49 protein-coding genes and 1 tRNA gene (1 of these 50 only partly in view) are annotated in these 56,231 nt (G+C 72.1%); 24 read left to right on the forward strand and 26 right to left on the reverse strand.

Annotated elements, in window-relative coordinates; genetic code table 11:
* Positions 1 to 697: the 5' end (the start) of a bifunctional metallophosphatase/5'-nucleotidase gene (locus ACFYXV_RS27275; RefSeq protein ID WP_389384273.1), read on the reverse strand. Its footprint begins 1,115 nt before the window's first position; 697 of the gene's 1,812 nt are visible here — the first part of the coding sequence; its start codon is at positions 695 to 697; its stop codon lies beyond the left edge, outside the window.
* Positions 698 to 869: 172 nt separating this feature from the next.
* Here ACFYXV_RS27275 and ACFYXV_RS27280 point away from each other — a divergent pair, with 172 nt between their 5' ends.
* The 4 genes from ACFYXV_RS27280 (at position 870) to pyk (ending at position 5,124) form a co-directional block, all read left to right on the forward strand.
* A complete protein-coding gene (locus ACFYXV_RS27280; protein WP_389384274.1) occupies positions 870 to 2,132 on the forward strand; it encodes a ricin-type beta-trefoil lectin domain protein in 1,263 nt (420 codons plus the stop codon).
* 190 nt (positions 2,133 to 2,322) lie between these two features.
* Positions 2,323 to 3,021, forward strand: coding sequence for an SIMPL domain-containing protein (locus ACFYXV_RS27285; RefSeq protein WP_385475354.1), 699 nt, complete (start codon positions 2,323 to 2,325; stop codon positions 3,019 to 3,021).
* Entirely contained in the window at positions 3,018 to 3,545 is a 528-nt protein-coding gene (locus ACFYXV_RS27290; RefSeq protein ID WP_389384275.1) for a GNAT family N-acetyltransferase, read from the forward strand. The genes ACFYXV_RS27285 and ACFYXV_RS27290 overlap by 4 nt, the downstream gene beginning before the upstream one ends.
* 151 nt (positions 3,546 to 3,696) lie before the next feature.
* A complete protein-coding gene (pyk, locus tag ACFYXV_RS27295) occupies positions 3,697 to 5,124 on the forward strand; it encodes a pyruvate kinase (RefSeq protein WP_385475358.1) in 1,428 nt (475 codons plus the stop codon).
* 67 nt (positions 5,125 to 5,191) lie between these two features.
* Here pyk and ACFYXV_RS27300 read toward each other — a convergent pair whose 3' ends face one another.
* Both ACFYXV_RS27300 and ACFYXV_RS27305 read right to left on the reverse strand, forming a co-directional pair.
* Complete coding sequence (locus ACFYXV_RS27300; protein WP_389384276.1) at positions 5,192 to 5,968, reverse strand: helix-turn-helix domain-containing protein; 777 nt, start codon at positions 5,966 to 5,968, stop codon at positions 5,192 to 5,194.
* 85 nt (positions 5,969 to 6,053) lie between these two features.
* Positions 6,054 to 6,136, reverse strand: a tRNA-Leu gene (locus ACFYXV_RS27305).
* Positions 6,137 to 6,228: 92 nt separating this feature from the next.
* Between ACFYXV_RS27305 and ACFYXV_RS27310 the strand changes: the two genes are divergently transcribed.
* Positions 6,229 to 6,879 carry an ANTAR domain-containing response regulator gene (locus ACFYXV_RS27310; RefSeq protein ID WP_030155829.1) on the forward strand — a complete coding sequence of 217 codons (651 nt, stop codon included), beginning with the start codon at positions 6,229 to 6,231 and terminating at the stop codon, positions 6,877 to 6,879.
* A gap of 77 nt (positions 6,880 to 6,956) precedes the next feature.
* Here ACFYXV_RS27310 and ACFYXV_RS27315 read toward each other — a convergent pair whose 3' ends face one another.
* From ACFYXV_RS27315 to ACFYXV_RS27350, 8 genes are all read right to left on the reverse strand, one after another.
* Positions 6,957 to 7,673 carry an ABC transporter ATP-binding protein gene (locus tag ACFYXV_RS27315; protein WP_048477793.1) on the reverse strand — a complete coding sequence of 239 codons (717 nt, stop codon included), beginning with the start codon at positions 7,671 to 7,673 and terminating at the stop codon, positions 6,957 to 6,959.
* On the reverse strand, positions 7,670 to 8,749 hold the full coding sequence (locus ACFYXV_RS27320) for an ABC transporter ATP-binding protein (RefSeq protein WP_389384277.1): 1,080 nt from the start codon (positions 8,747 to 8,749) through the stop codon (positions 7,670 to 7,672). Before ACFYXV_RS27320 ends, ACFYXV_RS27315 begins: the two co-directional genes overlap by 4 nt.
* Positions 8,750 to 8,754: 5 nt before the next feature.
* Positions 8,755 to 10,488: a branched-chain amino acid ABC transporter permease gene (locus ACFYXV_RS27325; RefSeq protein WP_389384278.1), complete on the reverse strand. Its 1,734-nt coding sequence runs from the start codon at positions 10,486 to 10,488 to the stop codon at positions 8,755 to 8,757.
* A gap of 5 nt (positions 10,489 to 10,493) precedes the next feature.
* On the reverse strand, positions 10,494 to 11,426 hold the full coding sequence (locus tag ACFYXV_RS27330) for a branched-chain amino acid ABC transporter permease (RefSeq protein ID WP_030155821.1): 933 nt from the start codon (positions 11,424 to 11,426) through the stop codon (positions 10,494 to 10,496).
* Between the two features lie 111 nt (positions 11,427 to 11,537).
* Complete coding sequence (locus tag ACFYXV_RS27335; RefSeq protein WP_383347276.1) at positions 11,538 to 12,773, reverse strand: branched-chain amino acid ABC transporter substrate-binding protein; 1,236 nt, start codon at positions 12,771 to 12,773, stop codon at positions 11,538 to 11,540.
* 532 nt (positions 12,774 to 13,305) lie between these two features.
* Positions 13,306 to 13,557 carry a hypothetical protein gene (locus ACFYXV_RS27340; RefSeq protein ID WP_383347273.1) on the reverse strand — a complete coding sequence of 84 codons (252 nt, stop codon included), beginning with the start codon at positions 13,555 to 13,557 and terminating at the stop codon, positions 13,306 to 13,308.
* Positions 13,558 to 13,952: 395 nt separating this feature from the next.
* Positions 13,953 to 14,426: a PaaI family thioesterase gene (locus ACFYXV_RS27345; protein ID WP_383496662.1), complete on the reverse strand. Its 474-nt coding sequence runs from the start codon at positions 14,424 to 14,426 to the stop codon at positions 13,953 to 13,955.
* Between the two features lie 58 nt (positions 14,427 to 14,484).
* Positions 14,485 to 16,755 carry an FdhF/YdeP family oxidoreductase gene (locus ACFYXV_RS27350; RefSeq protein ID WP_389384279.1) on the reverse strand — a complete coding sequence of 757 codons (2,271 nt, stop codon included), beginning with the start codon at positions 16,753 to 16,755 and terminating at the stop codon, positions 14,485 to 14,487.
* A gap of 201 nt (positions 16,756 to 16,956) precedes the next feature.
* On the opposite strand from ACFYXV_RS27350, the gene polA reads away from it, so the two are divergent.
* Entirely contained in the window at positions 16,957 to 19,677 is a 2,721-nt protein-coding gene (polA, locus tag ACFYXV_RS27355) for a DNA polymerase I (protein ID WP_385472805.1), read from the forward strand.
* A 109-nt stretch (positions 19,678 to 19,786) separates the two neighbouring features.
* Here polA and ACFYXV_RS27360 read toward each other — a convergent pair whose 3' ends face one another.
* Positions 19,787 to 20,641, reverse strand: a complete 855-nt coding sequence (locus ACFYXV_RS27360) for a DUF4184 family protein (protein WP_385472802.1) — start codon at positions 20,639 to 20,641, stop codon at positions 19,787 to 19,789.
* Positions 20,642 to 20,805: 164 nt separating this feature from the next.
* On the opposite strand from ACFYXV_RS27360, the gene ACFYXV_RS27365 reads away from it, so the two are divergent.
* A complete protein-coding gene (locus tag ACFYXV_RS27365; RefSeq protein WP_389384280.1) occupies positions 20,806 to 21,987 on the forward strand; it encodes a lytic transglycosylase domain-containing protein in 1,182 nt (393 codons plus the stop codon).
* A 25-nt stretch (positions 21,988 to 22,012) separates the two neighbouring features.
* Here ACFYXV_RS27365 and ACFYXV_RS27370 read toward each other — a convergent pair whose 3' ends face one another.
* Complete coding sequence (locus ACFYXV_RS27370) at positions 22,013 to 23,035, reverse strand: hypothetical protein (protein WP_389384281.1); 1,023 nt, start codon at positions 23,033 to 23,035, stop codon at positions 22,013 to 22,015.
* A 222-nt stretch (positions 23,036 to 23,257) separates the two neighbouring features.
* On the opposite strand from ACFYXV_RS27370, the gene ACFYXV_RS27375 reads away from it, so the two are divergent.
* Both ACFYXV_RS27375 and ACFYXV_RS27380 read left to right on the forward strand, forming a co-directional pair.
* Positions 23,258 to 23,398, forward strand: coding sequence for an SPW_0924 family protein (locus ACFYXV_RS27375; protein WP_385472794.1), 141 nt, complete (start codon positions 23,258 to 23,260; stop codon positions 23,396 to 23,398).
* Between the two features lie 13 nt (positions 23,399 to 23,411).
* Complete coding sequence (locus ACFYXV_RS27380; protein ID WP_389384282.1) at positions 23,412 to 24,416, forward strand: DUF3068 domain-containing protein; 1,005 nt, start codon at positions 23,412 to 23,414, stop codon at positions 24,414 to 24,416.
* Here ACFYXV_RS27380 and hrpB read toward each other — a convergent pair.
* Positions 24,400 to 26,991, reverse strand: a complete 2,592-nt coding sequence (hrpB, locus tag ACFYXV_RS27385; RefSeq protein ID WP_389384283.1) for an ATP-dependent helicase HrpB — start codon at positions 26,989 to 26,991, stop codon at positions 24,400 to 24,402. The two genes, ACFYXV_RS27380 and hrpB, sit on opposite strands and share 17 nt — an antisense overlap.
* 8 nt (positions 26,992 to 26,999) lie before the next feature.
* Positions 27,000 to 27,848: a class I SAM-dependent methyltransferase gene (locus tag ACFYXV_RS27390; RefSeq protein ID WP_389384284.1), complete on the reverse strand. Its 849-nt coding sequence runs from the start codon at positions 27,846 to 27,848 to the stop codon at positions 27,000 to 27,002.
* Between the two features lie 367 nt (positions 27,849 to 28,215).
* On the opposite strand from ACFYXV_RS27390, the gene rpsA reads away from it, so the two are divergent.
* The 4 genes from rpsA (at position 28,216) to ACFYXV_RS27410 (ending at position 32,034) form a co-directional block, all read left to right on the forward strand.
* A complete protein-coding gene (rpsA, locus tag ACFYXV_RS27395; RefSeq protein WP_383347250.1) occupies positions 28,216 to 29,724 on the forward strand; it encodes a 30S ribosomal protein S1 in 1,509 nt (502 codons plus the stop codon).
* A gap of 159 nt (positions 29,725 to 29,883) precedes the next feature.
* Positions 29,884 to 30,822, forward strand: a complete 939-nt coding sequence (locus ACFYXV_RS27400; protein WP_383347247.1) for a PAC2 family protein — start codon at positions 29,884 to 29,886, stop codon at positions 30,820 to 30,822.
* Positions 30,823 to 30,891: 69 nt separating this feature from the next.
* A complete protein-coding gene (gene coaE, locus ACFYXV_RS27405; protein WP_389384285.1) occupies positions 30,892 to 31,554 on the forward strand; it encodes a dephospho-CoA kinase in 663 nt (220 codons plus the stop codon).
* A 66-nt stretch (positions 31,555 to 31,620) separates the two neighbouring features.
* Complete coding sequence (locus tag ACFYXV_RS27410; RefSeq protein ID WP_383347241.1) at positions 31,621 to 32,034, forward strand: tetratricopeptide repeat protein; 414 nt, start codon at positions 31,621 to 31,623, stop codon at positions 32,032 to 32,034.
* Positions 32,035 to 32,043: 9 nt separating this feature from the next.
* On the opposite strand, the gene ACFYXV_RS27415 is transcribed toward ACFYXV_RS27410, so the two are convergent.
* Together ACFYXV_RS27415 and ACFYXV_RS27420 are read right to left on the reverse strand one after the other, a co-directional pair.
* The gene (locus ACFYXV_RS27415) at positions 32,044 to 32,304 is read right to left on the reverse strand and encodes a DUF6343 family protein (protein WP_383347238.1); all 261 of its coding nucleotides are present in this window, start codon (positions 32,302 to 32,304) and stop codon (positions 32,044 to 32,046) included.
* Positions 32,305 to 32,335: 31 nt separating this feature from the next.
* Positions 32,336 to 32,893, reverse strand: coding sequence for a hypothetical protein (locus tag ACFYXV_RS27420; RefSeq protein WP_385472776.1), 558 nt, complete (start codon positions 32,891 to 32,893; stop codon positions 32,336 to 32,338).
* A 263-nt stretch (positions 32,894 to 33,156) separates the two neighbouring features.
* On the opposite strand from ACFYXV_RS27420, the gene ACFYXV_RS27425 reads away from it, so the two are divergent.
* Positions 33,157 to 36,057: an SNF2-related protein gene (locus ACFYXV_RS27425; RefSeq protein ID WP_389384286.1), complete on the forward strand. Its 2,901-nt coding sequence runs from the start codon at positions 33,157 to 33,159 to the stop codon at positions 36,055 to 36,057.
* 19 nt (positions 36,058 to 36,076) lie between these two features.
* Positions 36,077 to 37,282 (forward strand): SWIM zinc finger family protein, encoded by a 1,206-nt coding sequence (locus ACFYXV_RS27430; protein ID WP_389384287.1) that lies wholly within the window; start codon positions 36,077 to 36,079, stop codon positions 37,280 to 37,282.
* On the opposite strand, the gene ACFYXV_RS27435 is transcribed toward ACFYXV_RS27430, so the two are convergent.
* Positions 37,263 to 37,811 (reverse strand): hypothetical protein, encoded by a 549-nt coding sequence (locus tag ACFYXV_RS27435; protein WP_385472770.1) that lies wholly within the window; start codon positions 37,809 to 37,811, stop codon positions 37,263 to 37,265. The two genes, ACFYXV_RS27430 and ACFYXV_RS27435, sit on opposite strands and share 20 nt — an antisense overlap.
* 162 nt (positions 37,812 to 37,973) lie before the next feature.
* Between ACFYXV_RS27435 and ACFYXV_RS27440 the strand changes: the two genes are divergently transcribed.
* Positions 37,974 to 38,642: a chaplin gene (locus ACFYXV_RS27440; RefSeq protein ID WP_389384288.1), complete on the forward strand. Its 669-nt coding sequence runs from the start codon at positions 37,974 to 37,976 to the stop codon at positions 38,640 to 38,642.
* Here the strand turns inward: ACFYXV_RS27440 and ACFYXV_RS27445 are convergent, their stop codons facing one another.
* Positions 38,643 to 39,323, reverse strand: coding sequence for a DUF2293 domain-containing protein (locus tag ACFYXV_RS27445; protein WP_389384289.1), 681 nt, complete (start codon positions 39,321 to 39,323; stop codon positions 38,643 to 38,645). It abuts the gene before it with no gap.
* 152 nt (positions 39,324 to 39,475) lie between these two features.
* Here ACFYXV_RS27445 and ACFYXV_RS27450 point away from each other — a divergent pair, with 152 nt between their 5' ends.
* Positions 39,476 to 39,850, forward strand: a complete 375-nt coding sequence (locus ACFYXV_RS27450) for a cupin domain-containing protein (RefSeq protein WP_385472762.1) — start codon at positions 39,476 to 39,478, stop codon at positions 39,848 to 39,850.
* A gap of 49 nt (positions 39,851 to 39,899) precedes the next feature.
* On the opposite strand, the gene ACFYXV_RS27455 is transcribed toward ACFYXV_RS27450, so the two are convergent.
* Positions 39,900 to 41,345, reverse strand: a complete 1,446-nt coding sequence (locus tag ACFYXV_RS27455) for a WGR domain-containing protein (protein ID WP_385472759.1) — start codon at positions 41,343 to 41,345, stop codon at positions 39,900 to 39,902.
* A gap of 91 nt (positions 41,346 to 41,436) precedes the next feature.
* On the opposite strand from ACFYXV_RS27455, the gene ACFYXV_RS27460 reads away from it, so the two are divergent.
* Together ACFYXV_RS27460 and ACFYXV_RS27465 are read left to right on the forward strand one after the other, a co-directional pair.
* Positions 41,437 to 42,090: a uridine kinase gene (locus ACFYXV_RS27460; protein WP_385472757.1), complete on the forward strand. Its 654-nt coding sequence runs from the start codon at positions 41,437 to 41,439 to the stop codon at positions 42,088 to 42,090.
* A 166-nt stretch (positions 42,091 to 42,256) separates the two neighbouring features.
* Positions 42,257 to 42,904: a hypothetical protein gene (locus tag ACFYXV_RS27465; RefSeq protein WP_389384290.1), complete on the forward strand. Its 648-nt coding sequence runs from the start codon at positions 42,257 to 42,259 to the stop codon at positions 42,902 to 42,904.
* Here ACFYXV_RS27465 and ACFYXV_RS27470 read toward each other — a convergent pair.
* Both ACFYXV_RS27470 and ACFYXV_RS27475 read right to left on the reverse strand, forming a co-directional pair.
* Complete coding sequence (locus ACFYXV_RS27470; RefSeq protein WP_389384291.1) at positions 42,901 to 43,833, reverse strand: carbohydrate kinase family protein; 933 nt, start codon at positions 43,831 to 43,833, stop codon at positions 42,901 to 42,903. The genes ACFYXV_RS27465 and ACFYXV_RS27470 overlap by 4 nt on opposite strands.
* A complete protein-coding gene (locus ACFYXV_RS27475; protein ID WP_389384292.1) occupies positions 43,830 to 44,756 on the reverse strand; it encodes a pseudouridine-5'-phosphate glycosidase in 927 nt (308 codons plus the stop codon). Before ACFYXV_RS27475 ends, ACFYXV_RS27470 begins: the two co-directional genes overlap by 4 nt.
* A gap of 166 nt (positions 44,757 to 44,922) precedes the next feature.
* Here ACFYXV_RS27475 and ACFYXV_RS27480 point away from each other — a divergent pair, with 166 nt between their 5' ends.
* The gene (locus ACFYXV_RS27480) at positions 44,923 to 45,285 is read left to right on the forward strand and encodes a cupin domain-containing protein (protein ID WP_385472746.1); all 363 of its coding nucleotides are present in this window, start codon (positions 44,923 to 44,925) and stop codon (positions 45,283 to 45,285) included.
* Here ACFYXV_RS27480 and ACFYXV_RS27485 read toward each other — a convergent pair.
* The 3 genes from ACFYXV_RS27485 to ACFYXV_RS27495 all read right to left on the reverse strand — a co-directional run bounded on the left by ACFYXV_RS27485 (position 45,275) and on the right by ACFYXV_RS27495 (position 48,352).
* Positions 45,275 to 46,573: an MFS transporter gene (locus ACFYXV_RS27485; RefSeq protein WP_385472743.1), complete on the reverse strand. Its 1,299-nt coding sequence runs from the start codon at positions 46,571 to 46,573 to the stop codon at positions 45,275 to 45,277. The genes ACFYXV_RS27480 and ACFYXV_RS27485 overlap by 11 nt on opposite strands.
* Positions 46,574 to 46,746: 173 nt before the next feature.
* The gene (locus ACFYXV_RS27490) at positions 46,747 to 47,310 is read right to left on the reverse strand and encodes a methylated-DNA--[protein]-cysteine S-methyltransferase (RefSeq protein ID WP_385472740.1); all 564 of its coding nucleotides are present in this window, start codon (positions 47,308 to 47,310) and stop codon (positions 46,747 to 46,749) included.
* A 58-nt stretch (positions 47,311 to 47,368) separates the two neighbouring features.
* Positions 47,369 to 48,352, reverse strand: coding sequence for a glycerophosphodiester phosphodiesterase (locus ACFYXV_RS27495; protein ID WP_389384293.1), 984 nt, complete (start codon positions 48,350 to 48,352; stop codon positions 47,369 to 47,371).
* Between the two features lie 258 nt (positions 48,353 to 48,610).
* Between ACFYXV_RS27495 and uvrB the strand changes: the two genes are divergently transcribed.
* From uvrB to ACFYXV_RS27515, 4 genes are all read left to right on the forward strand, one after another.
* Positions 48,611 to 50,779, forward strand: coding sequence for an excinuclease ABC subunit UvrB (gene uvrB / locus ACFYXV_RS27500; RefSeq protein WP_383347191.1), 2,169 nt, complete (start codon positions 48,611 to 48,613; stop codon positions 50,777 to 50,779).
* 86 nt (positions 50,780 to 50,865) lie between these two features.
* The gene (locus ACFYXV_RS27505) at positions 50,866 to 51,444 is read left to right on the forward strand and encodes a TerD family protein (RefSeq protein WP_030292185.1); all 579 of its coding nucleotides are present in this window, start codon (positions 50,866 to 50,868) and stop codon (positions 51,442 to 51,444) included.
* A gap of 99 nt (positions 51,445 to 51,543) precedes the next feature.
* Positions 51,544 to 53,526 (forward strand): TerD family protein, encoded by a 1,983-nt coding sequence (locus ACFYXV_RS27510; RefSeq protein WP_389384294.1) that lies wholly within the window; start codon positions 51,544 to 51,546, stop codon positions 53,524 to 53,526.
* A gap of 239 nt (positions 53,527 to 53,765) precedes the next feature.
* Positions 53,766 to 54,749 carry a TerC family protein gene (locus ACFYXV_RS27515; protein ID WP_385472729.1) on the forward strand — a complete coding sequence of 328 codons (984 nt, stop codon included), beginning with the start codon at positions 53,766 to 53,768 and terminating at the stop codon, positions 54,747 to 54,749.
* Positions 54,750 to 54,770: 21 nt separating this feature from the next.
* On the opposite strand, the gene ACFYXV_RS27520 is transcribed toward ACFYXV_RS27515, so the two are convergent.
* A complete protein-coding gene (locus ACFYXV_RS27520; protein WP_383347290.1) occupies positions 54,771 to 56,081 on the reverse strand; it encodes an MFS transporter in 1,311 nt (436 codons plus the stop codon).
* Between the last annotated feature and the right edge of the window lie 150 nt (positions 56,082 to 56,231).

Below are 56,231 nucleotides of genomic sequence, written 5' to 3' on the forward strand. Positions count from 1 at the left end.
CCAGACCGGGGAAGGTCATCTTGCCCTGGACGTTCGCCTTGTCCCAGATGGCGATGCCCGGGTTCGTCAGCCCCAGCACCGCCACCTTCACGTCCCGACCGCAGGGCGTGCGCAGCTTGTGCATGCTGTACGGCGCGAATGCCGGGCGCAGCGTCTTGGCGTCCAGCGCGTTCGCCCCGAGCAGCGGGAAGTCGCACTGCTCCTCGAACTTGCGGAGCACCGGGATGCCGTAGTTGAACTCGTGGTTCCCGAGCGCCGCCGCGTCGTAGCCGATCGAGTTCATCGCCTGCGCCATCGGGTGCACGGGCCCGCGCCGCGCGGTGATCGGGTCCACCTTCGCGTAGTAGTACGACAGCTGCGTGCCCTGGATCGTGTCTCCGGCATCGATCAGCAGGGTGTTGCGGCGCCCCTTCTGCGCCCGCACCTGGTTCACGAGCGTCGAGATCTTCGCGAGGCCGACGTCGTTGTGCGCCTTGTCGTCGAACTCCTTGTCGGTGAAGTAGTCCCAGTTGAAAACGTTTCCGTGCAGATCGGTCGTACCCATCACCGTGAACGAGTACGTCTGCTGCCGCTGCTGCGCGGACGCGGACGCGGACGCCTCGGCCGCGGCCGCCGGAGTGCCGGCGGCCCCCGTCAGCGCGACGGCCGCACCCGTCGCGGCCGAAGTGCCCAGAAACTTCCTACGGTCGAACGCCATGCCATCTCCCCTAATCGGCGTGAACAACGCGCGTAGATTCTGACCGATGGGTTCGAGGCGCAACACCCCCGCCCGGTGCGGATGTCTTGACGCGCCACCGGCATGAGCCTTCAATCAAGCATTGAACTAAGGCAGTTGAGGTGAATCCCCCCACGTGAAGTGATGTGATGTCATGCCCATGCGCACCGCCTGGCGCCGCCGCACCGTGCTCGGCGCCCTCGCCCTGCTCTGCTGGAGCGGCCTCGCCGCCCCGCCCACCGGCGCCGCGGAACCCCCCACGACCGCAGCCGCGGCCGCCGCGGCAGCCACCTTCTCCGACGAATTCGACGGCCCGGCCGGAGCGGCCGCCGACCCCGGGAAATGGCAGACCGAGACCGGCGACAACGTCAACAACCACGAACGCCAGTACTACACGGCGGGCAACCGCAACGCCGCCCTCGACGGCCAAGGCCACCTCGTGATCACCGCCCGCCGCGAGAACCCCGCCGACTACACCTGCTGGTACGGCCGGTGCGAGTACACCTCCGCCCGGCTCAACACCTCCGGCCGCTTCACCCAGGCCTACGGACACGTCGAAACCAGACTCAAGGTCCCGCGCGGCCAGGGAATGTGGCCCGCGTTCTGGATGCTCGGCAACGACATCGGCCAGGTCGGCTGGCCGAACTCCGGCGAGATCGACGTCATGGAGAACGTCGGATTCGAACCCTCCACCATCCACGGAACCATCCACGGACCCGGATACTCCGGCTCCGGCGGCATCGGCGCCGCCCACACCCTCCCCGCCGGCCAGGCCTTCGCCGACGCCTTCCACACCTTCGCCGTCGACTGGGCCCCCGACTCCATCACCTGGTCCGTCGACGGCACCGTCTACCAGCGCCGCACCCCCGCCGACCTCGGCGGCCGCACCTGGGCCTTCAACAAGCCGTTCTTCCTCATCCTCAACCTCGCCGTCGGCGGCTACTGGCCCGGCGACCCCGACGCCGGCACGAGCTTCCCCCAGCAGCTCGTCGTCGACCACGTACGGGTCACCACCTCCGACACCGGAACCGGCCGCACCGGCCCGATCACCGGCCTCGCCGGCAAATGCGTCGACGTCGCCGGCGCGAACACCGCCAACGGCACCCCCGTCCAGCTGTACGACTGCAACGGCACCCCCGCCCAGCAATGGACCCTCGCCGCCGACGGAACCCTGCGAGCCCTCGGCAAATGCCTCGACGTGACGAGCGGGGGCACCGCCGACGGCACCCCCGTACAGCTCTACGACTGCAACGGCACCCCCGCACAACGCTGGGCCCTGCCCGCCGCCCGCGACATCGTCAACCCGCAGGCCGACAAGTGCCTCGACGTCACCGGCAACAACCCGGCCAACGCGACCCGCCTGCAGATATGGACCTGCGGCGGCGCCCCCAACCAGAAGTGGAACCTACCGAACTAGAGGGTGCCCCTCCCCGGACCGTGCCGGGCCCGCGCCGACCGGCGCGGGCCCGGCACGATCCGCCCCGCCCCACCCGCCACGCCCCGTCTCGCCGCCGCTCCACGCCCGGCCGCCGCTCCACGCCCGGCCGCCGCGACGCGCTGGCAACACCCACACGCCACAGCCCCGAAGACAATGCGACAGTGAAACCATGACCCAGGACTCCGCACCCCAGCCCTACGGAACCCCCGAAGTCCCCCGCCTCGCCGTACGCGGCGAAGCCCGCCTCGAAGTCGACCCCGAAATCGCCCGCATCGGCATCACCGTCACCGCCCGCGGCACCGACCGGCGCACCGCACTCGAAGACCTCACCCGCCGCAACAACACCGTCCTCGACCTCGTCAAGAGCTACGGCGACGCCGTCGAAAAACTCGAAACCGGCGCCTTCTCCATCAACCCCGAACTCACCCGCCACGGCCGCGCCGAACGCATCCGCGCCTACCACGGACGCGTCCACGTCACCGCCGAACTCAGCGACTTCACCGCCCTCGGTGAACTCACCACCCGCCTCGCCGACCTCGAACTCACCAGCGTCGACGGCCCCTGGTGGGCCCTGCGCCCCACCTCACCCGCCCACGGCGAAGCCCGCCGCCAAGCCGTACTCGAAGCCGTCCAGCGCGCCCGCGAATACGCCGGCGCCCTCGGCGCCCAACTCGCCGCCCTCGTCGAACTCGCCGACCTCGGCGCCGAAAACGCCCCCGCCTACCCGCCCGCCCCCGGCGGCGGCATGCGCACCATGGCCTTCAGCGCCTCCGAGGAAACCGCCCCGCCCCTCGACCTCGAACCCCAGCGCCAAACCGTGTACGCCCAGGTCAACGCCCGATTCACCATGACCCCGCCCCAGCTGTGAACACCCCCGCCCCGGACCCCGGGGGCACCCGCGCCTGGACGCTGCAGCCCCTGCGCGCCGACCACGCCCCCGCCCTCCTCGACTTCGAACGCCGCAACCGCGCCTACTTCGCCCGTACCGTCCCCGACCGAGGCGACGCCTACTTCACCGAGTTCGCCGACCGCCACCGCGCCCTGCTCGCCGAGCAGGAGACCGGCCTGTCCCGCTTCCACGTCCTCATCACCCGCGAGGGCGACCTGGCGGGCCGCGTCAACCTCCTGGACATCGAGGACGGCAGCGCCGAACTCGGCTACCGCATCGCGGAAAACGCCGCCGGCCGCGGCCTGGCCACAGCCGCCGTCGCCGAAATCTGCCGCGTCGCGCAGACCGCGTACGGGCTCGTCCGGCTCACCGCCGTCACCACCCTCGACAACCCCGGCTCCCTCACCGTGCTCCGACACAACGGATTCACCCAGGTGGAAGCCATGACCGTCGACGGCCGTCCCGGCATCCGCCACGAGCGCCCGCTGACCCCCGCGAACTGATCGAAAAACGCGCACCGGCATACCCCCGGGGGTGCTCATCAGAGCACCCCCATGCACATTCAACATTTGTCAACAACCTTTCGCCCAAAGGTTGTTGAGTGGACACCCGGAACCAATTTCCTACTGCCTGGTAGGGGCATACGCTCGCCCCATGCGCCGAGCAAAAATCGTATGTACCCTGGGCCCCGCCACCGACTCATACGACCAGATCAAAGCCCTGGTCGAAGCCGGAATGGACATCGCCCGCCTCAACCTCAGCCACGGCACCTACGCCGAACACGAGGAGCGCTACCAGCGCGTACGCAAAGCCTCCGACGAAACCGGCCGCAGCGTCGGGGTCCTCGCAGACCTTCAAGGCCCGAAGATCCGCCTCGGCCGATTCGCCGAAGGCCCCGTACTCCTTGAACGCGGCGACGAATTCACCATCACCGTCGAAGACCTCGAAGGCGACCGCCACACCTGCGGAACCACCTACAAGGGCCTCGCCGCCGACGTCACCACCGGCGAACGCATCCTCGTCGACGACGGCCGCGTCACCCTCGAAGTCACCGGAGTCGACGGCCCCCGCGTCCAGACCCTCGTCATCGAAGGCGGCATGGTCTCCGACCACAAGGGACTCAACCTCCCCGGCGTCGCCGTCTCCGTCCCCGCCCTCTCCGAAAAGGACATCGACGACCTCCGCTGGGCCCTGCGCACCGGCGCCGACGTCATCGCCCTCTCCTTCGTCCGCAGCGGCCGAGACATCGAAGACGTCCACCGCATCATGGACGAGGAAGGCCGCCGCCTCCCCGTCATCGCGAAGATCGAAAAGCCGCAAGCCGTCGAAAACATCGACGACATCGTCGCCGCCTTCGACGGCATCATGGTCGCCCGCGGCGACCTCGGCGTCGAAATGCCCCTCGAACAGGTCCCCATCGTCCAGAAGCGCGCCGTCAAACTGGCCAAGCGCAACGCCAAGCCCGTCATCGTCGCGACCCAGATGCTCGACTCGATGATCGACAACTCCCGGCCCACGCGCGCCGAAGCCTCCGACGTGGCCAACGCCATCATCGACGGCACCGACGCCGTCATGCTGTCCGGCGAGACCAGCGTCGGCAAATACCCCATCGAGACGGTCAAGACGATGTCCCGCATCGTCGAAGCCGCCGAAGAGGACATCCTCGCCAAGGGCCTGCCCCCGCTCACCGAACGCAGCAAACCCCGCACCCAGGGCGGAGCCGTCGCCCGCGCAGCCGCCGAAATGGGCGACTTCCTCGGCGCCAAGTTCCTCGTCGCCTTCACCCAGAGCGGCGACACCGTCCGCCGCCTCTCCCGCTACCGCTCACCCATCCCCCTCCTCGCCTTCACCCCCGACCCCGCCACCCGCTCCCAGCTCAACCTCACCTGGGGCGTCGAAACGTTCCTGGGCCCCCACGTCGACTCCACCGACGCCATGGTCGCCCAGGTCGAGGAAGAACTCCTGCGCATCGGCCGCTGCGTACGCGGCGACGTCGTCGTCATCACCGCCGGCTCGCCCCCCGGAGTCACCGGCTCCACCAACCTGGTCCGCGTCCACCACATCGGAGACCCGGTCCGCTGACGCTGCGCCTCACCCCGCGTCGGGCCCCGTCCCGCCCGACGCGGCCACGGCCTGCGGCCCGCGCCGCCTAGTACTTCGGCCTGACGTGCGCGTCCATGAGGGCTACGGAGGCCTTGCGGGCGACGGAGACGTTGTACGGCTGCCCATGGCGCGTGCAGTTCGTCCAGACGACTCCGAGTCGATCGAGCGTGTCCGTGAACAGCCTCCGGATGTCGTCGGAGACGTTGGTGAACCAGTAGCGGGGGTACTCGTACCGTTTCCCGTTGCGCACGGTCCAGTTGGTCAACCGGCATCCGTCGGAGTGGATCAAACCCCGGACGAACTCCCAGGGGTGCTGATCCACGATCTCTTGCTGCCAGGGCGCCAGGGCTATGGCGCGCTCGTGTTTCCTGCCGGGGCCGTGCTGCGGGAACATGCAGGGCAGGTGGGTCGAGTAGACCTTGATGTTGTGGGCCCCCTTTACGCGGACCCGGCACGTCGCATGGAGGGGGAACACCGCCTTGAGCGCCGCCTCCGCCTCGTCCTGGATGCCGGGCCAGTGGTCGTCCAGGGTGATCATGAGGCTCCAGGTTCGGTGACCGGAGTAGCGGCTGATATGGCCGTCGCCCAAATAGAGGCCCAGAAGGTACGCGTAGGCAAGACGGTCCAGAGGCACACCGTCACACCGAGCGCAGTCGCGCGCGCGTTGGCCCGGGCACTCGCCACGTTTGGCTCGGTCCTTGTGCTTCCAGTAGCCGATTGTGCCGAGGGGTACGTTCAGCTGTCGGGCCACGTCGGCGTTCTTGGTTCCGCCGCGCAGGAGGGAGAGGGCCGCTTGCCGTATTTCGAGGCTGTGGAACTCCATGAGTCAACTGTGTGTCACCGCTCATGGCCGTGCGTAGCAAAAAGCGAACGTTCACGCGAAGGTGAACGTCCGCTTTTCGGACAGGTACCGGGTGCGGGATTCGAACCCGCACGTCCTTTCGGACAGATGTGTTTGAGACATCAGCGTCTGCCATTCCGCCAACCCGGCAAGGTTGCTGGTCGGAGTGTACCCGGTGACCATCCTCGACTTCAGCTAGGTAGGCTCATCCAAGCAGCACCGCCCCGCACCGAGGAGCCATCGTGACCGCCGAGCACGAGTCGACGCCCACGCCCGACGCCGACCAGTCGCACGTTCCGCCGCTGACGACGCGCGTCGTCATCGCCGAGGACGAGGCGCTCATCCGTCTCGACCTCAAGGAGATGCTCGAAGAGGAGGGCTACTCCGTGGTCGGCGAGGCCGGGGACGGGCAGACGGCCGTCGAGCTGGCCCGGGAGCACCGGCCGGACCTGGTCATCCTGGACGTGAAGATGCCCGTCCTGGACGGGATCTCCGCGGCCGAGAAGATCGCGGAGGAGTCCATCGCCCCCGTACTGATGCTCACCGCGTTCTCGCAGCGCGACCTCGTCGAGCGGGCGCGGGACGCCGGGGCCATGGCGTACCTGGTGAAGCCGTTCAGCAAGAGCGACGTCGTGCCGGCCATCGAGATGGCCGTGTCGCGGTTCGCGGAGCTGAAGGCGCTGGAGAAGGAGGTCGCGGACCTCTCGCTCCGGCTGGAGACGCGCAAGCTCGTGGACCGGGCCAAGAGCATCCTGCAGACGCAGTACGGGCTGACCGAGCCGGCCGCGTTCCGGTGGATCCAGAAGACGTCGATGGACCGCCGCATGTCGATGCAGCAGGTCGCGGAGGCGGTCATCGAGGACGCCGAGGAGAAGAAGAACGCCGCGAAGTAGTTCGTGCGTACGTGCGTACGTACGCGTGAGGCCCGCCACCGTTTCCGGTGGCGGGCCTCACGCGTGTACGGGGGAGCTCAGTCCTCGCCGAGGTAGGCCTTGCGGACGTCCTCGTTGTGCAGGAGCTCCTGGCCGGAGCCGCTGAGCACGATCTTGCCGATCTCCATCACGTGGGCCTGGTCGGCCAGCGAGAGGGCGGCCTGGGCGTTCTGCTCGACGAGCAGGATGGTGGTCCCGGTGGCCTTGAGTTCGGCGATGGTCGCCATGATCTTCTGCATCATGAGGGGGGAGAGGCCCATGGAGGGCTCGTCCAGCATGAGCAGCTTGGGGCGGGACATGAGGGCCCGGCCCATGGCGAGCATCTGCTGTTCGCCGCCCGAGAGGGTGCCGGCGGCCTGCTTTCGGCGTTCGCCCAGGATGGGGAACATCTCGTAGGCGCGCTCGACGTCCTTTTCGATGCCCTCTTTGTCGGTGCGCAGGAAGGCGCCGAGCTGGAGGTTTTCGGCGATCGTCAGCCGGGGGAAGATGTGGCGTCCCTCGGGGGAGTGGGCGAGGCCCAGGGAGACGATCTTGTGGGCGGGGACCTGTGCGAGCGGCTTGCCGTCGAAGGTGACGGTGCCGCCGACGGGCTTGAGGAGGCCCGAGAGGGTGCGCAGGGTGGTGGTCTTGCCGGCGCCGTTGGTGCCGACGAGGCAGACGATTTCGCCCTCGTTGACCTCGAACGAGATGCCCTTGACGGCTTCGATCTTGCCGTAGGCGACCTTGAGGTCCTTGACCTCGAGCAGTGCGGTCACTTGGCCTCTCCGTCCGTGCTGGTGGTGCTGTCCGAGTCGGCGGACGAGTCGGCGGCCGGTTCGGCGTCCGCCGCCGGTTCGGCGTCCGTGGCCGGCTCGGTGGCCGGCTCGGTGTCCGGAGCCGCGTCGGTTTCGGCTGCCGCCGGTGCCTCGGCCTCGGCTGCCGCCGGTGCCTCGGCCTCGGCTTCTGCCGGTGCCTCGGACTCCGCCTCCGCCTCGGTTTCGGCCGCCGCGTTCTGCTCGGCGGCTTCGACCGCGGCGTCCTCGGCCGCGCCCGGGTCGCCCTCGAAGGGCTCTCCGAGGTAGGCGGCGATGACGCGTTCGTCGCCCTGGACCTCGGCCGCGGTGCCCTCGATGAGCTTCTCGCCCTGGACGAGGCAGGCGACGCGGTCGCAGAGGTTGAAGATGAAGCGCATGTCGTGCTCGATGACGAGTACGGCGATGCCCATGTCCCGGATGGCGAAGATGAGCTCTTCGGCCGCGCGGGTCTCCTGCGGGTTCATGCCGGCGGTGGGCTCGTCCAGGAGGATGAGGCCGGGGTCGCTGGCGAGTGCGCGGGCGATCTCCAGCTTGCGCTGCTCGCCGTAGGGGAGGTTCTTGGCGAGGTGCTGGGCCTTCTTCTCCAGGCCGATGAACTCCAGGAGCTCCATCGCCCGTGCCTCGCTGGCGGCTTCGGCCTTCTTGAAGCCGGGGCCGCGCAGGAGGGCGGACCAGAGGCCTTCCTTGGTGCGGGTGTGGCGTCCGACGAGGACGTTCTCCAGCACGGTCATGTTGTGGAAGAGCCGGATGTTCTGGAAGGTGCGGGCGATGCCGGCGCTGGTGACCAGGTGCGGCTTGGGCGGCAGGACCGTGCCCTTGTAGCTGACGGTGCCCTCGGTGGGGACGTACAGCCCGGTGAGGCAGTTGAAGAAGGTGGTCTTGCCGGCGCCGTTGGGGCCGATGAGACCGACGATCTCGCCCGCGTTGACCTTGAGGTCCACGCCCTTGACGGCGGTGAGGCCGCCGAAGCGCATGGTGACGCCGCTGGCTTCGAGGACGGTGGTCGCCGTGGTGGTGGTGTCTGTGGTGGTGGTCATGGTGTTCACGCACCCGCCTTGGCGGTGGCCAGGTCCGCGGGGGCCTGGTCAGTCGTCTCGTCGTCGTGGTATTCGAGCTGGGCGCGCTTGTTGGCGATGAGGCCTTCGGGGCGGAAGCGCATGAGCAGGATGAGGGCGATGCCGAAGGCGAGGAGCTGGTAGTCCTGGAGGAAGGCCAGCTTCGCCGGGATCAGGAACAGCAGTGCGGCGCCGAGGATGGGGCCGCGGATGGTGCCCATGCCGCCGAGGATGACGGCGGCGAGGAGGAACGCGGAGTTCGGCGGGACGGGCCCGGCGAAGACGTAGTTCTCGGGGACGACCGTGCTGTTGACGTGTGCCTGCACCGTGCCGGCGAGGCCGGCGAGGGTGGCGCCGAGGGCGAAGGCGATGAGCTTGACCTTGAAGCCGTTGATGCCCATGGCTTCGGCGGCGGTCTCGTCCTCGCGGATGGCGACCCAGGCGCGGCCGATCCGGCTGTTGCCGGCGCGGGCGAAGACCAGGATGACGAGCGCCATCACGAGCAGCATCAGGAAGTAGTAGTTGGCGTAGGCGCCGAGGACGATGCCGCCGACGTTGTGCGACTCCCCGAAGTTCCACCCGAAGAGTTCGAGGTGGGGGATGTTGGGGATGCCGTTGGGGCCGTTGGTGATGTCCGGGCCGGAGGTGCCGTCGAGGTTGCCCATGGCGATGCGGAAGATTTCTCCGAAGCCGAGGGTGACGATGGCGAGGTAGTCGCCGCGCAGGCGCAGGGTCGGGGCTCCGATGACCACGCCGAAGATGAGCGAGGCGAGGGCGCCGACGATGACCGCTGCCCAGAAGGGGAGCTGGAAGCCGAAGGCGGAGGCGGTGCTTCCGGAGACCAGGGCCGCGGCGTAGGCGCCGACGCCGAGGAAGGCGACGTAACCGAGGTCGAGGAGGCCGGCGAGGCCGACGACGACGTTGAGGCCGAGGGCGACGGTCGCGAAGATCAGGATGTTCACCGCGATGAGCGTGTACGTGTCGCCGCTCTGCTGGATGAACGGGAAGGTGATCGCGGCGGCCGCGCTGCCGATCAGGGTGACCTGGCGGTTCTTCGCGGTGATGGCGCTGAACCGGTCGAGGAGTCCCGACTTGAGCAGGGCGAGGGCCGCGGCGCCGACGGTGATCAGGTAGGCGACGAAGAGCTGGGGCTCCTTGTCGTCGGTGTCGATGCCGTAGGTGACGACGTAGAGGCCGAGGGCGAAGACGCCGACGATGATGAGGATCTCGGCCCAGGAGGGCAGCTTCTTGGCGGGGGCCGCCTTGTGGCTGTCGTCGGTGAGCTTGAGGGAGAGCAGGGCCGGGATGAGCGAGCCCACGAAGGCGGCGTAGGCGCCGGGTTCGAGGTGGACGACGCCGCCGAGTACGACGGTGATGGCGACGACCGTGAATCCGGTGGCCAGGAAGTTGCCGAAGGCCAGGAACTGGATGGCCTTGCGGGAGCCCGTGGGGGCGAGCCAGCCGAGGCCCTTCACGCCGAGCGCGGAGAGCGCGTAGAGGAGGGTGAGGACGGCGCCGGCGAGGCTGACGAACTGGATGGGGGCCGGGCTGCCGTAGTAGGTGAGGTCACCGGGGAACTCGGAGGTCCAGGTCCAGGCGAGGAAGGCGCTGACGACGGTCAGCAGGCTTCCGCCGATGATCCCGTAGCGGAGTGCGGTGCGGGAGAGGCCGGCGCTGACGCTGGCTTCGCCTTCGAGCGGGAGGGTTGCTTCGTTGGTCATGGTTCTCACGCCCGATCCGCGACGCGCTCACCGAGCAGGCCTTGTGGCCGCACGAGGAGGACGACGATGAGGAGTACGAACGCCCAGACGTTGGACCAGGCTCCACCGCCGAGCTGCGACATGCCGGGGATGTCTTCGATGTAGGCGATCGACAGGGCTTCGGCGAGGCCGAGGACGACGCCGCCGACCATGGCTCCGTAGATGTTGCCGATGCCGCCGAGGACGGCTGCGGTGAAGGCCTTGAGGCCGAGGATGAAGCCCATCTCGAAGTTGATCTGGCCCTTGTCGAGGCCGTAGGCGACGGCGGCGACGGCGGCGAACGCGGCACCGATGGCGAAGGCCATGACGATGATGCGGTCGGTGTTGATGCCCATCAGCTTCGCGGTGTCGGGGTCCTGCGCGGTGGCCTGCATGGCGCGGCCGCTGCGGCTCTTCTGGACGAAGATGCCGAGGGCGAGCATGCAGAGCGGGGCGAGGATGAGGACGAAGAGGTCCGCGCGCTGGATGGCCAGGCTGTCGGTGATCTTGAAGGCTTCGCCCTTGAACTCGGGGAAGCTGACGGCCTTCTTGGCATCCGGGTAGAACTGCCAGACGAGCTGCTGGAGCGCGATCGAGAGGCCGATTGCGGTGATGAGGGGGGCGAGCCGGGGAGCGCTGCGCAGGGGACGGTACGCGAAGCGTTCGGCTGCGGTGGCTACGGCGACGGAGGCGAGTGCGCCTCCGACGATCATGACGGGGATCGCGATCAGCAGGGAGGTGCCGGTCGGGAGTGCGGCGTAGGCGGTGAGCGCGCCGAAGCCGCCGATCATGAAGATCTCGCCGTGGGCGAAGTTGATGAGCTGGACGATGCCGTAGACCATGGTGTACCCGATGGCTATGAGGCCATAAAGGGCACCGAGGGCAAGGCCGTTGGCCAGCTGTTGCGGCAGTTCGTGCACCGCAGGGCCTCCGATGAGCGTGTCGGATAAGACTCCGCGCGAGGGCGCTGTTGCGCCCTCGCGCGGTGGGTTTGGTTCAGGTGCGGCTGGTGATGCGGGGGTCCTACGGGATTACTGGTTGAACGTGTCGCTCTTGACGTCGATCCACTTGCCGCCCTCGACCTTGTAGACCGTGAGCTGCTTGTTGGTGGTGTCGCCGTACTCGTCGAAGGCGACCTTGCCGGTCACGCCCTCGAAGGACACCTTGCCGAGGGCCTCGACGACCTTGGCGCGGGCGTCGGTGGGGAGCTTGCCGCCGTTGGCGGCGACGACGGCCTTGACCGCCTGGACGACGGACCAGCCGGCGTCGTAGGAGTAGCCGCCGTACGCCGCGTAGGGGTCCTTGTAGCCGCCGGCCTGGTAGTCGGCGATGAAGGTCTTGGCGGTGGGCAGCTTCTCGACCGGGTAGCCGATCGAGGTGGAGAGGTCGCCCTCGTTGGCCTCGCCGGAGGCGGTGATGAAGGCGGGGTCCTGGATGCCGTCGCCGCCCATGAGCGGGATGTTGGCTCCGGCCTTCTTGATCTGGTCGGCGAGGAGGCCGCCCTCGGGGTACTGGCCGCCGAAGTAGACGGAGTCGGCGCCGGAGGCCTTGACCTTGTCGGCGGTGGAGGAGAAGTCGGTCTCCTTCACGGTGACGTGGTCGGTGCCGACGACCTCGCCGCCGAGCTTCTTGAACTCGTCGGAGAAGATCGCGGCGAGGCCGGCGCCGTAGGTCTGCTTGTCGTCGACGACGAAGACCTTCTTCTTGCCGGCGTCCTTGAAGAGGTACTGGGCGGCGAACTTGCCCTGGACCACGTCGGTGGCGGCGGTGCGGAAGTAGGTCTTGAAGGGGCGCTTGAACTCGCCCTTGCCCCAGTTGTCGCCCTGGCTGAGCGCGGGGTTGGTGTTGGCGGGCGAGACCTGCGCGAGGTTGGCGGAGGCGAAGACGCCCTGCATCTGCTGCGCGACGCCGGAGTTCAGCGGGCCGACGACGCCGACGACGTCCTTGTTGCCGACGAGCTTGGTGGCGTTGGCCTGGCCGGAGGCGGGGACCGCCTGGTCGTCGAGGGCTTCGACCTTGAACTCGATGCCGGGGACCTCGTTGTTCTTGTTGGCCGTCTTGGCCGCGAGGTCCACCGAGTTCTTGATGCCCTGGCCGAGCGCGGAGAGCGAGCCGGTGAGGGGGGCGTCCACGCCGATGACGACGACGGTCTTGGAGCCGTCGGCCTTGTCCCCGCCCTTCGCCTCGTCGCGCGAACCGCAAGCGGTGAGGGTCAGTGCTCCCGTGGTGATCACGGTGGTGAGGACGAGCAGAGAACGGTGTCGCACGATTCTTCCTTTCCCTGGCGCGGCCCCCTCATATGAGGTGCCGTTGGGTCGCCGGGCCGCACTGGGATGTCCACGGCCGTGCTGGGTTGCGCCCTGCGGCGCGGTGACTGGCCGTGACTCTAGGCCGAGGTGGCGAGTGCGGGGAGCGGGGAAAGGATGATGTGACTGTCTTGTTATGCCGAGGCCAAGAATGTGTGGCCGGAGTGCGGACAACTCGGGCGTTTGGCTACTTCGGGGAATGTCCGCATGGTGAGAATTCCCTGTTCCCCTAAGGGGCTTGAGGGGTCCATGCTCCTGTCATTGATCAAAAGGGGCATGTTGTCGCTGGCTGTGTCCGAAAGAATCCGGCGGGTGGCATTCCGGAGGGGAAAAACGGGATTCTGTGGGGCGTCGGAATTACTGAGGGTAATTTTCGCCCTTGATCCACTCCGGGTGGATCGATCTTGGTCCGGGGTGTGGAGGGCTTCCGACCTGCGGATCGGGTCCGCGTCGCCGGGCGACCGGAAGTCGGACAGCGCACGCGGGATTCCGGTCATCCGGGCGGGCTGGGGGGCCGCCAGTTCTCGGAGCTCCAGGTTGCCCCGTTCTGTTCGGCGCAGCGCTGCGCGACGAACCGGTCGACGAGCTCAAGTGCCTTGTCCAGACCGGCAGTTCGCTCCTCCGTGCGGCCTGCGGCGACAGCTTCCTCGTGGATCTTGTACTGGTCGTTGGACATGCCCTTCTGCTCCCAGTCGAGGCCCGCCCACTTGCCGCCCTTGAGGGCTTCTTTCGCCCAGTAGGACACCAGACTTGTGCAGATCTGTGCGGGCGAGGAGGGGCTGGAAACGGGCGTTGGCGTGGTCCGCGGGGCGGGTGGGGCGGATGTGGAGCATCCGGACAGGGTGAGTGCCGTCAGGAGTGCGGCTCCACCGCAGCGGGCCGCGATGCGTGGCTGGGTGCCCATGAAGGGAAGGTAGGCCGTCACCTTCGGTGACACAACAGTCGTCGCGGGGCCGGGCGTGGACTGGCGGATTCCGGGCGGTTGCCGGGCCCGTACGCGCCGGGACGCGGCTCGCAGGGTGCTTGCGGCCCGGCCCGTACGCGCCGCAGGCCCGGCTCCGGCCCCTTGTGCGGGGCGGGATCCGGGCCTGCGGAGCTCGGCCGTCTGGCGCCCGGTCTGCGGGCTCGGCCTGCGGGCGGTCAGGCCCCGGCGGCGGCCGGGTCCGCGTCGCGGAGCAGGCAGGTCAGGCGGGCGGTGCACACGCGCCGGTCCTGTTCGTCGCTGATGACGATCTCGTACGTGGCGGTGGAGCGGCCGCGGTGTACGGGGCTCGCGACGCCGGTGACCAGGCCGGACCGCACGCCGCGGTGGTGGGTGCAGTTCAGGTCCACGCCGACGGCGATCTTCTTGATGCCGCCGTGCATCATGGCGCCGACCGAGCCGAGGGTCTCGGCGAGCACGGCCGAGGCTCCGCCGTGCAGCAGCCCGTACGGCTGGGTGTTGCCCTCGACGGGCATGGTGGCGACGACCCGCTCGGCCGAGGCCTCCAGGATGCGGATGTCCATCCGCTCGCCGAGGTGGCCCGCCGAGAACAGCGAGGGCAGGTCGATGCCCAGGGCCGCGTACTCGTCGAGTACCTCCTGCGGGAACTTCACCGTGTGCTGCTGGCCCATGGGCAGGCTCCGTATCTGTGTCAACGCTCGTTAACCGTCTTGTCCTGAGGTCGTTCTATCAGGCCGGTTCGAAGCGCACGACGACGGACTTGCTGGCGGGGGTGTTGCTGGTGTCCGCGGTGGAGTCGAGCGGGACCAGCACGTTGGTCTCGGGGTAGTAGGCGGCCGCGCAGCCGCGGGCGGTCGGGTAGTGCACGACGCGGAAGCCGGGCGCGCGCCGCTCGACGCCGTCCTTCCACTCGCCGACCAGGTCGGTGTACGAGCCGTCGGCGAGCCCCAGCTCCGCCGCGTCCTCGGGGTTGACCATGACGACGCGGCGGCCGCCGGTGATCCCGCGGTAGCGGTCGTCGAGGCCGTAGATGGTGGTGTTGTACTGGTCGTGGCTGCGCAGGGTCTGCAGGAGCAGGCGGCCCTCGGGGACCCGGGGGTACTCGACGGGCGCGGCGGTGAAGTTGGCCTTGCCGGTCTTGGTGGGGAAGCGGCGCTCGTCGCGCGGGCCGTGCGGGAGGCGGAAGCCCTCGGGGCGGGACGCGCGGGCGTTGAAGTCCTCGAAGCCCGGGACGACGCGCGAGATCCGGTCGCGGATGGCCGCGTAGTCCTTCTCGAACTCCTCCCACGGGGTCCCCGACGCGTCGCCGAGGACGGCGCGGGCCATGCGGGCGACGATCGCGGGCTCGGAGAGCAGGTGCGGGGAGGCGGGGGCGAGGTTGCCGCGGGAGGCGTGGACCATGCCCATCGAGTCCTCGACGGTGACGAACTGCCTGCCGGAGGCCTGTACGTCCTTGTCGGTGCGGCCGAGGGTGGGCAGGATCAGGGCGCGCCGGCCGGTGACCGCGTGGGAGCGGTTGAGTTTGGTGGAGACGTGGACGGTCAGGGAGGCGCGGCGGATCGCGGCCTCGGTGACGTCGGTGTCGGGGGTGGCTCCGACGAAGTTGCCGCCCATGGCGAAGAGGACCTTGGCCTTGCCGTCGCGCAGGGCCTCGATGGAGCGGACGACGTCGTAGCCGTGGCCGCGCGGCGAGGTGATCCCGAATTCGCGGTCGAGGGCGTCGAGGAAGGCGGGCGCGGGGCGCTCGAAGATCCCCATGGTGCGGTCGCCCTGCACGTTGGAGTGGCCGCGGACGGGGCAGACGCCGGCGCCGGGGCGGCCGATGTTTCCACGGAGCAGCAGGAGGTTGACGACCTCGCGGATGGTGGCGACGGAGTGCTTGTGCTGGGTGAGGCCCATGGCCCAGCAGACGATGGTGCGCCGCGAGGCCAGGACCATGGCCAGCGCCTGCTCGATCTCGGGGCGGGTGAGGCCGGTCGCGGTGAGGGTCTCGTCCCAGTCGGCTTCCGCGGCGGCGGCCGCCAGCTCCTCGTAGCCGTGGGTGTGCTCGCGGATGAATTCCTCGTCGGTGGCGCCCCCGGTCTCGATGACGAGCTTGTTGAGGAGGCGGAAGAGGGCCTGGTCGCCGCCGATGCGGATCTGCAGGAAGAGGTCGTTGAGGGCGGTGCCCTTGAGCATGCCGACCGGGGTCTGGGGGTTCTTGAACCGCTCCATGCCGGCCTCGGGCAGCGGGTTCACCGAGATGATCTTCGCGCCTGCGGACTTGGCCTGCTCCAGGGCGGAGAGCATGCGCGGGTGGTTGGTGCCCGGGTTCTGCCCGGCGACGATGATCAGGTCGGCCTGGTGGAGGTCTTCGAGGTTGACGCTGCCCTTGCCGATGCCGATCGTCTCGTTCAGTGCGGAGCCCGAGGACTCGTGGCACATGTTCGAGCAGTCGGGCAGGTTGTTGGTGCCGAACTCGCGGGCGAAGAGCTGGAAGAGGAACGCGGCCTCGTTGCTGGTGCGCCCCGAGGTGTAGAAGAGGGCCTCGTCGGGGGAGTCGAGGGCGCGCAGCTCCTCGGCGATGATCTCGAAGGCCCGCTCCCAGGGGATCGCCTGGTAGCGGTCCGCGCCTTCCGGCAGGTACATCGGCTCGGTGATGCGGCCCTGCTGGCCCAGCCAGTAGCCGGAGCGGCCGGCGAGGTCGGCCAGGGGGTGCCCGGCGAAGAAGTCCGGGGTGACCCGGCGCAGCGTGGCCTCCTCGGCGACGGCCTTGGCGCCGTTCTCGCAGAACTCGGCGGTGTGCCGCTTGTCGCCCTCGGGCCAGGCGCAGCCGGGGCAGTCGAAGCCGTCCTTCTGGTTGACCTTGAGCAGGGTGCGCGCGGTACGGGCGACGCCCATCTGCTGCTGCGCTATCCGCAGGGTGTGCCCGATGGCGGGCAGGCCGGCGGCGGCGTGCTTGGGCGGTGTGACCTGCGGTGCGTCCTGCACCGGATCACCTGTGGGCGGCTTGGTCGCCATCGCGCTCCCCTTCGAGCGTACGTACGTGTGCAGCACGTGTGGCCGCGTCCTTCGATCCTTGCACGGTCCACGGAAACAGGGGAGGGCGGTCCGCGCGCGCACCGGGTTCCGGGCGGGTGCGCCGGGGGCGTCCGGCGGGGCGTGTGCGCCGGGGGAGGCGAGGGGCCGGAATTGTCGGCGGGGCCGCCTAGGATCGGGGGCGTGGCAGAGAACGCATCGAAGAAGACCGACCAGCCGACCGCAGCGGACCGCCCCCGCCTGATGCTCATGGACGGGCACTCCCTGGCGTACCGGGCGTTCTTCGCGCTGCCCGCGGAGAACTTCACGACGGCGACCGGGCAGCCGACGAACGCCATCTACGGCTTCGCGTCGATGCTGGCGAACACGCTGCGCGACGAGGCGCCCACGCACTTCGCCGTGGCGTTCGACGTCTCGCGCAAGACGTGGCGCTCGACGGAGTTCCCCGAGTACAAGGCGAACCGTTCCAAGACCCCCGACGAGTTCAAGGGACAGGTCGAGCTGATCGGCGAGCTCCTGGACGCCATGAAGGTGCCGCGGTTCGCGGTCGACGGCTTCGAGGCCGACGACGTGATCGCCACGCTGGCGACGCAGGCGGAGGCCCTCGGCTTCGAGGTCCTGATCGTCACCGGCGACCGGGACTCCTTCCAGCTCGTCTCCGAGCACACCACCGTGCTGTACCCGACCAAGGGCGTCTCCGAGCTGACCCGGTTCACCCCGGAGAAGGTCGAGGAGAAGTACGGTCTCACCCCGCAGCAGTACCCGGACTTCGCGGCGCTGCGCGGCGACCCCTCGGACAACCTGCCGGGCATTCCGGGCGTCGGCGAGAAGACGGCCGCCAAGTGGATCACCCAGTTCGGGTCGTTCGCGGAGCTCGTCGAGCGGGCCGAGGAGGTCAAGGGCAAGGCCGGGCAGAACTTCCGGGACCACCTGGAGGCCGTGAAGCTCAACCGGGTCCTGACCGAGATGGTCAAGGACGTCGAGCTGCCCAAGGCCGCGGGCGACCTGGAGCGCCTGCCGTACGACCGCTCCGCCGTCACCGGCGTGCTGGACGTACTGGAGATCCGCAACGCCTCGCTGCGCGAGCGGCTGCTCGCCGTGGACCCGGGCGCCGCCGAGGAGGAGGCCCCGGCTCCGGCCGCCGGCGTGGAGCTGGACGCGACCGTGATCGGCGCGGGCGAGCTGGCGCCGTGGCTGGCGGCCCGCGCGGGCGAGCCGCTGGGCATCTCCACCGTGGACAGCTGGGCGCTGGGCCAGGGCAATGTCAGCGAGATCGCGCTGGCCGCGGCCGGCGGGGCCGCCGCCTGGTTCGAGCCGTCCGTGCTGGACGAGGCCGACGAGCGGGCCTTCGCGGCCTGGGCCGCCGACCCGGCGCGCCCCAAGGTGGTGCACAACGCCAAGGGCCTGATGCGGGTCTTCCCCGAGCACGGCTGGAGCCTCGACGGCGTCACCATGGACACCGCGCTCGCCGCCTACCTGGTCAAGCCGGGCCGGCGCTCCTTCGCGCTGGACGTGCTGTCCAACGAGTACCTGCACCGCGAGCTGCAGCCCGCCGCGGCCGACGGTCAGCTGGCCTTCGGAGCCGACGAGACCGCCGAGGCGGAGGCCCTGATGGCGCAGGCCCGCGCCGTCCTGGACCTCGGCGAGGCCTTCACCGGCAAGCTGGAGGAGGTCGGAGCCACCGAGCTGCTCCACGACATGGAGCTGCCCACCTCGGAGCTGCTGGCCCGGATGGAGCGGGCGGGCATCGCCGCCGACCGCGACCACCTGGAGGCCATGGAGCAGCAGTTCGCCGGAGCCGTGCAGCAGGCGGTGAAGGAGGCGCACGCCGCGGTCGGGCACGAGTTCAACCTCGGCTCGCCCAAGCAGCTCCAGGAGGTGTTCTTCGGCGAGCTGGACCTGCCGAAGACGAAGAAGACCAAGACCGGCTACACCACGGACGCGGACGCGCTGGCCTGGCTGGCCACGCAGACCGACCACGAACTCCCGGTGATCATGCTCCGCCACCGGGAGCAGGCCAAGCTGCGCGTCACCGTCGAGGGCCTCGTCAAGACGATCGCCGCCGACGGCCGGGTGCACACCAGCTTCAGCCAGACCGTCGCCGCGACCGGCCGCCTGTCCTCCACCGACCCCAACCTGCAGAACGTGCCGGTGCGCACCGACGAGGGCCGGGCCATCCGCCGCGGTTTCGTCGTCGGCGAGGGCTTCGAATCCCTCATGACTGCCGACTACAGCCAGATCGAGCTGCGCGTCATGGCGCACCTCTCCGAGGACGAGGGCCTGCTGGAGGCGTTCACCTCCGGCGAGGACCTGCACACCACCGTCGCCTCCCAGGTCTTCTCCGTAGAGCGCGACCAGGTCGACGCCGAGATGCGCCGCAAGATCAAGGCCATGTCCTACGGCCTGGCGTACGGGCTGTCCGCCTTCGGCCTCTCCCAGCAGCTGAACATCGACCCCGCCGAGGCGCGCGGCCTGATGGAGACGTACTTCGAGCGGTTCGGCGGGGTCCGCGACTACCTGCACCGCGTGGTCGAGGAGGCCCGGGCCACCGGGTACACGGCGACGGTCTTCGGCCGCCGCCGCTACCTGCCCGACCTCAACAGCGACAACCGCATGCGCCGCGAGTCCGCCGAGCGGATGGCGCTGAACGCCCCGATCCAGGGCACCGCGGCCGACATCGTCAAGGTCGCGATGCTGCGCGTGGACAAGGCGATCACCGGGGCCGGGCTGAAGTCGCGGATGCTGCTCCAGGTCCACGACGAAATCGTGCTGGAGATCGCCCCGGGCGAGCGCGAGAAGGTCGAGGAGCTGGTGCGCCGCGAGATGGCCGCCGCCGTCGAACTCCGCGCCCCGCTCGACGTGTCGGTGGGCGTGGGCGCCGACTGGGAGTCCGCGGCGCACTGAGGCCCCGAGGGCACCAGGGCCCAGGGCCCTGAGGCCATGTGGCCATGAGGCCACGAGACCACGATGCCCCGGGAACACGTTCGCCGGACGCCCGTCCCCCCGCAGGCCGCTACGCGGTGGGGACGGGCGTTCGCGCGTCCTCCTCCGTACGGGACGGCTCGCGCCGGCGCGCGAGGAGCCGTACGAGGACCCCGTACAGCAGCAGGCCCACGGCGAGGCCGCCGCCCGCGCCGAAGCAGACCGTCGGAATGATGTCGAGCGGGGTGCGGATCCGGTCGAAGAACGTGAAGAAGCGCAGCACGCGCATCGTCACCCCGACGGCCACGCACACCCCGACCAGCGCGACCGCGCCCAGCAGTTCGGCCCGCCCGAGCACGGGCACGGCCGCGGGAGCGGCGGAGTCGGGCAGGCGGCGCACGGCGGTCACCGTGAACCAGAGCAGGGCGCAGGCCGCGAGCGCCGAGGTCCCGTACTGCACGTAGGTGTAGAGGGGAAGCCCGTTCGCGAACGGCTCGCCGAGCACGGGCAGCGCGTCCGTCCCCCACCGGTGCGGGTGCGTGAAGCTGTCCCAGACCACGTGCGTGAGGGAGCCGGCCACCGCCGAGAGGTAGAACCACATCGCGACCCGCGCCGGGCCGCGGCCCCGCCAGTCCTCACCCCGTACGAAGGCGTACATCCGGCCCTGGCGGCGGCGCGGCAGGAGCGCGACCAGCGGTTCGCGCAGCAGCAGCCAGCACGCCGCGAGCGCGGCGGTCAGCACGGCGTCCGCCGTGAACACCCCGGGCAGCGAATGCGCGAACGCGCCGTACGCCCACACGCCCGAGACGACGGCGTCCGCGAAGTAGAACGTATCGGGTGCGAACGAACCGAGGACCAACGCCGACGCGATCAGCGGCCCGCGGGCGCGGCCCGCCCGGCGGACGGCCGGCAGAACGGCCGCCGCATGGCTGAGGGTGAACGGCATGACACCTCTTCCTTACTTCGGGCCAATGCGCCCCGAACGGTCCGGACAGTATGCGCGAGCTGCCCGGCAGGTGGGGAAGTGGTGAAATCCGGGCGCCGATCGGTGCAGGTTGAAGGGAGTTGACGTAAGGTCACGCCGACGTCGAGGGGGAGGGGACCCGGCTCATGTCGGCAGGCATCGGAAGCAGGCTGCGCAAGGGAGGGGCCGCCGCCCTGATCTGCGCACTGGTGGCCGCGGCGCTCACGGCGTCCCAGGCCCCCTCGCGGGAGCGGATATCCGCGGCGGACGCCGGGGAGGCGACCGTGCGGCCCGCACAGCCGGCGGAATCCGGCGGAGACTCCGACTACCTCACGGAACTCCCGCCCCCGGCGGCCGAACTGCCGCAGGAGGCCCCGGCGCCCGCCCAGCCGTCCGCGCCGGCCGCCGGGGCGGTGGCGACGCACAACGAACCGGTGGCCATGGGCGGCGGCGAAGGCGCGCAGGGGATCCCCGCGACGGTCCTGGCGGCGTACCGGCTGGCCGAGCGGAAGGTGGGGGAGAGCGACCCCGGCTGCGGACTGCGCTGGCAACTCCTCGCGGCGATCGGCAAGGTCGAGTCCGGGCAGGCGCGAGGCGGCCGGGTGGACGCCGCCGGCACCACCCTGCGCCCGATCCTGGGCCCCGTGCTCGACGGCAACGGCTTCGCGAACATCCGCGACACGGACGGCGGACAGTACGACGGCGACGCCGCGTACGACCGGGCGGTCGGCCCGATGCAGTTCATCCCGTCGACGTGGGCGGCCTGGGGCCAGGACGCGGACGGCGACGGCCGCCGCAATCCGAACAACGTGTACGACGCCTCCCTGGCGGCCGCCCGCTACCTCTGCGCGGGCACCCGCGACCTGCGCGTACCCGCCGATCTGGACCGCGCGGTGCTCTCGTACAACCAGTCCGCTGAGTACCTGCGCACGGTGAAGTCCTGGTTCACGTACTACCTCCAGGGCACGCACGAGGTCCCGAACGCGGACGCGGGCCGGCCCCCGGCGCAGCCCGGGCCGAGCCCGAAGCCGACGCCGACCCCGAGCCCCACACCCAAGCCCACCCCGGTGCCGACGCCTACCCCGACGCCGACCCCCACCCCGACCCCCACCCCGACGCCGACCCCGACGCCGGATCCCAAGCCGACGCCCAAGCCGACGCCGACGCCCAAACCGACGCCGACCCCGAGCCCGACGCCGACCCCGATGCCCTCGCCGACGGCGAGCGCGCGGCCGACCCCGGCGCCCACCCCGAGCCCCTCGGCCACGCGCAAGGCGTCCCCGGCCGCGTCCGCGTCCCCGTCTCCCACCGGGACCAGGGCCCCTTAGCCGGGCGCGGAGGCGGCGTCCGTGGTCACGGCGTCGGTACGAGCAGCTCCGCGGTGAGTCGCGGAGCGACGGCCGTGCTCAAGGACCCCGGCAGGAACCGCGAGCTGGCGTTGGCGCCCGTGGTCTGGAGGACGTGGAGCGTGATCACGTCGCCCACGGCCAGCTCCAGGGTCCCCGACACGGACTGCGAGGCGAACCCGGTTCCCGGGAGGACCGCGGTGTCCTGTGAGTCGAACGCGCGTCCGCCGCCGTTCACCTGCAGCTGCAGGTTCCGGGCCCCTGCCGGATTCGGGGTGTAGGTCAGCAGGATCTGGCCCGTGACCTGGTAGCGCCCCGCCGTCCTGACCACCAGGGCCGAGTTCGGAGCGTCGAACATCATGCTCGTGTCGTAGGCGGCGCTGCTGAAGAGGATCTTGGTGAGCGCGGTGTCCGGGATGATCTGGTCGTTGAAGGACTGGATGCTCGCGCCGACGTTGACCGTGGGTCCGGGCGGACCGCTGGGCCCGGGGGAGCCGCTGGGTCCGGGCGGACCGCTGGGCCCGGGGGAGCCGCTGGGTCCGGGCGGACCGCTGGGCCCGGGCGAGCCGCTGGGTCCGGGCGGACCGCTCGGACCGGCGGAGCCACTGGGACCAGGGGAGCCGCTGGGACCAGGGGGGCCACTGGGACCCGCCGGTCCGCTCGGGCCGGTGGCCCCCGGCGGACCGGGTTCGCCGGGTTCACCCTGTTCACCCTGTTCACCCTGTTCACCCGGTTCGCCGGGCGGGCCGCTGGGGCCCGGGGGACCCTTCGGGCCCCGCGGGCCCTGCCGCGGGTCCTTCCGGCAGTCCCCCCGCTCCTTGCCGGTGCGGGGGTCCTTCTCGCACTTGCCGCCGCCCCCGGCGCCGTACGCGCTCACGCGCCCGCCCGCGTCCTGGGCCGCCAGCGCGTTCGGCACGGTCAGCCCGGCCGCCAGGAGCAGCGCGAGCGAGGCGACCGCGCCGCCGGCCGTCCATCGGGTGCGGCGGGTGCGCGGATCCGGCCGCGCCCCCGTCGTGTTCTCGGTACTCATCCGCGCGCTCCTCGGCTCCGGGGGAACTCCACTGAGATGCCAGGAGGAGCTTGACCCGCGGGATGCAGGGAGGCGTCACGTTGCGTCACAACACGCCTGACCATAGGTAATTCGGACCAATGTCGCCCTGTGATCCGGGGTCCAGACGGTTCTCATCTCCGCCCCGCGTTGCTACGGTGCGGCTCCGCCCTGACGTCCCATCAGATTCCGGAGGCCCCCGGCATGCGCGCACTCCTCGCCGCCGCCATCGGGCTTGCCGCCGCGCTGGCCCTCGTGTTCGCCATCACGGCGTTCGGGGCGCCCGAAGGCAAGACCTCGCCCAAGCCCCTGCTCACCTCCGCGCCCAGCGCGCCCGGACAGTAGAGGAGCCCCGGCCTTGAGACGCACCGCCAGCCTCGTCCTGCTCGCCCTCGCCGTGTTCCTCGCCGCCCTCGCACCGCTGCTGCGCTGGTACGCGTACCCCCGGCTCGCCAAGATCCCGCCGAACCAGTACCAGGAGATGGTCCTGGAGGCGAAGGACGCGACCCTCCTCGACTACACCGCCGGCATGCAGCCCAAGAAGGTGGACAAGGTCACCATCGTCCAGACCCTGAAGGGCAACGTCGAGGCGTCGAAGGAGATCGAGGCGAGCGCCGGCAAGGACGTCGTCGTCTGGGACACCCTGTCGTACATCATGGGCCCGGACGGGAAGATGGTCTCCCGGATACCCGAGCGCTACATCTTCGACGCCCACACCCAGGACCCGGTTCACGCCACCGGCGAGATGGTCGACGACGACCCGGTCAAACGCGAGGGCATCGAGTTCAAGTGGCCGTTCTTCACCGAGCCGCGCGACTACCTCTACTTCGACGCGCAGACCCGCACCGCCGCGCCCATCCACTACGTCGGCCCGCGCACGTACCGCGGGATGGACGTCTACTACTACGAGCAGACCGTCCCCTGGACCAAGGTCTCGCTCCCGAAGAAGATGCCGATCGAGGGCATCGACCCGAAGACCTTCGAGCAGACCACCGGCACCAGCCTCTGGTACCAGGTCAAGGCGATGTTCTGGGTCGACCCGGTGACCGGGGCGCCCGTCAACGCCGAGCAGGTCATCGAGCAGGAGATGCGCGGCGGCATCGCGGCCGGCGCACCCGACGGCAGGCTCACCGTCTTCGCCGGGCACGTGAAGATGCGCGAGGACTACGCCCGGTACACCGTCGACCTGGTCAAGTCGAACCGTACGAAGGTCCTCGCACTCCACACGTACGCGCCGATCGGACTGGCGGCCGGCGCCCTCGTCGTGCTCGGGCTGGCGCTGTGGCTGGAGGCCCGCGGCAGGCGCCGCCGCGGGACGCCGGACGGGGAGGGCTCCACCACGCAGCTCACTGCTGGCGTCTGAGCCGGGCGTTCGTGTGCCGGGTGGGCTCGGCGGTCGCCGGGTCCTCCGGCCAGGGGTGCTTGGGGTAGCGGCCGCGGAGCTCGGCGCGCACGGCGCGGTAGCCGCCCTGCCAGAACGAGGCGAGGTCGGCGGTCACGGCGGCGGGCCGCCCGGCCGGGGACAGCAGGTGGACGAGGACGGGCACCCCGGCCACCTTCGGGGTCTCCGCCAGTCCGAACAGCTCCTGCAGCTTCACGGCGAGCACGGGCTGGCCGTGCCCCTGCTCGTGCTCGGCGGAGTAGTCCACCCGGATCCGGGAGCCGCTGGGCACCTCGATCCGCTCGGGGGCCAGCTCGTCGAGGCGGGCGGCCTCGCCGGTGGCCCAGGGCAGCAGCCGGTTCAGCGCCTGACCGGCGTCGATCCGCCCGAGATCCGCCCGGCGGCGGGCCCGGGACAGCTCGGGCTCCAGCCAGTCGTCGGCGCGCTCCAGCAGGGCGCCGTCGTCCTGTACGTCGGGCCAGCCGCCGCCGAGCGTGCGGTGCAGGAAGCCGAGCCGGGCCCGGAGCGTCCGCGCGTCCTCGGTCCAGCGCAGCAGGCCGAGGCCCTCGCCGCGCAGGCCGTCGAGGAGGGCGGCCCGGACGAGGGCCGGGTCGGGGTTCCTCAGCGGGCGCACGGCCAGCTCGATGGCGCCGAGCCGCTCGGCGGTGCGGGCGACGAGGTCGCCGTCCTCCCAGCGCACCTCTTCGCCCGCCCGCAGCAGGTGGCCGGCCGCGGCCCGGGCGGTGTCCTCGTCGATGACGGCGGCCAGCCGGACCCGGGCGGAGGCGGAATGCGGACCCCGGTCGGCGACGGCCACGGCGAGCCAGGGCGCGCTGCGCAGCGGCGAGCCGTCCCCGAGCTCGGCGGCCGTCCCGGAAGCCATCAGGAAAGCCCCCTGCCCCTTGGCCCTGGCGACCCGCTCGGGGAAGGCCAGGGCCGCGACGAGCCCGGCGGCGGCGTCGTCGGAGTACGCACCGGCGGCCCGCGGCGCCGCCGCGTCCCCGCCGCCGGCGGCGCGCTCCAGGCGCACCGCTTCCGCGCGCCAGCGGGAGCCGTACGCATCGCCGCCCGCGCGGGCCCGGCGCCAGGCGGCGGCCAGGTCGTCCCCGTACTCCCGCGGCGGCTCCTCGCTCAGCAGGGCGACGATCTCCGCCGCCCTGCGGGGTCCCAGCCCGGCGGAGCCGTCCAGCAGTGCCCGGGCGAGGCGCGGGTGCAGCCCGAGCCGGGCCATCCGCTGCCCGCGCGGGGTCACGGCGCCGGCGGCGGACACCGCGCCCACCGCGACCAGCACCTCCCGCGCCGCGGCCATCGCCCCGGTCGGCGGGGGGTCCAGGAGGGCCAGCCCGGCCGCGTCCGGATCGCCCCAGCAGGCCGCCTGCAGCGCGAACTGCGCCAGGTCCGCGATCCGGATCTCGGGCGAGGGGAACGCCGGCAGCCGGCCGTCCTCCGCCTCCGGCCAGCAGCGGTACACCGCCCCCGGGGCCTCGCGCCCGGCCCGGCCGGCCCGCTGGCGCCCGGCCGCGCGGGACGCCCGTACGGTCGCCAGCGCGCCCAGCCCCCGCGCATGGTCCACCCGGGGTTCGCGGGCCAGTCCCGAGTCCACGACCACCCTTACCCCCGGCACGGTCAGGCTCGACTCCGCCACCGCCGTGGACAGGATCACCCGGCGCCGCGCCGCGACCGACAGGGCCGCGTCCTGCACCACCGCCGGAGCGCGTCCGTGGAGCTGGAGCACCTCCGCCTCCACCCCGGCCAGCTGCCCCGCGACGCGGGCGATCTCGCCGACGCCGGGCAGGAAGCACAGCACGTCCCCGGCCCGCTCGGCCAGCGCCCGGCGCACCACCGAGGCCACGTGCGCCAGCTGCGCCGGGTCCACCCGCATCCCGTGCGGGGGCCGCACCGGCCGGGCCGGCGGGGCCCAGACCGTCTCCACCGGGTACGAGACCCCCGCGGCCTCCACCACCGGCGCGCCGCCGAGCACCCGTGCCCAGCCCGCGGAGTCCGTGGTCGCCGAAGCCGCCACCAGCCGCAGCTCCGGGCGCAGGGTTTCCCGCACGTCCAGCAGGAACGCGGCGACCGTGTCGGCGTCGAGGTGCCGCTCATGGCACTCGTCCAGGATCACCACGTCCACGCCGGCGAGCTCCTGGTCCCGCTGGAGGCGCTGGAGCAGGACGCCGGTGGTGACCACCTCGACCACCGTGTCCGGCCCCGCCACCCGCTCGCCGCGCACCGTGAAGCCCACGGAGCCGCCGACCGGCTCGCCCAGCAGCCAGGCCATCCGCCGCGCCGCCGCCCGGGCGGCGATCCGCCGGGGTTCGGCGACGACCACTTTGCGCCGCGGCCCGTCGGCGGCCGGCCCCACCAGCCCCGCCAGTACCAGCGGCACCAGTGTGGTCTTGCCGGTGCCGGGCGGCGCGCAGAGCACCGCCGTGCCGTGGGCGTCCAGCGCGCGGAGCAGCGCGGGCACGGCCTCCCGTACGGGAAGGGCGTCGAGGTCGGCCTGACGGAGCTGTCCGGGCTGCCGAGGCTGTCGGGGCGGTCTGGGCTGTCGGGTCAACGGGGTTCTCAGTCCCTTTCGCAGACGAAGATCGCGGTGCCGGGGATCAGGTTGCCGCGCAGCGGGGACCAGCCGCCCCACTCCTGGGTGTTCCACTCGGGCCACTCCGGTTCCACCAGGTCGACCAGGCGGAACCCGCCCGCCACCACGTCCCGGACCCGGTCCCCGAGGGTGCGGTGGTGCTCCACGTAGACGGCGCGGCCCTCCTCGTCCTGCTCGACGTACGGGGTCCGGTCGAAGTAGGAGGCGGCGATCGACAGCCCCTCCGGGCCGGGCTCGTCGGGGAAGGCCCAGCGGATGGGGTGGGTGACGGAGAAGACCCAGCGGCCGCCGGGGCGCAGTACGCGGTGGACCTCGCGCATCACGTTCGCGGGGTCGGCGACGAAGGGGACGGCCCCGTACGCGGAACAGGCGAGGTCGAAGGAGGCGTCGCGGAAGGGCAGGCGTCCGGCGTCGGCCTCGACCAGCGGGACGTCCTCGCCGATGCGCAGGGCGTGCTGGAGCTGGCGGTGGGAGAGGTCGAGGGCGACCGGGCGGGCTCCCCGGGCGGCGAGCCAGCGCGAGCACTGGGCGGCGCCGGCGCCGATCTCCAGGACGTCCTTGTCCTTCAGGGAGTCCGCCGGGCCCAGCAGCGCGGCGTCCGCCTCGTCCAGGCCCTCCGGGCCCCAGACGAAGCGGTCGTCGCCGAGGAAGGCGCCGTGCTCGTTCTGGTAGTCGTCGGCGTTGCGGTCCCACCAGCCCCGGCTGGCCCGGCTGCTCTCCGCCTCGCCGGCCTCGCGCCGGGTGGCCTGGGCGTCCTCGCCGGTGGCGTCCCCGGCCTCGTACGCGTCTTCGGGGGCGTAGTCCTCTTGGTTCATGGGGCCCGTCGTCGTAGTCTGCGGAAAGAGTCGGAAAGAGTCGTGACACGGCAGAGAAGGGCCATCGGCGCCTGCCCGCCCACGAATTGTGCCGGTTATGCGGTGATCCGCCCGGGGTGTGCGCCTTCGCGCATTGACCCTGTCCGGCTGCCCCCGTATGCTACAAGTTGCGCTGCGAGCCTGTGCTCCTCAGACCTAGCAGGCTGCGCTTGCATCTGTTGATGTCCCCTCGGTTTTCGAGGCCCTGACCGCTTCACGGCGGAGTAGGGGCTTCCTTGGCTGTCCGGCTTCTTCGGCAGATGCCGATAAGGGCTCCCGGCGTAGCAGTACCTACGACTTTCTGTCCGTAACCGGAGCCCTTTCCCACATGACGAGCAGCACCGAGACCACCTCTACCACCCCGCAGGTAGCGGTCAACGACATCGGTAACGAGGAAGCCTTCCTCGCCGCGATCGACGAGACGATCAAGTACTTCAACGACGGCGACATCGTCGACGGCGTCATCGTGAAGGTCGACCGGGACGAGGTCCTGCTCGACATCGGTTACAAGACCGAAGGCGTGATCCCGAGCCGTGAGCTCTCGATCAAGCACGACGTCGACCCGAACGAGGTCGTCAAGGTCGGCGACGAGATCGAGGCCCTGGTTCTCCAGAAGGAGGACAAGGAAGGCCGCCTGATCCTGTCCAAGAAGCGCGCCCAGTACGAGCGCGCCTGGGGCACGATCGAGAAGATCAAGGAAGAAGACGGCATCGTCACCGGTACCGTCATCGAGGTCGTCAAGGGTGGTCTCATCCTCGACATCGGCCTCCGTGGCTTCCTGCCGGCCTCCCTCGTCGAGATGCGCCGCGTCCGCGACCTCCAGCCCTACGTGGGCAAGGAGCTTGAGGCGAAGATCATCGAGCTGGACAAGAACCGCAACAACGTGGTCCTGTCCCGCCGTGCCTGGCTGGAGCAGACCCAGTCCGAGGTCCGCCAGACGTTCCTCACCACCCTGCAGAAGGGTCAGGTCCGCTCCGGCGTCGTTTCCTCGATCGTCAACTTCGGTGCCTTCGTGGACCTGGGCGGCGTCGACGGTCTCGTCCACGTCTCCGAGCTGTCCTGGAAGCACATCGACCACCCGTCCGAGGTTGTCGAGGTCGGCCAGGAAGTCACCGTCGAGGTCCTCGACGTGGACATGGACCGCGAGCGTGTCTCCCTGTCGCTGAAGGCGACGCAGGAGGACCCGTGGCAGCAGTTCGCCCGTACGCACCAGATCGGTCAGGTCGTCCCGGGCAAGGTCACCAAGCTGGTTCCGTTCGGTGCGTTCGTCCGCGTGGACGAGGGCATCGAGGGCCTGGTCCACATCTCCGAGCTGGCCGAGCGCCACGTGGAGATCCCGGAGCAGGTCGTCCAGGTCAACGACGAGATCTTCGTCAAGGTCATCGACATCGACCTTGAGCGTCGCCGGATCTCGCTGTCGCTGAAGCAGGCCAACGAGTCCTTCGGTGCCGACCCGGCGTCGGTCGAGTTCGACCCGACCCTGTACGGCATGGCCGCGTCTTACGACGACCAGGGGAACTACATCTACCCCGAGGGCTTCGACCCCGAGACCAACGACTGGCTCGAGGGCTTCGACACCCAGCGCGAGACGTGGGAGCGCCAGTACGCCGAGGCGCAGGTCCGCTTCGAGCAGCACCAGGCCCAGGTCATCAAGAGCCGCGAGGCCGACGAGGCCGCCGCTGCCGAGGGCGCTGCCGCCCCGGCCGCCGGTGGCAACGCCGGTGCGGGCATCTCGGGTGGTTCCTACTCCTCGGAGTCGGACGAGACCTCGGGCGCCCTGGCCTCCGACGAGGCCCTGGCCGCGCTGCGCGAGAAGCTGGCCGGCGGCCAGAGCTGATCGCAGCGCATCGCACTCCGGTGTGAGCTGAGCTGAAGGCAAGGCCCGTCCCCCCAGGGGGCGGGCCTTGTTGCGTTCCTGTGAATGGGGCCAACTGGGGAATGGAGCCGCTGCCTTGGACGTTGTGCGCACAGAAGGCAGCGAGGAGGAGTGGTGACGGTGCTTGATCCACAGGGTTTGTACGAATGGGATGCCAAGGGCCTGGCAGTGGCTGATCTGGCGCTCGCCCAGGACTCGGCCGGGCTGGTCATGCTCTACCACTTCGAGGGGTACATCGACGCCGGCGAGGCCGGGGAGCAGATCGTCGAGCGGCTGCTCGACACGCTGCCCCACCAGGTCGTGGCCCGGTTCGACGCGGACCGCCTGATCGACTACCGCGCCCGGCGCCCGCTGCTGACGTTCCAGCGCGACCACTGGACCGAGTTCGAGGAGCCGCGCCTTGAGGTGCGCCTCGTCCAGGACGCCACGGGCGCCCCGTTCCTGCTGCTCTCCGGCCCCGAGCCGGACGTGGAGTGGGAGCGCTTCGCCGTCGCCGTCCGGCAGATCGTCGAGCGCCTCGGCGTCCGGCTCTCGGTCAACTTCCACGGCATCCCCATGGGCGTCCCGCACACCCGCCCCGTCGGGATCACCCCCCACGGCAACCGGACCGACCTGATGCCGGGCCACCGCAGCCCGTTCGACGAGGCCCAGGTGCCGGGCAGCGCGGAATCGCTCGTGGAGTTCCGCCTCGGGCAGGCCGGGCACGACGTGCTGGGCGTCGCCGCGCACGTACCGCACTACGTGGCGCGCTCCGCGTACCCGGACGCCGCGCTGACCGTGCTGGAGGCGATCACGGCGGCGACCGGGCTGGTCCTGCCGGCGGTGGCGCACGCGCTGCGCACCGAGGCGCACCGTACGCAGACGGAGATCGACCGGCAGATCCGCGAGGGCGACGAGGAGCTGGTCGCCCTGGTCCAGGGGCTGGAGCACCAGTACGACGCGGCGGCCGGCGCCGAGACGCGGGGCAACATGATCGCGGAGCCGCAGGAGATCCCTTCGGCGGAAGAGATCGGCCGCGAGTTCGAGCGCTTCCTGGCGGAGCGCGAGGGCGAGGGCTGAGAGCGCGTCCCGGTCGGCCGGGGCGGGGGGCTGTACGGGGGCCGGGGCGCGGGGTCTAGTCTGCTGGGCATGCTGAAGGTGGGCCTGACAGGCGGAATCGGTGCCGGCAAGAGCGAGGTCTCGCGGCTGCTGGCGGGGTACGGGGCGGTCGTCGTGGACGCCGACCGCATCGCGCGGGAGGTGGTCGAGCCCGGTACGCCGGGACTGGCGGCCGTCGTGGCGGCCTTCGGGGAGTCCGTGCTGACCGCCGAGGGGCGGCTGGACCGGCCGAAGCTGGGCTCGATCGTGTTCGCCGACCCGGCGAAGCTGCGGACCCTCAACGCGATCGTGCACCCGCTGGTCGGGGCCCGGTCGGCCGAGCTGGAGGCCGCCGCAGGGGCCGGCGCGATCGTGGTGCACGACGTACCGCTGCTCGCGGAGAACGGCCTGGCGCCGCTGTACGACCTGGTGGTCGTGGTGGACGCCGCCCCGGAGACCCAGCTGGCCCGGCTGACCGGGCTGCGCGGGATGGCCGAGGAGGAGGCGCGGGCCAGGATGGCCGCGCAGGCGACGCGGGAGCAGAGGCTGGCGGTGGCCACGCTCGTGATCGACAACGACGGGCCGCTGGAGTCACTGGAACCGCAGGTGCGCAAGGTGTGGGCGGAGCTCAAGGAACGGGAAGCGGCGGCCGGGGCCGCCGGTGGTGCGGGTACAGCCGGTGGTGCGGGTACAGGCGGTGCCGCCGGTGCCTGACGTGCACATGGAATAGCAGGCGGGGCGGGGGGCGTTGAACGGGCCCGCAGAGGGAAGGATCAGACCGTGTCCGACACCACGCCGCCGCCCATACCGGCGCAGCCGCCTTCGCCGTCAGGCTCGTCCCCCGAGACCCACGTCATCGACTACCGGGCCGCCGAGCAGCTGCTGGCCGCACGGGACCCGCGGGGCGCCGTGAAGCTGCTCGACTCGGTCATCGCCGCGCACCCGGAGAACACGGCGGCCCGGCTGCTGCGGGCCCGCGCCTTCTTCGCCGCAGCCCAACTGCGTCCGGCGGCGCTGGAGTTCGAACTGGTGCTGGAGCGGGAGCCGGACAACGCCTTCGCGCACTTCGCGCTGGCACGCACCCACGAGCGCTCCGGCCGCCCCGAACAGGCGCGCAAGCACTTCCGGCTGGCGGCGGCCCTGGACCCGCAGCCCGACTATCTGGCGGCGGCCCGCTTCGACGACACCCCCTAGCGGGGTGGGTCACCGCCGGTGCGGAGGCTCGTACGGGGGGACGTCCGGGCCCGGCTGGTAGTGCGGGCCCTGGTGGATGTGGTGGAGGACCACGGCCAGGTCGACGAGCGCGAGCACCGCGACGACCCCGCAGGCGGCCGCCCACCCGGGACGGCCGACCAGCGAGAACGCGGCCGTCCCGGCGGCGGCCCAGACGAGCCCCCACAGACTCAGCCAGAACCGCAGCCGCAGCGGGCTGCGGGCCGTGACCGGCTCGTTTCCGGAACGCATGACCATCGCCTCGGTTCCATGGTCCCACCACTCACGGGGCGAGGCGGTTCACGGCGGTGGTGGTCGTCCGCTTGAAGGCGGCGACGGGAGCGTCGCTCAGGTCGCCCATCCGGCCCCACTGGACGACGGTCACCGTGGAACCGTCGCGTCCGATGCCGAAGAGGTGCACGCCGGGCTCGGATTCGGGGATCGAGGTGTGCACGCCGTAGACGTGGGCGCCCTCCTCGACGGGGAGGGTCCCGTAGTCCTTGGAGCCGGCCGTTCCGTCCGGGTGCTCCCGCAGCCAACGGGCGGCGCAGCCGGCGACCGCCCGCTCCAGGCTCCGGGCCAGCCGGGCGGCCGCCGCGTCGGAGGAGGACCGTACGGAGACCTGCACGGCGCCGGTGTCGAGGTCAGTCCCGAACTGCCGGTGCCAGCTCCCGGCGGCCGGAAGCACCCCGTCCAGGCAGAACGGCGCCGTCTCGGGGAGCCCCTTGGTGACCTTCCCGGCATGCCAGGTCGAGCCGGGATGCGGCGGCAGATCGGCGGCGCCGAGGAATCCGGGGGCGGCGAGCGCGAGCGCGATGGCGGCGGCGAGGCCTTGGAGCATGGCTGGTTTCTCCCCATGTGGCAGCTGATGCGGTGCTTGAGCCGTCCCCACCCCGGCCCGCCCCAAAACGCCTCGCGGGGGTCGGACACGGCCCGGTCGATGCGGCCCCGTCGGCGTTCGAGGCGCGGGGAGCGGGCCCCGCACGGCGGGCCTGGATCCGATGTCTGCCCAGCTCAGCCGCGTTGTCAGTGCGCACATCTAGACTCGACGGCAGACCGGACCCGTCTGATCCGACCACGCCGAGAGGGAGAGGAGACGCCACCGTGACACCGCACCCGCACACGCACCTGCGCGCGCAGCCCCCCGCTCCCGCGACCGCGCTCCTCCGCCACCCCGCCGTCTTCCTCCCCGCCGCCGTCCCCCGTGAGGCCCGCTTCGCCTTCTGGGCGCCCGGCGGGGACGCCCTCCCGGAGGACGGCGCCGGGACCCCGGCCCCGCTCACCGTCGTGCGCCCCCACGGCCAGGGGATCCGCACCCGTACCGTCCCCTCCCTCACCCTCTCCGTCGCCGACGCCCTGCCGCTCCTCGCGCGCGCCCCCCGCAGCCCCGCCGCGCACCCCGCCACCCGCGCCTGGGGCACCGCCGCCCTGCACGCCCTCGCGCTCGCCGCCCGCGGGCGGCTCCTCCCCGGCGTCACCGCCGACGGGATCGACGCCTGGCGGGCCGGCCCGCTCGACGCCGAGGACGTCGGCCACCTCCGCGCGGTGGCCGCCGCCCTCCCGTACGAGGGGTACGCGACGCCCCTGGCCGGCCGCCGCCCCCTCCAGCTGCCCGAACCGGAGGCCCTGGTCCGGGCGTTCCTCGACGCCGTCGCCGACAGCCTGCCCCGCACCCCGGCGGCGCCGCTGGCCGCGGGGCGGCCCTTCGCCGCGCAGGAGCCCCAGCGGGTGCCGGGGATACAGGAGTGGGCCGCGCAGGTCGCGGCCGGCGCCGATGCCGGCGTCGGGATCTCGCTGCGGCTCGACCTGTCCTCGTTCAGCCTCTTCGACCGGCCGGACGGCACCGAGGGCGCGGACGACACCCCGGACGGGGAGGGCCTCCGGGACGCGGACATCCGCCGGGCGGGCGCCGCCGTGGTCCAGGTGCACAGCCTCGCCGACCCCACCCTCGTCACCGACGCCGGGCTGCTGTGGGCCGGCGCGGCCGGAGCCGGGTTCGGCCCGCGCGCCCGGATCGACGCCGTACTGGCGCTGCGCCGGGCCGCGCGGGTCTGGCCGCCGCTGCTGCGGCTGCTGGACCAGCCGGTCCCCGATGTCCTCGCCCTCTCGGATCCGGAGCTCGAAGACCTCCTCGGCAGGGCCGCGGGCCGGCTGTCGGCCGCCGGAGTCCTGGTCCACTGGCCGCGCGAGCTGGCCCGTACGCTGTCCGCGACCGCGGTCGTACGGTCCACCGCGCCCGGCTCCGCCACCGACGGCACCGCCTTCTTCGACGCGGGCCACCTCTTCGCGTTCTCCTGGGAGCTCGCGCTGGGCGGCGACCGGCTCACCCCGGGGGAGATGGACGCGCTGGCCCAGGCGCACCGGCCGGTGGTGCGGCTGCGGGACCAGTGGGTGCGGGTCGACCCCGAGCTGGTGCGCAAGGCGCGCAAGCGGGAGCTGGGCCTGCTGGACCCGGTGGACGCGCTGGCCACCGTACTGACGGGGACGGCGGAGGTGGACGGGGAGCCGGTGGAGGCGGTTCCGGTGGGCGCGCTGGCCGCCCTGCGGGAGCGGCTGACCGGCGAGCTGGCCCCGCTGCCCCAGCCCGTCGCGTTGAAGGCGACCCTGCGCGACTACCAGGCCCGCGGCCTGGCCTGGCTGGACCTGATGACCTCGCTCGGCCTCGGCGGCTGCCTCGCCGACGACATGGGCCTGGGCAAGACGGTCACGCTGATCGCCCTGCACCTGCACCGGGACCGCCCCGAGCCGACGCTCGTGGTCTGCCCGGCCTCGCTGCTGGGCAACTGGCAGCGGGAGATCGAGAAGTTCGCGCCCGGCGTCGCCGTGCGCCGCTTCCACGGGGGCAGCCGCAGCCTGGACGGGCTGGCGGGCGGGTTCGTCCTCACCACGTACGGGACGATGCGCGCGAGCGCGGCCCGGCTGGCCGAGCAGCCCTGGGGCATGGTCGTCGCCGACGAGGCGCAGCACGTGAAGAACCCGCATTCGGCGACCGCGAAGGCGCTGCGCACGATCCCGGCGCCGGCTCGGGTGGCGCTGACCGGAACCCCGGTGGAGAACAACCTCTCCGAGCTCTGGGCGCTGCTCGACTGGACCACGCCCGGGCTGCTGGGCCCGCTGACGGCCTTCCGGGCGCGGCACGCCCGCCCGGTCGAGCACCAGCAGGAGGAGGACGGGGGCAACGAGGCGGCGGTGGCCCGGCTGGCCGCGCTCGTACGGCCGTTCCTGCTGCGGCGCAAGAAGTCCGACCCGGGGATCGCCCCCGAGCTCCCGCCGAAGACGGAGACCGATCATCCGGTCTCCCTCACGCGCGAGCAGGCCTCCCTCTACCAGGCCGCGGTGGACGAGGCGATGGCCGTGATCGAGGCGAGCGAGGGCATCGAGCGGCGCGGCATGATCATGAAGCTGCTGGCCTCGCTCAAACAGATCTGCAACCACCCCGCGCAGTATCTGAAGGAGGAGCAGCCCCGGATCCCGCACCGCTCCGGCAAGCTGGCCCTGCTGGACGAGCTGCTGGACACGATCCTCGCGGAGGACGGCGCGGTGCTGGTCTTCACCCAGTACGTGACGATGGCCCGGATCATCGAGCGCCACCTGGCGGCCCGGGGGATCTCCCACCAGCTCCTGCACGGCGGGACGCCGGTGGCGCGCCGCGAGGAGCTCGTGGACCGCTTCCAGTCCGGCGAAGTCCCGGTCTTTCTGCTCTCGTTGAAGGCGGCGGGCACCGGCCTGAACCTCACGCGGGCCGGCCATGTCATCCACTTCGACCGCTGGTGGAACCCGGCGGTGGAGGAGCAGGCCACCGACCGCGCGTACCGGATCGGCCAGACGCAGCCCGTCCAGGTCCACCGGATCATCGCCGAGGGCACAGTGGAGGACCGGATCGCCGAGATGCTGGAGGCGAAGCGGGCGCTGGCCGACGCCGTGCTCGGCTCGGGGGAGTCGGCGCTGACGGAGCTGACCGACCGAGAGCTGGCCGACCTCGTCTCCCTGCGGAGGCCCGCATGACCACGGCGTGGAGGTCCGCATGATCACCGCGAGGGACGACCGCCGCCGCACCTTCGAGACGGTGCCGGCCGGGGTGGAGGCCGTCAGCTGGTGGGGCCGGGCCTGGGTCTCCGCGCTCGAAGGGGCGTCCGGCGACCCGGCGCGACTGGCCCGGGGCCGTGCGTACGCGGTCGAGGGCCATGTCGACGCCGTCACGGTCACCCCCGGCCGGATCGTGGCGTACGTGCGGGGCAGCCGTGTCCGCCCGTACCGCACCGAACTGGCCCTGAGCCCCTTCACGGACACCGAGTGGAGCGAACTCCTGGAGGAGGTCGCCGCGGATCCCACGGCTCTCGCCGGTCTGCTGGAGCGCGAGGTTCCGCAGTCCCTGGCAGGGTCGGTCCTGCCCGGTGCGCGTGAGCTCGTCGCGCGCTGCTCCTGTCCGGACACCGCCCGACCGCCGTGCAAGCACGCCGCGGCCCTCTGTTACCGGGCTGCCCGCCTCCTCGACGAGGACCCGTTCGTCCTGCTGCTCCTGCGCGGCCGGGGCGAGCGGGAGCTCCTGGACGAGCTGACCCGCCGCAATGCCGCCCACGCCGCCCGCGAACAGCCGGACACCGCGCCGGACTTCCCCGGGGTCCCGGCCCGCGCCGCGCTGGCCCGTACGGTCCTGGCGCCGCTGCCGGCCCCGCTGCCCGCGCCCGCCGCCGTGGGCCTGCCGCCCGCGTACCCGGCCGACCCGGCGGCCCCCGATCCGCTGGCGCTGGACCAGCTCGCCGCGGACGCCGCCGCCCGCGCCTTCGCGCTCCTCACCACGGCCGAGGACCCGATCGCCGGTCTCACGCTCTGGCAGGACGCCGTCCGCCTGGCCTCCGCGCACCACACGGCCGGCCTGACCGGCGCGGCCCGTACTCTCTACCGGGACCTGGCCCGCGCCACCGGCCGCACCACGACCGACCTGGCCCGCGCCGCGGCGGCCTGGCGCCAGGGCGGGCGGCCCGCGCTGGCCGCGCTCGAAGAGCCCTGGGACCCTCCGGCCGGCCCCTTCGACCGGGCGCGTCCGGCCCTCATTGCCGCCTCCCAGGGCGCCTTCCGCCCCGAGCGCAACCGTCTGACCGCGCACACCCGCCAGCTCCGCCTGGGCCGCGACGGCCTCTGGTACGCCTACGAGTCCCGCCCGGGCACCGAGGACTGGTGGCCCACGGGCACCCCGGCGGCCGACCCCCTCACCGCCCTGCGCCGCTGACCTCCGCCGCCCAGCGCGTCAACGTGGCGAAGTCGCGCTCGCGCAGGCCGTGGCGGGCGTGGATGGTGAGGAGAAGGGCCGGAGCCGGGTGGTGGGCCGCGATCCAGGCGCGGTCCTGCGCGGTGATCATGTCGTCGACCCAGGCGAAGGGACGGCCCGCGGCCCACTCGATGAGCGGGCGGGTCTTCCAGAAGAGACCGTCGGGGTCATCGGCGAACAGTTCCGGCCATTCGATGACGGGAAGATCGCCGGGCAGTCCGATGTGCGGGGCGATCATCGTGTTGGCCTGGTGCATCCAGGCGGTGGCCCACGTGAGTTCGAACGGCAGGGCCAGCAGGCGGGCGCCGTGCGCGGGGTGCAGGCGGACCCGAAGTCCGCGCCGCGCGCCGCGCGATCCGGGGTCCCGGCGGGACATCCAGTCCGCCGGGTGCATCCGGTGCGTCGTGTATCCGCGCAGCCCCGCGATGCGGGACCGGAACGGGTTCAGCGGGCCATCCACGTCGAGGAGCAGGAGCGGGCGTCCAGTCATGAAGTAGGCATTACCCAGTACACGATGGGGTGAAATGCCTACCCGCTCTATAACCCGAACGGGTTTACCGCGTTGTTTCCGGTACGGGTGCAGCACCCGTGAACTCCTCCGGAAGGCAGGGAACTCATGCGTCACAGTCGTCGGAATGGCTTGATCGCGGCCGTGGTTGCGGGAGGTGGACTGGCGGTCGCGGGTGTCGGCGGATTCGCCTACGCCGATGCGGACGCGGGCGGGAAGACCGAGGGCTCGCCGGGGCTGCTGTCGGGGAATCTGGTGCAACTGCCGGTGCACACCCCGGTGAACGTGTGCGGGAACACCGTGAGCGTGGTCGGGCTGCTCAACTCGGCCGCGGGCAACCGCTGTGCCAACCAGGGCGGTGGCGGCGACGGGCACGCAGGATCGGTGTCCTCGCATCCGTCGAAGCCACGGGCCGGTGCCGGCGGCGGGGCCCACACGAGCGGGGGAGCCCGTGCCGAGGGAGGAGGAAAGGATTCGCCGGGGCTGCTGTCCGGCAACGGGATCCAGCTTCCGGTCGATGTCCCGCTCAACATCAGCGGCAACTCGGTGAATGTCGTCGGGATCGGCAACGGCTCCACAGGCAACACCTCCGTCAACGGGGAAGGGCCCAGCGGCGGCAAGCCGCCGCAGCCGACGCCGACGCCCGTCGTCGAGACGCCCGTCACCGCACCGCCCGTCACCGCGCCCGCGCCGCCGCAGCACGGTCCGGCGCTCGCCCACACCGGGGCCGACGGCGCCGGCTACCTGCTGCCGGGCGGCGGCGCACTGCTGCTGGGCGGGGTGCTGCTCCGCCGCCGCTTCCGCCTCCGGTAGTCAGGCCTGAGGCTCGGCGCCCGGGACGGGCGGGAGCCGGCGCCAGGCGTCAAGGATCGCGTCGATCCGGGGTGCCAGCCGGGCACGGGCCGCGAACCGCGGGACGCCCGCCATGAGCAGGGCGTCGTATTCGGTGTCGGTGTGCCGAACCGCTGCCCGGACCGCCACCGACACCGCCTGCTCGGTCAGAGCCCGGCCCGCCGCCGTACGGCCCACCCGGCCGCTGCCGCGCAGCGAGGCATGGGTGGCCATCGCGACCGCCCGATCGGCCGGGCACCCCGGGAACAACCGCACGATCTCGGCCGCGAAGGCCGCCGTGAACCGGGTGTCCTCGACCGCGCGGCGCCGCCGGTCGCGCTCCCGGCGGCGGGCCCGCGCCTCGGCGTCGGCGAGGCAGGCGCGCTCCGCGAGGGCCAGGGCGGGGTCCTCGACCAGGAGCCCCAGGCGCTCGTAGCGGCGCCGCCGTTTGTTGAAGCGGACGACGACGGCCGAGAGCGAACTCGCCTCGCGGGCCCGCCGGGTGAGGGCGGCGTCCCCGCGCGGCAGGTAGACGAGGTGCCCGAGGTCGGCGCAGTCCAGGCAGCGGGGCACGCCGACCTCACGGACGAGATGACGGAGCGGGCCCGTCCGGCATTCCGCGCAGTGGATCGGCTTCGGCGACTCGAAGACCACGAGGCTCATGACGATGTGATACCGCTGTCCGGTCTGCTTATCACCTTGCCGAAAATGGCGGTTGTGGTTTCGCCGACTTTCCCGGATGGCCGGATGCCCCTCTACCGTGAGCCGTTGGGGCTGCGGTAGAGCCGTGATGCCCATGGGGGAGGGGTGCACACATGGGCGGATGGCAGCCGACGGCGCGGCTCACGAGAACCGTGGACGGCGGAGCGGAGGGCCTGGCCGGCCGGGAGATCGTCATCGAGCCCGGCGACTGCACCGGCTGGCACTTCCACCGCGTCCCGCTGATCGCACTCGTCAAGTCCGGGACGCTGACGCGGATCCTGCACGACAACTCCACCGTCGTGCACCGCCCCGGCACCAGCTTCGTCGAACCGGCCGGCGTCGAGCACCTGCACCTCGGCCGCAACCTCGGCACCGTACCGGTCGTGCTGTACGTGACCTGCACGCTCGCCGAGGACGAGGCCTTCTCCATACCCGCGGACGCCCCGCCCGGCGCCGCACCCTGCGCGTGCCCGGGGACCCTTCCCTGACCCGGCCCGCCGGACGCGCCCCCCTCGGTCGCCTCGCCCGGCACCCCGCTCAGACCAGGCGGCGTATCTCCCCGCGCACCCGGTAGAACCCGCCCGAGGCCGCATGCAGCCCGTCCACCACGTACCGGGCCCCCGGCTCCCGGATCCCGCGCGGGAACTGCACGTTCCACGAGGGCTCGAAGCCGCCCGACACCACCTGCACCCGCATCCGGCCGCCCTGCTGCACGCACTCCACCACCACACCGCCGGCCGGGGCCGCCGCCACCGAGACGGTCGCCACCGCCGCGGCGGAGGCCGCCGGGGTGAACACCGGCAGCGCAGCCGCCGACTTCACGTCCACGGCCGTCGGCACCGAACCCCGCTGGGCGGCCAGGATCGCCGCCTCGCTGGCGTCCATGCAGATCAGGGACCCGTCCGTGGTGACCAGGTACAGCCGCTCGTTCAGATACTGCATCGACAGGGCCGAACCGCCACCGGTGCCCAGCTTCCACAGCCGCTGCCCGTCGGCGTCGAAGCAGTAGACCGACGAGGCGTAGTCGGCGGCGAACACGTGCCGGCCGTCCGGCGAGGTCGCGCACGCGTACACGGCGGCGTCGCACCGGTACGAGGCCTCCGCGGCGCCCGTCGACTTCGCGAGCCGCTGCACGGTGTGGCGCCCGGTGGCCGCGTAGACCGCGTCGTCCTCCTGCCAGCCGAAGAGCACGTTGCCGTCGGTGGGCCGGTGCCACAACTGCGCTCCACCGTCGGCCGCGTACGCCGTCACGCCCTTGTTGTGCCCGTGGTAGACCGCCCGCTCGTCCGCCCGGACCATCCAGGCGTTGGCGCCCGACGACCGCCGCGACCACTGGAACTCGTCCTCGTGGTCGATGACCGTCAGCCCGCCGCTGCGGTCGGACACGCTCAGCACGCCCTCGTGGATGTCGAGCCAGAAGATGTCCACGTCCGCCGCGATGTCGTAGGCCGCGAACGGAACCTTCGACGACAGGTCGTACACCGTGCCGTCGTCACAGCCCGCGTATATCCAGAACTCGTCCGCCACCAGGCATTTCACCCCGTCCGGCAGCGAGTACCGGGCCAGTACCTCGCCCCCGTGGCTCAGCGTGTAGACGTCCCCCGCCTGGTTCCCCACCCAGCAGCGGTCCTCGTCCACATGGATCCCGAACGCCGAGGAGCCCGTACGGAACCGCCACAGCACGGGGGCCACCGCGCGCGCCGTCGACGGTGCCGAGGTGACCTGGCGGCGGGACACCGCCCGGGCCGCGCGCGCCCCGGCCACGGCCGGCGCGTACCCCTTGCGGACCTTCTCGCCGATCTTCTTGGCGGCGGCCGCCCGGGCCTTCTCGGCGGTCGGGAACGAGGAACTCTGCGACTGGCCGTCCGCTCCGATGCGCCCGTACCGCACCGAGACGGCCGTGCCGTCCACGGTCACCTCGTAGAACTTGTGGGCACCGCCGCCGTCCTGCGACAGCTCCAGATACGTCGTCTCGCGAGCCATGACAGACCCCTCCCCAAGGCCGGGCCAACGGCTCTTTCCCGCCGGTGATCCCTCGTGAAAAACATTAGGGCCCACCGCTGACAATGGGCCCGTGCAGCTGGAAGCGATCACATGGCAGCGGATGGCCGAGCGGCTCGCCGGCCACCTCGACGAACACGGTTCCCCGGCAGGGGCGGAGACCTGGCGGCGGGTGGGCATCGACGGTGCGCCCGCCGCCGACACCGGCGTGCTCGCCGGCCACCTCGCCGACGCGCTGCGCCTGCGCAGCCGCCCGGCCCTGGTGGTGCCGGCCGAGGGGTTCCTGCGCCCGGCCTCCCTCCGTTTCGAGTTCGGCCGCGAGGACGTGGACTCCTACCTCGGCGGCTGGTACGACACCGCCGCCCTGTGGCGCGAGGTGTTCGGCCCGACCGACCCCGGCGGCACCGGCCGCGTGCTGCCCGACCTCTGGGACCCGGCGACCGACCGGGCGACCCGCAGTCCGTACGCCGAACTCCCGCCGGGCGCCGTCGTGATCGTGCACGGCCCCCTGCTGCTGGGCCACTGGTTCCCCTTCGACCTCAGCGTCCACATCCGCCTCTCCCCGGGGGCGCTGGCCCGCCGCACCGAGGAGTCCGCCCGCTGGACCCTGCCCGCCTTCGCCCGCTACGAGGCCGAGACCGACCCCGCGGCACGGGCCGACGCGGTGGTCCGGGCCGACGACCCCCGCCACCCCGCTTGGACGGGTCTCACCGGCCCCACCGGCTGAGCTCCCCGCCCCCGCCCCGTCACGGACGTACGGGATCCGCAACAACGCCATCGCGGGCCGGTGACGAACGGGATCCGGCCATCGCCCGTTGCCCCGGCCGCGCACTACGTTGACGCCACGCTTCGACGGCGCCCACCCGGTGGCGCCACGGCAGAGGGAGACGGCAATGGGCGCAAGCGGCAAGGCGGTTCAGGGGCCGAGACGGCTGCGGCGGCAGGCGGCCGCCGCCCTGGCGCTCTGCGGAGCCCTGACCCTCACGGCCTGCAACGGCGACGACGGCAGCGACGCGGGAGCCGCCGGTCCGGGCCCCGGCGCGAGCACGTCGAGCCCCTCGGCCACGGCCTCGGCCTCCGCCCCCAGCGCGCCCGGCGGAGCGACGCCGGCCGCCTCCCCGGCGTCCTCGAAGAAGCCGGGCCCGGGCGCCACCGCCCCGGACAAGCCGAAGCCGCCCGCACCCGGACCCGCCTGCGCCTCCAAGGACGCCGTCTCGCCGAACGAGATCGCCGTCTACCGCTACACCCCCGAGGGCGGCCAGTACAGCCTGATCGTCAAGCACGGCCACTGGGGCTGCCCCGCCGCGGGCGGTGCCACCCCCTTCGTGACGGTCGGTGAGGAGACCTGGATCCCGATCGCCGACGACGCCAAGATCGGCGCCCACGCCCCCATCCTCTCCGGATCCACGAACAAGCCGATCACCATGCACGAGCTCACGTCCTGGCTGGAGACCCACCCGAACAAGGGCCTGGTCTTCCACTACAGCGTGAACAAGGCGGGCGTGATCGACACCCTCGGCCAGGAGGAGTACACGGTTTAGGGGCTGGGGCGCCCGCCCAGCCGGGTCACCGCCCGCGCGGCGGCCCGGCACCCGGCCCGTGCCGCGTCCGCGGGGTCCGCGCCCGCGAGCCGGGCCGCCAGGAACCCGCCGGTGAACGCGTCACCGGCCCCCGTCGTGTCCACGGCCTCGGCCGGTTCCGCCGACACCTCGGCGATCACCCGCCCCTCCTCCGCCACCAGCGCCCCGGCCGCACCCCGGGTGACCACCACCAGCGGCACCCGCAGGCTCAGCTCGGCCGCCGCGCGCGCCGCCCCGGCCCGCTCCGGCAGCCCGGCCAGCATCCGCGCCTCGTCCTCGTTGGGCAGCAGTACGCCGATCCCCGCCACCGCGTCGAGGAAGCGCTGCGGACCCAGCCCGGCGAGGAACCCCGCCGAGGCCGGGTCCACGCTCACCGGCACGCCCCGGGCGCGGGCGGCCCGCAGCGCGACCAGGGCCAGTTCGCGGCTGCTGTCGGCGAAGAAGAGGTAGCCGGACAGGTGCAGATGGACGGCTCCGTCCAGCAGGGCCGGAGCCCAGTCCTGCGGGGTGAGCCGCAGCGCGGCGCCGCTGTCCGTGAGGAAGGTGCGCTCCGCGTCCTTGCCGACCAGCGCCACCACCGTCCCGGTCGGCTCCGCCGGATCGACCACCAGCCGCGGCCGCACCCCCGAGTCCCGCAGGGACTGCTCGTGCCACCGGGCCGATTCCGTGCCCACCCGCGCGAGCAGGCGTACGTCCGCCACCCCCGAGTGGGCGGCCCAGCAGGCCGCGTTGGCCCCGGCGCCGCCCGGCAGGGTCCGGATCCGAGCGGCCGTGTCCGTGGCCGGAGCAAGCGGCTCCGGATGGACCGCCACGACATCCGTCACCACGTCCCCGACGACCAGCAGCGCCCCGGGGGCGCCGACGGGCTCCCGATCGGCGGCCGCCGTCACGGACGCGCCGCCCAGGCCCCCGCGATCCTGGCCCCGAGCGCCACGTTGCCCCGTACCGCCGCCAGGTTGGCCTCCAGCGAGGCCCCGCCCGTGGCCCGTACCAGGAACCCCAGCAGGAACGGGGTCACCGCCTGTCCCGTGATCCCGCGCGCGCGGCACTCCTCCAGCGCCTCGGCCAGCACACGGTCGTGCAGCTGCGGGTCCAACTGCTGCGCCTCCGCCACCGGATTGGCCACCAGCAGTGCCGAGTCCGGCCCGCCGAGGGCATCCTGGGCAGCCATGACCGCGGCCACCTCCTCGGGCCGGTGGACGGTCCAGTCCACCGGTTCGCCGGAACTGGCCAGGTAGAACCCGGGGAAACGTTCCGTCCCGTACCCCAGGATCCCCACCCCGAGCGTCTCCAGCCGCTGCAGCGTCGCCGGTACGTCCAGGATCGACTTCACCCCGGCGCACACCACCGTGATCCGCGTCCGCGCCAGCAGCGCCAGGTCCGCAGACTCGTCCTGAGTCTGCGCGTACTCCCGGTGCACGCCGCCCAGCCCGCCCGTGGCGAACACCCGCAGCCCCGCCCGCGCGGCCAGGAAAGCCGTCGCGGACACCGTCGTGGCACCGGTCGCGCCCGTCGCGAGCGCGGGCGCCAGATCCCGGTGGCCGAGCTTGCGCACCCCCTCGCCGCCCGCGATCCGCTCCAACTGGGCCTTGTCGAGCCCGGCGTACGCCACGCCGTCGACGACGGCGATCGTGGCCGGGACCGCGCCCTCGGCGCGCACCAGGGCCTCCAGTTCCGCGCCCACGGCGAGATTGCGGGGGCGCGGCAGACCGTGCGCGATGATCGTCGACTCCAGCGCCACGACGGGACGGCGCCGCTCCAGCGCCTCGCGGACCTCTTCGGACAGGACGGGGACCTCGGATGATGTGTGCATGTCCCATCCATGGCACGCGATCCCGGCCGCCAAACGCCCGCCGCCCCACCCTTGAAGAACCTGCGCGGGCCGGGGAACGGCTGGACAGGTTGACCTGTCCGGCGTGCGGAGCATGGACGTTGTGGTCACCGCGGTGCGGCGGACGATCGGATTAGGGTGACTCGCCATGAGCACCAGTGAGCACGGTCCCGCCTCGTTCGCCGTATCCGTACCGGACGCCGAACTGGAGGTCGAGGACCTCGATCCCGGCCAGATCCTCTCCGGCGAGCCCGTCGTGACGGGCAAGGTGCTGTGGGAGTCCCCCGACGGCACGCAGGTGCGCGGCATCTGGCAGATCACCCCGGGCGTGGTCACCGACACCGAGGCGAACGAGCTGTTCGTCGTGGTCAGCGGCCGCGCCACCATCGAGGTCGAGGGCGGCGCGACCCTGGAGGTGGGCCCCGGCTCCGCCTGCGTGCTCCGGGAGGGCGACAAGACCACCTGGACCGTCCACGAGACGCTGCGCAAGGCCTACCACATCAGCTACTAGCGGCAGGGGCGGGCGCCGCGGGGTGGCGGCGCGCGGTGAACAGGGCCAGCGCCGCCATCGGCAGCAGCAGGGCCGCGCCGATCGCGTTCAGCCAGCCGTAGCCCGCGTGCGACATGACCAGCCCGGCGGCCGCGCCGCCCACGCCCGCGCAGGTGTTCATCGTGAGGTCGCTCAGGCCCTGTACGGCGGCCCGCGCGGCCTGCGGCACCGAGTCGGTGAGCAGGGCCGAGCCGGAGACCATCCCGGCGGACCAGCCGAGGCCCAGCAGGAACAGCCCGATCGCGCTCTGCGCGTGGCTCGGGCCGGCGGTGCCGGCGAGCAGGGCGGCCACCGACAGCAGACCGGCCGCCAGGCCGATCACGGTCAGCCGGCCGACCCGGTCCGCGAGCCAGCCCATGACCGGCGAGAAGGCGAACATGCCCGCGATGTGACCGCTGATCACCAGGCCGACGAGCTCCAGCGAGGCACCGTGGTGGCCCAGGTCGACCGGGGTCATCACCATGATCGAGACCATGGCCGTGTGGGACACCGCGACGGTGACCAGGGCCAGGCGTGCCCGGGGTGAGGCCTTGACGGCCGCGAACCCGGCGCCCAGCGAGCGGCCGCCCTTGGCCTGCTCCGCGGGCGAGGCCAGCGCCCGGGCCGTCAGCAGCGGGTCGGGCCGCAGGAACAGGCCGATCATCGCGCCGGTCAGGACGAAGACGGCGCCGGCCCAGACGAAGGGGCCCGCCGTCTCGGGTATGGAGGTCCCGGCGAAACTGCGGCCGGCCGGGGCGGAGAGGTTGGGGCCGAGCACCGCGCCCAGGGTCGACGCCCAGACGACGAGGGAGACGGCCCGGGCCCGGCGGTCCGGGGCGGCCAGGTCGGCGGCGGCGAACCGGGCCTGGAGATTGGCGGAGGAGGCCGCGCCGAAAGCGGCCATGCCGAGCATCAGCAGCGGGAAGTTCTTGATCGCGGCTGCGAGGACCACCAGGCCCGCGCCGAGCGCGCCGATCCCGTACCCGAGGACCAGCCCCGGCCGCCGGCCGCGCGCGGTCATCAGGGCGGCGAGCGGGAGCGATACCGCCGCGGTGCCGATCACGGCGGCCGTGGAGGCGAACCCGGACAGCGCCTCGGTGCCGCTGACCTCCGTGGCGAGGACCGGGGCCAGGGCGATGCTGATGGGCACGCCGACGCCGCCCAGCATCTGGCTCGCGATCAGTACCGCGGAGACGCGGCGCTGGAGCCGGGGCAGGTCCGCGGGGCTCAGGGGCGGGGCGGAGCGGTCGGTGCCGGATATCGCGGTCATGCCGTACACCCCCGGCGCGGCGGCGCAGGGCTGTGTACGGGCGCGGTGCGGCCGGGGGCGGTGGAAGTGGTCACCGCGGCAGTTTCCCACCCCTTGCGGCCGGACGGAACGGGGGACGCACCCCTGCGCCCGGCCCGTGCCCCCGGCCCTCGTCAGGCCCCTCGTCACGCCCCTCAGAACAGCGGCTGTGGCAGGACGCCCTCCAGGGCCAGCAGGCTGCGCTTGGTCTCCACGCCGCCGCCGAAGCCGCCGATCCCGCCGTCGTTCTCCACGACCCGGTGGCAGGCCACCACCAGCGGCAGCGGGTTCGACCCCATGGCGTTGCCCACGGCCTGTGCCGCGCCCGGCTGGCCGACCCGGGCCGCGAGCTCCCCGTACCCGACGACCGCCCCGTACGGCACCGAGCGGTCCAGCTCCTGGAGGACCTGCCGGTTGAAGCCGGAGCTCAGCCGCCAGTCCAGCGGAAGCTCGAAACGCTTGAGCGAGCCCGCGAAGTACGCCTCCAGCTGGCGTATCGGCTCGGCGAGCAGCACCTCCCGCCCCGGCGCCGGGCGCCAGGCGTCGGCGCCGAGCCGGGAGACGAGGGAGCCGATCATCGTGTCGACCCGGTCCGGCCCGGCATGGAACTCGACCCGGACCAGCCCCTCCGGGGTCGCGGCCAGGAGCAGAGGGCCGATGTCGCTGGGGACGACGGTCCATTCGAGGTGCGGCCCGCGGGGCCGCTCGGTGCTGTCCACCCCTCCACCGTAAGGGGAGGGTCCGACAACCCGGCGGCCCCGATCCGCGGGACGGCGCCTAAAAGGCGAAGGCCCCCAGCACCGCCTGGTGCACGACGTCCGGGGCGTTGGTGATGATCCCGTCCACGCCCATCCCCTGCACCTTCCGCGCCGTCGCCGCGTCGTCGACGATCCAGGTGTCCACCTCCATCGCCTTGCCGTGGGCGCCCCGCAGGTCGTGCACCGCCGCCACCCAGTCGGCCGAGATGGTGGTGTGCCACGGGTTGATCCGGTCCGTGAACCGGGCGTACTTCGGCAGCTCGGCGACGGTCGGGGTGCCCAGGAAGGCCGTCACGAGGTCCGGGCGCAGGTCGTGCACGATGCGTACGGAGTCGGCACTGAAGCTCTGGACGACCAGCCGGCGCTGCACGTGGTCCGCGTCGAGCCAGCCGGCCTCGTCCAGGACCTGGAGGGTCTGCTTCTCGATGCCGGGGTAGAGCTCGGGCTTCTTGGTCTCCAGCAGCAGCCGCTGCCGGTTGCGGTCCACCCGGTCGAGGTACTGCCGCAGGGTCGGCACGCGCTCGCCCGTGAACTCCTCGCCGAACCAGCTGCCCGCGTCGAGCGTGGCGATCTCCGCCGCGGTGAAGTCCTTGACCCGCCAGGGCTTGCGGTCCGGGAACGCCTGCTCGACGTCGGTGGTGCGGGCCAGGGTGTCGTCGTGGACCACGACCAGCTCGCCGTCCTTGGTGCGCTGGACGTCGTTCTCGACCCAGTCGAAGCCCAGCCGCATCGCGAGGTCGATCGCGGCGAGGGTGTTCTCCGGGGCGTACGCCGAGGCGCCCCGGTGGGCGTACACGACGGGACCGAGCAGCCCGGGGGCGCCGGCGGTGCCGGTGGGGGCTCCGGCCCCCGGCCCCGCCCCGGATCCGGGGCCGGAGCCGGAGCCGGAGGGGGAGGAGGGGACGGAGGGACCGGTGGCGGCGGACGCGGCCGTCCCGCCCAGCAGGGTCAGGGTGAATCCCAGGAATGCGGCGGCGGCCGCGGCGGCGGGTCGGACGTACATGTGCGTTCTCCTCGGTTCGGGAGCCCTGTTCCTGCGTCAGACGCGTGCGGACTGACAGACGTTGCGGCGATGCACTACACGGGTGACCTTTACGGCGATCATGCGGTCGAAGATCACCGCGCCGCCACCGAACTACGACAAACGGACCAGAAAGGAGGACGTCCGCACCGCCCGCCGGACGCGCGGGCCGGATCCGCCGGGAGCGCCGGAGAGCCGTGCGGCCGCGTGAGTGTCAGTGGGGGGTCGTACGGTGGACTCATGCGGCCCGTATCGAAGATCGAACGCACGGTGGCGCCTTTCGAGGTCGTCAGCCCCTACCAGCCCAGCGGCGACCAGCCGGCGGCCATCGCCGAGCTGGAAAAGCGCATCCGTGCAGGTGAGAAGGATGTCGTCCTGCTGGGTGCGACCGGCACGGGCAAGTCGGCGACCACCGCCTGGATGATCGAGAAGCTCCAGCGCCCGACCCTCGTGATGGCGCCGAACAAGACCCTCGCCGCCCAGCTGGCGAACGAGTTCCGCGAGCTCCTGCCGAACAACGCCGTCGAGTACTTCGTCTCGTACTACGACTACTACCAGCCCGAGGCGTACGTACCGCAGTCGGACACCTACATCGAGAAGGACTCCTCGATCAACGAGGAGGTGGAGCGGCTGCGCCACTCCGCGACCAACTCGCTCCTCACCCGGCGCGACGTGATCGTCGTCGCCTCCGTGTCCTGCATCTACGGCCTCGGCACCCCGCAGGAGTACGTCGACCGGATGGTCCCCCTCAAGGTCGGCGAGGAGATGGACCGGGACCAGCTGCTGCGCCGCTTCGTCGACATCCAGTACACGCGCAACGACGTGGCCTTCACCCGCGGCACCTTCCGCGTGCGCGGGGACACCATCGAGATCTTCCCGGTCTACGAGGAACTGGCCGTCCGCATCGAGATGTTCGGCGACGAGATCGAGGCCCTCTCCACCCTGCACCCGCTGACGGGCGAGGTCATCAGCGAGGACCGCGAGCTGTACGTCTTCCCCGCCAGCCACTACGTCGCCGGCCCCGAGCGCATGGAGAAGGCGGTCCGCGGCATCGAGGCGGAGCTGGCCGAGCGCCTCGCCGAGCTGGAGAAGCAGGGCAAGATGCTGGAGGCCCAGCGGCTGCGCATGCGCACCACCTACGACCTGGAGATGATGCGCCAGATCGGGTCCTGCTCCGGCATCGAGAACTACTCGCTGCACATGGACGACCGCGAGCGCGGCTCCGCGCCCAACACCCTCATCGACTACTTCCCCGAGGACTTCCTCCTCGTCATCGACGAGTCGCACGTCACCGTGCCCCAGATCGGCGCCATGTACGAGGGCGACGCCTCGCGCAAGCGGACCCTGGTCGACCACGGTTTCCGGCTGCCCTCCGCCCTCGACAACCGGCCGCTGAAGTGGGAGGAGTTCCAGGAGCGCATCGGCCAGACGGTCTACCTGTCGGCGACCCCCGGCAAGTACGAGCTCTCCCGCGGCGACGGCTTCGTCGAGCAGATCATCCGCCCCACCGGGCTCATCGACCCCGAGGTCGTGGTCAAGCCCACCGAGGGACAGATCGACGACCTCGTCCACGAGATCCGGGCGCGCGTGGAGAAGGACGAGCGCGTCCTGGTCACCACCCTCACCAAGAAGATGGCCGAGGACCTCACGGACTACTTCCTGGAGCTCGGCATCCAGGTGCGCTACCTGCACAGCGACGTCGACACGCTGCGCCGCATCGAGCTGCTGCGCGAGCTGCGCGCCGGCGAGTACGACGTCCTGGTCGGCATCAACCTGCTGCGCGAGGGCCTCGACCTGCCCGAGGTCTCGCTCGTGGCGATCCTCGACGCCGACAAGGAGGGCTTCCTGCGCTCCGGGACCTCCCTGATCCAGACCATCGGCCGCGCGGCGCGCAACGTCTCCGGCCAGGTCCACATGTACGCGGACAAGATGACCCCGGCGATGGAGAAGGCCATCGAGGAGACCAACCGGCGCCGGGAGAAGCAGATCGCGTACAACACGGCGAACGGGATCGACCCGCAGCCGCTGCGCAAGAAGATCAACGACATCGTCGCCACCATCGCCCGCGAGGAGCTGGACACCGAACAGCTGCTCGGCACCGGATACCGCCAGGGGAAGGACGGCAAGGCCGCCAAGGCTCCCGTGCCGTCGCTCGGCGTGGTCAAGGCGGGCCAGGTCACGGTGGGCGGCAAGCAGGTCAAGGGCGCCAAGGCGGCCAAGGCCGCCAAGGACGCCGCGGTGCTGACGGACCGTCCGGCCGAGGAACTGGCCGCGCTCATCGAGCAGATGACCGAACGGATGCGGGGAGCCGCCGCCGAGCTCCAGTTCGAGGTCGCGGCCCGGATCCGCGACGAGGTGGGCGAGCTGAAGAAGGAGCTGCGACAGATGAGGGAAGCGGGCCTCGCCTGACCCGGAGCCGGTCAGTAGGGTTGGCAGCAGCCGCAGGTACACATGCGCACCCACATCGGGGGCGGGCTAGGGAGAGGGGACAGCGCGTGACGGTCAACATGACCAAGGGTCAGGCCATCAGTCTGCAGAAGCAGGACGGGGGCACGCTGACCGCGGTCCGGATGGGCCTCGGCTGGCAGGCCGCCAAGCGCCGCGGTCTGTTCGGTTCGCGGACCCGGGAGATCGACCTGGACGCGTCGGCGGTGCTCTTCGCCGACAAGCAGCCGGTGGACGTGGTGTTCTTCCGCCACCTGCAGAGCGACGACGGCTCGGTCCGGCACACCGGTGACAACCTCGTCGGCGGCGCCGGCCAGGGCGGGGACGACGAGTCGATCCTCGTCGACCTCCAGCGCGTGCCGGTGCACATCGACCAGATCGTCTTCACGGTGAACTCGTTCACCGGCCAGACGTTCCAGGAGGTGCAGAACGCGTTCTGCCGCATCGTCGACGAGACCAACGGCCAGGAGCTGGCGCGCTACACGCTGGACGGCGGCGGCCAGTACACCGCGCAGATCATGGCGAAGGTGTCGCGCGCGGGCAGCGGCTGGCAGATGACGGCCCTCGGCAACCCGGCCAACGGCCGGACCTTCCAGGACCTGATGCCGGCGATCCTGCCGCACCTCTAGGCGGCAGCGGCGCGCAAGCGGCGCGCAAGCGGCGCGCAAGCGGCGCGCAGGCAGAACAGAACAGAGCGGACGAGCAAGGGCACGGGGGAGGGCTGCAGGATGACGGCCGAGTTGGTCCGGGGGCAGAACCACCCCCTGTCCCAGGCGCGGGTGGAGATCAGGGTCTCGGCGGGTACGCCCGTACTGGCCCTGGTCTCGGCCTGCGATGACGCGGGCCGGCTGGCCGGCCCCGACGCGGTGGCCCACCCCGGCGCCCGGAGCCTGCCCGGAGTGCAGGTGCCGGAGGCGGTGGCGGGCGAGCACCGCTTCGCCGTCGACCTCGACGCCGTCGCGCCCGCCGTGCACCGGCTCGGGGTGGTCCTCGTCCTGCCGCCCGGCGGCCCGGCGCGCTTCGGCGCGGCCCCCGCCTCGTACGTGGCGGTCGCCGACCCGCAGGGCGCCGAGCTCGCCGGGTACACGCTGACCGGCCTGGACGCCGAGACCGCCGTGGTGGCCCTGGAGCTCTACCGGCGCCAGGGCGCCTGGAAGGTCCGCGCCGTGGGCCAGGGGTACGCCGACGGGCTCGGCGCGCTGCTCACCGACGCCGGGCTGGGCGGCCCGGCCGCCACGGCCCTGGCGGCGGTGGCCACCGGACTCGTGCCCTCCGGCGACATCACCCTGGCCGCCCTGCCGACGGCGGCCCCGCCGACCGTTCCGCACGGCCTGAGGGCCCCGCAGGACGCCGCGGCCGCGACCGCCGCGCCCTCGCCCCCGCCGGCCCCGGAGCCGCTCCCCGCCACCGGCGTCCCGTACCCGGGAACCCCCGGAGCCGCACCCGGTTCCTCGTCCGCCGACACCATCGGCGGGCCGCCCACCATCGACTACGCCCACCCGCGCCGCCGCCGCACGACCGCGGAGCCCCCCGAGCCCGGCCCGCGCGCCGTCCCCTCCCCGGAGGCGGACCGGCCCCCGGCCCCCGTCGCGGGCGACGCGAGCGGCTGGTCCCTGGAGGAGCGGCTCTACAACCAGGTCTGGGGCATGTTCGAGGACCTGGCCCGGACCGTGGCGGCCTACCGCAGCGCGTGCGACTTCGCCGAGTCCCGGATGGACCGCGAGCTCGACGACGTGCTGTCCGACCCCCGCCTGCGCCTCGCGGGTACGGGCAACGCCGCCCGCGACGCGGCCCGCGCCCGCCACGACGAGCTCGTCGCCCAGGCCAAGGCCGTGCTCGACCGGGACCTCGCCCAGCTGATCGCCGAGTCCGAGGTGGTCGAGCCCGCGCTGCCCGCCTCGTACGCCCGCTGGGCCAACCCCGTCTGGCACGGGCACGGGGTTCCCGAGGAGGCCCCCCTGGCCCTGCGCCTCGGCGACCTGCACCTGCCCGAGCGGCCCGACCTGCGCATCCCCATGCTGGTGCGGGCCCCGCTGGAGCGCGGGCTGTGGATCGACAACGGACGCACCGGCTCCGAGGCCGCGATGACCATGGACACCGACCGGCTGCGCCGGGCCGCCATGGACATGGCCGTCGCCCATGCCGTCCGGCTGCTGGCGGTCCACCCCGGCGACCGGTTCTCCGTGCACGTCATCGACGCTGCCGGGGCGGGGGCCGCCTCCCTGGCGCCGCTCGTCGCGGCCGGGGTGCTGGCCGGGCCGCCCGCCGCCGGGGCCGCCGGGGTCACCCGGACCCTGGAGGCGCTGACCCGCCGGGTGGACCTCGTACAGATGGCCGTGCGGGCCGGGGCGCCCGAGGACCTGCCGCCCGACGTGGACGTCGCCGACCAGCTGCTGATCGTGCACGACTTCCCGCACGGGTTCGACGACCGGGCCGTCACCCGGTTGCGCTACCTGGCCGACGAGGGTCCGGCGGTCGGTGTGCACCTGCTGATGGTGGCGGACCGCGACGAGGCCTCGGCGTACGGGCCGCTGCTGGATCCGCTGTGGCGCTCGCTGATGCGGCTGTCGCCGGTGCCCGACAACCACCTCGCCGACCCGTGGGTGGGCCATGCCTGGACCTTCGAGCCGGACCTGCCGCCGCCGGGCAGCCGGGTCCTGGAGCAGACCCTGGAGCGGATCGCCGCCGCCCGGCGCGATGCCCGCCCATGACCGTTCCTTGGCCTTCTCTTTACCTTTACCGGCTCTGACGGGTACCCTGGGCACGCGGAGGGGAGTATTCCTGCTTTCCTGCTACGGCGTACCCGTCAATACGGACCACTTCGGTTGTGTGAAGCGCAGTCGGTCCCGGGGCGTCGGCCCACGGCCTCCAGGCCGCCCGGGTGGAAGAGACCTCCGGCAGCGATGACGCTGACATGTGTGCTGAGCCATCTGCCGGAGGCGAATTAGCAGTGGACGTTTCGTGGACCCTCTGGGTGCTGACCATTCTCGGTCTGTGCATCCTCATCGGCGCCGATTTCTTCATCGGCCGCAAACCGCATGACGTATCGATCAAGGAAGCGGGCACCTGGACGGTCGTCTGGATCGTGCTCGCCGGGCTCTTCGGCCTCGGCCTGTGGTTCTTCGGGAACCCGCAGGCCTCGCAGGAGTTCTTCGCCGGCTTCATCACCGAGAAGTCCCTGAGCGTCGACAACCTGTTCGTCTTCGTCCTGATCATGGCGAAGTTCGCGGTGCCCTCCCACCTCCAGCAGCGCGTCCTGCTGGTGGGCGTGCTGATCGCCCTGGTCCTGCGTGCGATCTTCATCGCCGCCGGCGCGGCGATCATCGCCAGCTTCTCCTGGGTCTTCTACATCTTCGGCGCGTTCCTGATCTACACCGCCTGGAAGCTGATCCAGGAGGCCCGCAAGGACGAGGACGAGGAGGAGTTCGAGGAGAACCGCCTCCTGAAGACGGTCGAGAAGAAGTTCGGCGTCGCCGACAAGTACCACGGCACCAAGCTGTTCATCGAGAGCAACGGCAAGCGCGTCCTGACCCCGCTGATGGTCGTCATGCTCGCCATCGGCACCACCGACGTGCTGTTCGCCCTGGACTCGATCCCCGCGATCTTCGGCCTCACCCAGGACCCGTACATCGTCTTCACGGCCAACGCCTTCGCCCTGATGGGTCTGCGCCAGCTGTACTTCCTCATCGGCGGCCTGCTCAAGAAGCTGGTCCACCTCAGCTACGGCCTGTCGATCATCCTCGGCTTCATCGGCGTCAAGCTGGTGCTGCACGCCCTGCACGAGTCCGGACTGGACGTCCCGGTCGTCTCGATCCCGGTCTCCCTCGGCGTCATCTGCGGTGTCCTCGTGATCACCACGATCACCAGCCTGATCGCCTCGAAGAGGCAGGCGGCCGCCGAGGCCGCCGCCCGCCCGGAGAGCGTCGACGCGTAGGGACCGTAGACCCCTCGGGGCCTACGCGGGGGCGGCCGCTTCGGCCGCCCCCTTTCCCGTACCCGCACCCGTCCGCGCCCGCACGACCGCCGGGTTCGTCTCCGGCAGCAGCGCGAAGCAGACCAGGCTCAGCAGGGCGATCCCGCTCAGGTACAGGGCGACGCCCCACGGCGGACCGGAGCCGGCCGCCAGCGCCGTCGCCACGATCGGGGTCAGCGCCCCGCCCAGCACCCCGCCCAGGTTGTAGCCCACGGCCGCGCCCGTGCAGCGGATCCGCGGGGCGTACAGCTCCGGCACGTACGCGCCGACCACGGCGAACATCGTCACCATGCCCAGCAGCCCGCCGAGGCAGCCCAGTGTCATCAGCAGCGGGTCCGCCGTCCGCAGCAGAGCGACGAACGGGAACATCCACACCAGGCACATCGCACTGCCGATCAGGCACAGCGGCCGCCGCCCGTACCGGTCGCCGAGCACCGCCACCACCGGAGTCAGCGTGCCCTTCAGGGCGACGGCCGCCATGATGCAGGCCAGCATCACGGTGCGGTCGACCTTGAGGTGCTCCGTGGCGTACGCGAGGGACCAGGTGGTGACCGAGTAGAAGACCGCGTACCCGGCGGACAGGGCCCCGCCGGTCAGCAGGACCAGCCGCCAGTGCCCGCGTACGACCTCGGTCAGCGGCGCGTCGGAGCGCCGGCCGGTCTCCGCGAGGGCCCGGAACTGCGGGGTCTCCTCCACCGAGCGGCGCAGCCACAGCCCGGCGACGGCCAGTACGCCGGCCGCCCAGAACGGCACGCGCCAGCCCCAGGACGTGAACTGCGCGTCGGTCAGCGTCGCGGACAGGGTCAGGGTCATGCCGTTGGCCAGCAGGAATCCCAGCGGCGGGCCCACTTGCGGGAAGCTGGCCCACAGCCCGCGCCGCTGCTCGGGGGCGTGCTCGGCGGTCAGCAGGACCGCGCCGCCCCATTCGCCGCCGAGGCCCAGCCCCTGGAGGAAGCGCAGTACGAGCAGCAGCAGGGGTGCGGCCACTCCGATCGTCGCGTACGTGGGCACGCAGCCCACGGCGACCGTGGCGAGGCCGGTGAGGAGCAGGGAGGCGAGCAGGACCGGGCGGCGCCCGTAGCGGTCGCCGATGTGGCCGAAGACGACCGAGCCCAGCGGACGGGCGAGGAAGCCGATGCCGAAGGTGCCGAAGGCGGCGAGGGTCCCGGCGAGCGGCGAGAAGGACGGGAAGAACAGCGGGCCGAGCACGAGGGCGGCGGCCGTGCCGTAGACGAAGAAGTCGTAGAACTCGATGGCGGTCCCGGCGAGCGAGGCCATCGCCAGCCGCAGCATCGAGGGCGGCCGGGGAACCGCGCGCCGGGGGAGGGCGGGGGAGGGGTCTTGTTGCATGGTGCAGCAACTACCCCGCCCCACACCCCCAGGACGTGCGTTCGGTCATCTTCGACCGGAAGGAGTGCTTCCTGTCGCGGTGTTGACCGGGGA

The sequence above is a fragment of the Streptomyces sp. NPDC002181 genome, from assembly GCF_042890485.1.
Taxonomy (GTDB): domain Bacteria; phylum Actinomycetota; class Actinomycetes; order Streptomycetales; family Streptomycetaceae; genus Streptomyces.

What these genes read in the sequence shown, in the direction of transcription:
- ACFYXV_RS27280 (WP_389384274.1), top strand. Translation starts at nt 870, where the DNA reads ATGCCCATGCGCACCGCCTGGCGCCGCCGCACCGTGCTCGGCGCCCTC.
- ACFYXV_RS27285 (WP_385475354.1), top strand. Translation starts at nt 2,323, where the DNA reads ATGACCCAGGACTCCGCACCCCAGCCCTACGGAACCCCCGAAGTCCCC.
- pyk (WP_385475358.1), top strand. Translation starts at nt 3,697, where the DNA reads ATGCGCCGAGCAAAAATCGTATGTACCCTGGGCCCCGCCACCGACTCA.
- ACFYXV_RS27300 (WP_389384276.1), bottom strand. Translation starts at nt 5,968, where the DNA reads ATGGAGTTCCACAGCCTCGAAATACGGCAAGCGGCCCTCTCCCTCCTG.
- ACFYXV_RS27320 (WP_389384277.1), bottom strand. Translation starts at nt 8,749, where the DNA reads ATGACCACCACCACAGACACCACCACCACGGCGACCACCGTCCTCGAA.
- ACFYXV_RS27325 (WP_389384278.1), bottom strand. Translation starts at nt 10,488, where the DNA reads ATGACCAACGAAGCAACCCTCCCGCTCGAAGGCGAAGCCAGCGTCAGC.
- ACFYXV_RS27345 (WP_383496662.1), bottom strand. Translation starts at nt 14,426, where the DNA reads ATGGGCCAGCAGCACACGGTGAAGTTCCCGCAGGAGGTACTCGACGAG.
- ACFYXV_RS27350 (WP_389384279.1), bottom strand. Translation starts at nt 16,755, where the DNA reads ATGGCGACCAAGCCGCCCACAGGTGATCCGGTGCAGGACGCACCGCAG.
- ACFYXV_RS27360 (WP_385472802.1), bottom strand. Translation starts at nt 20,641, where the DNA reads ATGCCGTTCACCCTCAGCCATGCGGCGGCCGTTCTGCCGGCCGTCCGC.
- ACFYXV_RS27365 (WP_389384280.1), top strand. Translation starts at nt 20,806, where the DNA reads ATGTCGGCAGGCATCGGAAGCAGGCTGCGCAAGGGAGGGGCCGCCGCC.
- ACFYXV_RS27370 (WP_389384281.1), bottom strand. Translation starts at nt 23,035, where the DNA reads ATGAGTACCGAGAACACGACGGGGGCGCGGCCGGATCCGCGCACCCGC.
- ACFYXV_RS27375 (WP_385472794.1), top strand. Translation starts at nt 23,258, where the DNA reads ATGCGCGCACTCCTCGCCGCCGCCATCGGGCTTGCCGCCGCGCTGGCC.
- ACFYXV_RS27390 (WP_389384284.1), bottom strand. Translation starts at nt 27,848, where the DNA reads ATGAACCAAGAGGACTACGCCCCCGAAGACGCGTACGAGGCCGGGGAC.
- rpsA (WP_383347250.1), top strand. Translation starts at nt 28,216, where the DNA reads ATGACGAGCAGCACCGAGACCACCTCTACCACCCCGCAGGTAGCGGTC.
- coaE (WP_389384285.1), top strand. Translation starts at nt 30,892, where the DNA reads ATGCTGAAGGTGGGCCTGACAGGCGGAATCGGTGCCGGCAAGAGCGAG.
- ACFYXV_RS27415 (WP_383347238.1), bottom strand. Translation starts at nt 32,304, where the DNA reads ATGCGTTCCGGAAACGAGCCGGTCACGGCCCGCAGCCCGCTGCGGCTG.
- ACFYXV_RS27420 (WP_385472776.1), bottom strand. Translation starts at nt 32,893, where the DNA reads ATGCTCCAAGGCCTCGCCGCCGCCATCGCGCTCGCGCTCGCCGCCCCC.
- ACFYXV_RS27430 (WP_389384287.1), top strand. Translation starts at nt 36,077, where the DNA reads ATGATCACCGCGAGGGACGACCGCCGCCGCACCTTCGAGACGGTGCCG.
- ACFYXV_RS27435 (WP_385472770.1), bottom strand. Translation starts at nt 37,811, where the DNA reads ATGACTGGACGCCCGCTCCTGCTCCTCGACGTGGATGGCCCGCTGAAC.
- ACFYXV_RS27445 (WP_389384289.1), bottom strand. Translation starts at nt 39,323, where the DNA reads ATGAGCCTCGTGGTCTTCGAGTCGCCGAAGCCGATCCACTGCGCGGAA.
- ACFYXV_RS27450 (WP_385472762.1), top strand. Translation starts at nt 39,476, where the DNA reads ATGGGCGGATGGCAGCCGACGGCGCGGCTCACGAGAACCGTGGACGGC.
- ACFYXV_RS27455 (WP_385472759.1), bottom strand. Translation starts at nt 41,345, where the DNA reads ATGGCTCGCGAGACGACGTATCTGGAGCTGTCGCAGGACGGCGGCGGT.
- ACFYXV_RS27465 (WP_389384290.1), top strand. Translation starts at nt 42,257, where the DNA reads ATGGGCGCAAGCGGCAAGGCGGTTCAGGGGCCGAGACGGCTGCGGCGG.
- ACFYXV_RS27475 (WP_389384292.1), bottom strand. Translation starts at nt 44,756, where the DNA reads ATGCACACATCATCCGAGGTCCCCGTCCTGTCCGAAGAGGTCCGCGAG.
- ACFYXV_RS27480 (WP_385472746.1), top strand. Translation starts at nt 44,923, where the DNA reads ATGAGCACCAGTGAGCACGGTCCCGCCTCGTTCGCCGTATCCGTACCG.
- ACFYXV_RS27485 (WP_385472743.1), bottom strand. Translation starts at nt 46,573, where the DNA reads ATGACCGCGATATCCGGCACCGACCGCTCCGCCCCGCCCCTGAGCCCC.
- ACFYXV_RS27495 (WP_389384293.1), bottom strand. Translation starts at nt 48,352, where the DNA reads ATGTACGTCCGACCCGCCGCCGCGGCCGCCGCCGCATTCCTGGGATTC.
- uvrB (WP_383347191.1), top strand. Translation starts at nt 48,611, where the DNA reads ATGCGGCCCGTATCGAAGATCGAACGCACGGTGGCGCCTTTCGAGGTC.
- ACFYXV_RS27510 (WP_389384294.1), top strand. Translation starts at nt 51,544, where the DNA reads ATGACGGCCGAGTTGGTCCGGGGGCAGAACCACCCCCTGTCCCAGGCG.
- ACFYXV_RS27520 (WP_383347290.1), bottom strand. Translation starts at nt 56,081, where the DNA reads ATGCTGCGGCTGGCGATGGCCTCGCTCGCCGGGACCGCCATCGAGTTC.